This window comes from Chromatiales bacterium (assembly GCA_024234935.1).
Classification (GTDB): Bacteria; Pseudomonadota; Gammaproteobacteria; order Steroidobacterales.
This window is the reverse complement of the sequence record JACKNI010000006.1, coordinates 1-57442: the sequence shown is the minus strand read 5'-3', so window position 1 is coordinate 57442 and position 57442 is coordinate 1. Positions and strand designations below refer to the sequence as shown.

Annotated in this window: 54 protein-coding genes, 1 tRNA gene and 1 pseudogene (1 of these 56 cut by a window edge); 25 read left to right on the top strand and 31 right to left on the bottom strand. The window is 63.3% G+C overall.

The window, feature by feature from the left end:
- Together H6979_12050 and H6979_12045 are read left to right on the top strand one after the other, a co-directional pair.
- A protein-coding gene (locus H6979_12050) for a 4-deoxy-4-formamido-L-arabinose-phosphoundecaprenol deformylase (GenBank protein ID MCP5140574.1) crosses the window boundary here: on the top strand, positions 1-536 show its 3' portion. Its footprint begins 382 nt before the window's first position; only the last 536 of its 918 coding nucleotides appear in the window; its start codon lies beyond the left edge, outside the window; its stop codon occupies positions 534-536.
- Positions 533-2260, top strand: coding sequence for a phospholipid carrier-dependent glycosyltransferase (locus H6979_12045; GenBank protein MCP5140573.1), 1728 nt, complete (start codon positions 533-535; stop codon positions 2258-2260). Before H6979_12050 ends, H6979_12045 begins: the two co-directional genes overlap by 4 nt.
- Here H6979_12045 and H6979_12040 read toward each other — a convergent pair.
- A complete protein-coding gene (locus H6979_12040; GenBank protein MCP5140572.1) occupies positions 2224-3273 on the bottom strand; it encodes a zinc-dependent alcohol dehydrogenase family protein in 1050 nt (349 codons plus the stop codon). The genes H6979_12045 and H6979_12040 overlap by 37 nt on opposite strands.
- An 84-nt stretch (positions 3274-3357) precedes the next feature.
- Between H6979_12040 and H6979_12035 the strand changes: the two genes are divergently transcribed.
- A complete protein-coding gene (locus H6979_12035; GenBank protein ID MCP5140571.1) occupies positions 3358-4101 on the top strand; it encodes a DUF1838 family protein in 744 nt (247 codons plus the stop codon).
- An 8-nt stretch (positions 4102-4109) separates the two neighbouring features.
- Here H6979_12035 and H6979_12030 read toward each other — a convergent pair whose 3' ends face one another.
- From H6979_12030 to H6979_11990, 9 genes are read right to left on the bottom strand one after another with little or no spacing between them, the layout of a single operon-like run.
- Entirely contained in the window at positions 4110-4886 is a 777-nt protein-coding gene (locus tag H6979_12030; protein ID MCP5140570.1) for a hypothetical protein, read from the bottom strand.
- Positions 4887-4942: 56 nt separating this feature from the next.
- On the bottom strand, positions 4943-5560 hold the full coding sequence (locus tag H6979_12025; GenBank protein ID MCP5140569.1) for a hemolysin III family protein: 618 nt from the start codon (positions 5558-5560) through the stop codon (positions 4943-4945).
- Positions 5561-5590: 30 nt separating this feature from the next.
- Positions 5591-8131 carry a magnesium-translocating P-type ATPase gene (gene mgtA / locus H6979_12020; GenBank protein ID MCP5140568.1) on the bottom strand — a complete coding sequence of 847 codons (2541 nt, stop codon included), beginning with the start codon at positions 8129-8131 and terminating at the stop codon, positions 5591-5593.
- A gap of 35 nt (positions 8132-8166) precedes the next feature.
- Positions 8167-10995: a phosphoenolpyruvate carboxylase gene (ppc, locus tag H6979_12015; GenBank protein ID MCP5140567.1), complete on the bottom strand. Its 2829-nt coding sequence runs from the start codon at positions 10993-10995 to the stop codon at positions 8167-8169.
- Positions 10989-11447, bottom strand: a complete 459-nt coding sequence (locus H6979_12010; protein MCP5140566.1) for a universal stress protein — start codon at positions 11445-11447, stop codon at positions 10989-10991. The genes ppc and H6979_12010 overlap by 7 nt, the downstream gene beginning before the upstream one ends.
- A 3-nt stretch (positions 11448-11450) precedes the next feature.
- Positions 11451-12191 carry a TerC family protein gene (locus H6979_12005; protein ID MCP5140565.1) on the bottom strand — a complete coding sequence of 247 codons (741 nt, stop codon included), beginning with the start codon at positions 12189-12191 and terminating at the stop codon, positions 11451-11453.
- 2 nt (positions 12192-12193) lie between these two features.
- Positions 12194-13183 (bottom strand): hypothetical protein, encoded by a 990-nt coding sequence (locus H6979_12000; GenBank protein ID MCP5140564.1) that lies wholly within the window; start codon positions 13181-13183, stop codon positions 12194-12196.
- A gap of 6 nt (positions 13184-13189) precedes the next feature.
- Positions 13190-14635 carry a DUF2779 domain-containing protein gene (locus H6979_11995; GenBank protein MCP5140563.1) on the bottom strand — a complete coding sequence of 482 codons (1446 nt, stop codon included), beginning with the start codon at positions 14633-14635 and terminating at the stop codon, positions 13190-13192.
- A gap of 42 nt (positions 14636-14677) precedes the next feature.
- A complete protein-coding gene (locus H6979_11990; GenBank protein MCP5140562.1) occupies positions 14678-15886 on the bottom strand; it encodes a TIGR03862 family flavoprotein in 1209 nt (402 codons plus the stop codon).
- 217 nt (positions 15887-16103) lie between these two features.
- On the opposite strand from H6979_11990, the gene H6979_11985 reads away from it, so the two are divergent.
- Entirely contained in the window at positions 16104-16916 is an 813-nt protein-coding gene (locus tag H6979_11985) for a c-type cytochrome (protein ID MCP5140561.1), read from the top strand.
- 44 nt (positions 16917-16960) lie between these two features.
- On the opposite strand, the gene H6979_11980 is transcribed toward H6979_11985, so the two are convergent.
- Positions 16961-18034 carry a cytochrome-c peroxidase gene (locus tag H6979_11980; protein ID MCP5140560.1) on the bottom strand — a complete coding sequence of 358 codons (1074 nt, stop codon included), beginning with the start codon at positions 18032-18034 and terminating at the stop codon, positions 16961-16963.
- Positions 18035-18241: 207 nt separating this feature from the next.
- On the opposite strand from H6979_11980, the gene H6979_11975 reads away from it, so the two are divergent.
- From H6979_11975 to H6979_11955, 5 genes are read left to right on the top strand one after another with little or no spacing between them, the layout of a single operon-like run.
- The gene (locus H6979_11975) at positions 18242-19540 is read left to right on the top strand and encodes an NAD(P)/FAD-dependent oxidoreductase (protein MCP5140559.1); all 1299 of its coding nucleotides are present in this window, start codon (positions 18242-18244) and stop codon (positions 19538-19540) included.
- On the top strand, positions 19537-19737 hold the full coding sequence (locus H6979_11970; protein ID MCP5140558.1) for a DUF2892 domain-containing protein: 201 nt from the start codon (positions 19537-19539) through the stop codon (positions 19735-19737). The genes H6979_11975 and H6979_11970 overlap by 4 nt, the downstream gene beginning before the upstream one ends.
- Positions 19737-20828, top strand: a complete 1092-nt coding sequence (locus tag H6979_11965; GenBank protein ID MCP5140557.1) for an efflux RND transporter periplasmic adaptor subunit — start codon at positions 19737-19739, stop codon at positions 20826-20828. Before H6979_11970 ends, H6979_11965 begins: the two co-directional genes overlap by 1 nt.
- A gap of 5 nt (positions 20829-20833) precedes the next feature.
- Positions 20834-24055 carry an efflux RND transporter permease subunit gene (locus tag H6979_11960; protein ID MCP5140556.1) on the top strand — a complete coding sequence of 1074 codons (3222 nt, stop codon included), beginning with the start codon at positions 20834-20836 and terminating at the stop codon, positions 24053-24055.
- Positions 24052-25338, top strand: coding sequence for a TolC family protein (locus tag H6979_11955; protein MCP5140555.1), 1287 nt, complete (start codon positions 24052-24054; stop codon positions 25336-25338). Before H6979_11960 ends, H6979_11955 begins: the two co-directional genes overlap by 4 nt.
- Before the next feature lie 12 nt (positions 25339-25350).
- Here H6979_11955 and H6979_11950 read toward each other — a convergent pair whose 3' ends face one another.
- The 3 genes from H6979_11950 to H6979_11940 form a co-directional block, all read right to left on the bottom strand.
- Positions 25351-27726, bottom strand: a complete 2376-nt coding sequence (locus tag H6979_11950; GenBank protein ID MCP5140554.1) for a phosphoketolase family protein — start codon at positions 27724-27726, stop codon at positions 25351-25353.
- Positions 27710-28555, bottom strand: coding sequence for a methyltransferase domain-containing protein (locus H6979_11945; GenBank protein ID MCP5140553.1), 846 nt, complete (start codon positions 28553-28555; stop codon positions 27710-27712). Before H6979_11945 ends, H6979_11950 begins: the two co-directional genes overlap by 17 nt.
- Positions 28556-28698: 143 nt before the next feature.
- Positions 28699-29142, bottom strand: a complete 444-nt coding sequence (locus H6979_11940) for a DUF2141 domain-containing protein (protein ID MCP5140552.1) — start codon at positions 29140-29142, stop codon at positions 28699-28701.
- A 65-nt stretch (positions 29143-29207) separates the two neighbouring features.
- On the opposite strand from H6979_11940, the gene H6979_11935 reads away from it, so the two are divergent.
- Positions 29208-29549, top strand: coding sequence for an HPF/RaiA family ribosome-associated protein (locus H6979_11935; protein MCP5140551.1), 342 nt, complete (start codon positions 29208-29210; stop codon positions 29547-29549).
- A 64-nt stretch (positions 29550-29613) separates the two neighbouring features.
- Positions 29614-30279, top strand: a complete 666-nt coding sequence (locus tag H6979_11930) for a thioredoxin family protein (GenBank protein ID MCP5140550.1) — start codon at positions 29614-29616, stop codon at positions 30277-30279.
- A 37-nt stretch (positions 30280-30316) separates the two neighbouring features.
- On the opposite strand, the gene H6979_11925 is transcribed toward H6979_11930, so the two are convergent.
- The 5 genes from H6979_11925 to pyrB all read right to left on the bottom strand — a co-directional run bounded on the left by H6979_11925 (position 30317) and on the right by pyrB (position 35607).
- A complete protein-coding gene (locus H6979_11925; protein ID MCP5140549.1) occupies positions 30317-31036 on the bottom strand; it encodes a hypothetical protein in 720 nt (239 codons plus the stop codon).
- A complete protein-coding gene (locus H6979_11920) occupies positions 31036-33324 on the bottom strand; it encodes an amino acid permease (protein MCP5140548.1) in 2289 nt (762 codons plus the stop codon). Before H6979_11920 ends, H6979_11925 begins: the two co-directional genes overlap by 1 nt.
- Before the next feature lie 411 nt (positions 33325-33735).
- Positions 33736-33812, bottom strand: a tRNA-Arg gene (locus H6979_11915).
- Positions 33813-33888: 76 nt separating this feature from the next.
- Positions 33889-34560, bottom strand: a complete 672-nt coding sequence (locus tag H6979_11910; protein MCP5140547.1) for a glutathione S-transferase family protein — start codon at positions 34558-34560, stop codon at positions 33889-33891.
- Between the two features lie 30 nt (positions 34561-34590).
- On the bottom strand, positions 34591-35607 hold the full coding sequence (pyrB, locus tag H6979_11905) for an aspartate carbamoyltransferase (protein MCP5140546.1): 1017 nt from the start codon (positions 35605-35607) through the stop codon (positions 34591-34593).
- 137 nt (positions 35608-35744) lie between these two features.
- Between pyrB and H6979_11900 the strand changes: the two genes are divergently transcribed.
- Together H6979_11900 and H6979_11895 are read left to right on the top strand one after the other, a co-directional pair.
- On the top strand, positions 35745-36122 hold the full coding sequence (locus H6979_11900; protein MCP5140545.1) for a PA2779 family protein: 378 nt from the start codon (positions 35745-35747) through the stop codon (positions 36120-36122).
- Between the two features lie 19 nt (positions 36123-36141).
- Positions 36142-37068, top strand: coding sequence for a PA2778 family cysteine peptidase (locus H6979_11895; protein ID MCP5140544.1), 927 nt, complete (start codon positions 36142-36144; stop codon positions 37066-37068).
- Between the two features lie 5 nt (positions 37069-37073).
- Here H6979_11895 and H6979_11890 read toward each other — a convergent pair.
- Positions 37074-39586 (bottom strand): annotated as a pseudogene (locus H6979_11890) (TonB-dependent receptor).
- Between the two features lie 156 nt (positions 39587-39742).
- On the opposite strand from H6979_11890, the gene H6979_11885 reads away from it, so the two are divergent.
- The 3 genes from H6979_11885 to H6979_11875 all read left to right on the top strand — a co-directional run bounded on the left by H6979_11885 (position 39743) and on the right by H6979_11875 (position 41866).
- Positions 39743-40600: a serine protein kinase RIO gene (locus H6979_11885; protein MCP5140543.1), complete on the top strand. Its 858-nt coding sequence runs from the start codon at positions 39743-39745 to the stop codon at positions 40598-40600.
- Between the two features lie 72 nt (positions 40601-40672).
- Positions 40673-40846, top strand: coding sequence for an addiction module protein (locus tag H6979_11880; protein MCP5140542.1), 174 nt, complete (start codon positions 40673-40675; stop codon positions 40844-40846).
- A 3-nt stretch (positions 40847-40849) separates the two neighbouring features.
- A complete protein-coding gene (locus tag H6979_11875) occupies positions 40850-41866 on the top strand; it encodes an LLM class flavin-dependent oxidoreductase (protein ID MCP5140541.1) in 1017 nt (338 codons plus the stop codon).
- Here the strand turns inward: H6979_11875 and H6979_11870 are convergent.
- The 3 genes from H6979_11870 to H6979_11860 are packed head-to-tail and all read right to left on the bottom strand — an operon-like array spanning position 41863 to position 45569.
- Positions 41863-43662, bottom strand: a complete 1800-nt coding sequence (locus tag H6979_11870; GenBank protein ID MCP5140540.1) for an ATP-binding cassette domain-containing protein — start codon at positions 43660-43662, stop codon at positions 41863-41865. The genes H6979_11875 and H6979_11870 overlap by 4 nt on opposite strands.
- A 35-nt stretch (positions 43663-43697) precedes the next feature.
- Positions 43698-44384, bottom strand: coding sequence for an NAD(P)H-binding protein (locus H6979_11865; GenBank protein ID MCP5140539.1), 687 nt, complete (start codon positions 44382-44384; stop codon positions 43698-43700).
- Positions 44385-44402: 18 nt separating this feature from the next.
- A complete protein-coding gene (locus H6979_11860; GenBank protein ID MCP5140538.1) occupies positions 44403-45569 on the bottom strand; it encodes a hypothetical protein in 1167 nt (388 codons plus the stop codon).
- A gap of 291 nt (positions 45570-45860) precedes the next feature.
- On the opposite strand from H6979_11860, the gene H6979_11855 reads away from it, so the two are divergent.
- The 4 genes from H6979_11855 to H6979_11840 all read left to right on the top strand — a co-directional run bounded on the left by H6979_11855 (position 45861) and on the right by H6979_11840 (position 49623).
- On the top strand, positions 45861-46157 hold the full coding sequence (locus H6979_11855) for a YciI family protein (GenBank protein ID MCP5140537.1): 297 nt from the start codon (positions 45861-45863) through the stop codon (positions 46155-46157).
- An 18-nt stretch (positions 46158-46175) separates the two neighbouring features.
- A complete protein-coding gene (locus H6979_11850; protein MCP5140536.1) occupies positions 46176-47834 on the top strand; it encodes an FAD-binding oxidoreductase in 1659 nt (552 codons plus the stop codon).
- Complete coding sequence (locus H6979_11845) at positions 47828-48490, top strand: hypothetical protein (GenBank protein ID MCP5140535.1); 663 nt, start codon at positions 47828-47830, stop codon at positions 48488-48490. The genes H6979_11850 and H6979_11845 overlap by 7 nt, the downstream gene beginning before the upstream one ends.
- Before the next feature lie 71 nt (positions 48491-48561).
- The gene (locus H6979_11840; GenBank protein MCP5140534.1) at positions 48562-49623 is read left to right on the top strand and encodes a nitrilase; all 1062 of its coding nucleotides are present in this window, start codon (positions 48562-48564) and stop codon (positions 49621-49623) included.
- Positions 49624-49683: 60 nt separating this feature from the next.
- On the opposite strand, the gene H6979_11835 is transcribed toward H6979_11840, so the two are convergent.
- Together H6979_11835 and H6979_11830 are read right to left on the bottom strand one after the other, a co-directional pair.
- Positions 49684-50475 (bottom strand): NAD(P)H-dependent oxidoreductase, encoded by a 792-nt coding sequence (locus tag H6979_11835; GenBank protein MCP5140533.1) that lies wholly within the window; start codon positions 50473-50475, stop codon positions 49684-49686.
- Positions 50476-50513: 38 nt separating this feature from the next.
- A complete protein-coding gene (locus H6979_11830; protein MCP5140532.1) occupies positions 50514-51251 on the bottom strand; it encodes a fused MFS/spermidine synthase in 738 nt (245 codons plus the stop codon).
- Positions 51252-51360: 109 nt separating this feature from the next.
- Here H6979_11830 and H6979_11825 point away from each other — a divergent pair, with 109 nt between their 5' ends.
- Positions 51361-51768 carry a hypothetical protein gene (locus H6979_11825; GenBank protein ID MCP5140531.1) on the top strand — a complete coding sequence of 136 codons (408 nt, stop codon included), beginning with the start codon at positions 51361-51363 and terminating at the stop codon, positions 51766-51768.
- Between the two features lie 66 nt (positions 51769-51834).
- Here H6979_11825 and H6979_11820 read toward each other — a convergent pair whose 3' ends face one another.
- Positions 51835-52131, bottom strand: coding sequence for a type II toxin-antitoxin system RelE/ParE family toxin (locus tag H6979_11820; protein MCP5140530.1), 297 nt, complete (start codon positions 52129-52131; stop codon positions 51835-51837).
- Between the two features lies 1 nt (position 52132).
- On the bottom strand, positions 52133-52333 hold the full coding sequence (locus tag H6979_11815) for an addiction module protein (GenBank protein ID MCP5140529.1): 201 nt from the start codon (positions 52331-52333) through the stop codon (positions 52133-52135).
- 176 nt (positions 52334-52509) lie between these two features.
- Here H6979_11815 and H6979_11810 point away from each other — a divergent pair, with 176 nt between their 5' ends.
- Together H6979_11810 and H6979_11805 are read left to right on the top strand one after the other, a co-directional pair.
- Positions 52510-52935 carry a MerR family transcriptional regulator gene (locus H6979_11810; protein ID MCP5140528.1) on the top strand — a complete coding sequence of 142 codons (426 nt, stop codon included), beginning with the start codon at positions 52510-52512 and terminating at the stop codon, positions 52933-52935.
- Positions 52936-53153: 218 nt separating this feature from the next.
- Positions 53154-53477 carry a YHYH domain-containing protein gene (locus tag H6979_11805; protein MCP5140527.1) on the top strand — a complete coding sequence of 108 codons (324 nt, stop codon included), beginning with the start codon at positions 53154-53156 and terminating at the stop codon, positions 53475-53477.
- Positions 53478-53616: 139 nt separating this feature from the next.
- On the opposite strand, the gene H6979_11800 is transcribed toward H6979_11805, so the two are convergent.
- The 4 genes from H6979_11800 to H6979_11785 all read right to left on the bottom strand — a co-directional run bounded on the left by H6979_11800 (position 53617) and on the right by H6979_11785 (position 55974).
- Complete coding sequence (locus tag H6979_11800) at positions 53617-54723, bottom strand: HNH endonuclease (protein ID MCP5140526.1); 1107 nt, start codon at positions 54721-54723, stop codon at positions 53617-53619.
- The gene (locus H6979_11795) at positions 54724-55137 is read right to left on the bottom strand and encodes an HIT family protein (protein MCP5140525.1); all 414 of its coding nucleotides are present in this window, start codon (positions 55135-55137) and stop codon (positions 54724-54726) included.
- A 64-nt stretch (positions 55138-55201) separates the two neighbouring features.
- Positions 55202-55576 (bottom strand): nucleotide pyrophosphohydrolase, encoded by a 375-nt coding sequence (locus H6979_11790; GenBank protein ID MCP5140524.1) that lies wholly within the window; start codon positions 55574-55576, stop codon positions 55202-55204.
- Positions 55577-55743: 167 nt separating this feature from the next.
- On the bottom strand, positions 55744-55974 hold the full coding sequence (locus tag H6979_11785; protein MCP5140523.1) for a CopG family transcriptional regulator: 231 nt from the start codon (positions 55972-55974) through the stop codon (positions 55744-55746).
- Between the two features lie 446 nt (positions 55975-56420).
- Here H6979_11785 and H6979_11780 point away from each other — a divergent pair, with 446 nt between their 5' ends.
- Positions 56421-56687, top strand: a complete 267-nt coding sequence (locus H6979_11780) for a hypothetical protein (GenBank protein MCP5140522.1) — start codon at positions 56421-56423, stop codon at positions 56685-56687.
- The gene (locus H6979_11775; GenBank protein ID MCP5140521.1) at positions 56680-57243 is read left to right on the top strand and encodes a GNAT family N-acetyltransferase; all 564 of its coding nucleotides are present in this window, start codon (positions 56680-56682) and stop codon (positions 57241-57243) included. Before H6979_11780 ends, H6979_11775 begins: the two co-directional genes overlap by 8 nt.
- Positions 57244-57442: the final 199 nt, after the last annotated feature.

Genomic DNA, 57442 nt, shown 5'->3' with positions numbered 1-57442 from the left:
AGATGCAGCGAGCCGTGGCGGATTTCCGTACGGTCTTCGGAACGGCGCCACGCACCCATGGTGCTGCCGGCTGGCAGATGAATGATGCGGCCTTCGCAATGGAAGAAACGCTCGGCCTCGACTACGCATCAGACACGCGCGGTGACGGGCCCTTCATTCCGCTGGTCGCCGGTCGGCCCCTCGGCTGCCCGCAATTGCCAACCACGCTGCCGACACTGGATGAACTGCTGGGTATCGACGGAACCACGGCGGACAACGTCGCCGACGTACTGCTGGCGCGTACCGGCCCGACAGCCACCCGCAACCATGTCTACACCCTCCACGCCGAACTCGAGGGGATGGCGCTGCGGCCGGCCTTCGCACGACTCCTCAGTGGCTGGAAAACACAGGGCTACGAGCTGGTCGCGATGGAGCGGCTGTGGCGAAGTCTTGACGCCGCCACCCTGCCGCACTGTCCGGTGCGGAGTGGTGAGGTGCCCGGTCGCAGCGGCACGCTTGCCCTGCAGGGTCCGGCAATCGCCGGTGCCACGGCATGAGCTCGGCGAACCGGTCATGGCCGTCGGCGGGTGTGGTGCTGCTCATCGCCTTTGCCGTTTTTTACCTGGTCACCCTCGGCATCCGGCCGCTGTCGCGACCCGACGAGTTCCGTTACGCCGAGATCGCCCGGGAGATGCTGACCAGCGGTGACTGGGTGACACCGCGCTTCAACGGCGTCCGCTACTTCGAGAAGCCGGTGCTCGGTCACTGGGTGAACGCCGCGTCGCTCGCCGTATTCGGCGAAAACGCCTTCGCGGTTCGCCTGCCCATGGCGCTGACCACCGGCCTGACGGCGCTGTTCCTGCATGGCTTCGTGCGGCGGCAGACGCGGCGGGCCGCACTCGCCATCGACACCAGCACGATCCAGCTGTCGTTTCTCGCCGTCTGGGCCATGGGCAGCATGGCCATCCTCGATCCGATTCTCGGCCTCTGGCTCACCCTGTCTGTTGGTCTCTGGTACGAGTCCCATGTCGCACCACCAGCAAAACGTCGCCGACTGCAGGCGCTGGTCGGGATCTGCTGCGGGCTCGCCTTCCTCACCAAAGGCTTTCTCGCCCTGGCGATTCCGGTACTGATCGTCGGACCCTTTCTCGCCTGGCAGCGCGACTGGCGACGGCTTCTCGATGATGCCTGGTTGCCGGTCCTCGTCGCCGCAGCCGTGGTCGCCCCATGGGGTCTGCTCATTCACTCGCACGAGCCGGATTTCTGGCGCTACTTCTTCTGGGAAGAGCACATCCGCCGCTACTTCTCCGGAGAGCGGGCGCAGCACAGCCAGCCGTTCTGGCTGTTCTTCGCCGCCTTGCCGGCGATGGCGCTGCCGTGGACTTTCCACGCACCGGCTGCCCTGCTCGGTCTGCGCCGCGCATCGCCCGAGCTGCAGTTGGACCCGCGCCTGCTGCGCTTCACGGTGCTGTGGTTTGCCATGCCGTTGCTGTTCTTCTCGGCCTCCAGCGGCAAGCTCTTGTCCTACATCCTGCCCTGCTTCCCGCCGCTCGCGCTGTTGCTCGCGCATGGCGTGGAACGCTATCGGGCGAGCGGCCGGCGCATCGCGCTCGAGCGCGGCACAGTCGGCCTTGCACTGCTGTTCGCCGCGGGCTTCGGCTACCTGCTCGGCAACGGCCTCGGGGCATTCGGCAAACCGCTGTTTGGCGCCGGCGAAAGCCTGCGCTGGATCCTCTCGCTCGCTGCCTGTGCCTGGGGAGCCTGGATCGCTGGCCGCCACGCGCGACGGGCGGCCGACGACCCGGTCAGGGTGCTCGGGATCAGTCTGGCCGGACTGCTGCTCGCGATCCCGGTGGTGATCCCTGACGCCACGCGGGACAGCAAGATGCCCGGCCCCTTCCTCGAGGAGCAGAAAGCGCTGGTGGCACCGGACGCTGTCATCATCGTCAAGGGCCAGCTGGTCGGCTCGGTCGCCTGGGTCTTCAAGCGCAGCGATCTGTACGTATTCGAGCCGAACGAGCTGGAATACGGCCTGTCCCAGCCCGACGCCGCCGGACGCGGCATCGGCAGCGCCGGAATCCGTCGGCTGATCCAGGCCAACGCCGGAAAACGCGATGTGCTGATCATCACACGCGTCAAAGACAATGCACGGGCGGCCGCCGACGTGCCACCTGGCACTCGCCATGCACAGCAAGGTGCGCTGGCTGCCTGGTATATCACCGCCGCGAAGCCCGACCCCGACGCTCAGTCGATGACGAGCACCTTGGCACCGCGTATGTAGCGGCGCTTGAGCTCCCTCAGGGCGCGATTGGCCTCCTCCAGCGCATGGCACTCGACCGCCGGCTGCAGCGGGATCTCCGCCGCCAGCTGCAGAAACTCCAGCACATCGCGACGCGTGACGTTGGCCACGCTCTTGATTTCCTTCTCGCGCCACAACTGCCCGGCATAATCCAGATCCAGCAGCACAGCCTGATCAACCGTCTCCTTGCGTATGGCATTGACGACGAGGCGCCCGCCCGCATCCAGGTTTTTCAGCGCCTCGACGACCGGCGTCCAGACCGGCGTCGTATCGATGATCGCGGCGCAGGGCTGCGGCGACCGGTCCTGCGTATCGCCGGCCCATGCTGCGCCCAGCTCGAGGGCAAAGGCGCGCTCCTCCGGGCTGCGCGCGAACACCACCACGGGCGAGTGCGGGTACCGGTACCGCGCCAGTGCCAGAACCAGGTGCGCCGACGCACCGAAACCGGTCAGGCCCAGCGTCTGGCCATCCTCGAGATTCGTCAGCGACAGCGAACGGTAGCCGATGGCCCCGGCACAGAGCAGCGGTGCGGCCTCGACGTCGGGCAGGGCGTCCGGCAGGCGACAGGCGAAATCGGCCCGCACCGTCATGTACTGCGCATAGCCGCCGTGCGCATCGAGACCGGTGGCCTTGAAGCCGGGACAGAGATTCTCCCGCCCGCTGCGGCAAAAGTCACAGCTGCCACAGGCTGAATGGATCCACGCGACGCCAACCCGGTCACCGGGCCGCAGACCGGCGCGCTTCAGCACGCCCTGTGGATCGCGATTCCCCAGTGCGGCAACACGACCCACGACCTGATGACCCGGGATTACCGGCAATCGCGGCGGCGGCAGTCGACCTTCGATCTCGTCGAGTTCGGTATGGCATACGCCACAGGCGGCCACCCTGATCAGGATTTCGCCGTCGCCGGCAACCGGTTCCGGCAGGTCACGAAGCGTCAGCGGCGTGTCGTTGTCCGCCAGGCTGGTGATTCGTTCGAGGACCATTGCGCGCATTGTGTTTACCGTGGGCGATGCGTCTTATTGACATCGACTGTTTCGACTAGACTCCGATTCTGTATTTTATCGGGCAGGGATGCGATGAAAATTTCCGCCGCACAGCCGGTTGCCGCGCTGGCCCGCATCCGCGCCCGCAGCGACGGCGAAGCCGTGCTCTGGTGGTGGCAGGGCGAAGTCCTCGGCAAGCGCCCCGGCGAGATCGCCAGGCACCTGATGCGCATCACCGGCATCGGCTTCAACCGCCTCTCCCGGCTGCCGGACGGTCTCTGGGAATCGAGGATGAGCGAGGCCGGCTACTACATCGACGCCGGGACCGGCGCGTTTCTGGACAGCTGGACCAATCCCTGGACCGGGCGCGTGGTCACACCACCGGCCAATCGCCTCCGTCTGCGTTATCTGATCGAAGACAACGGCACCATCAGGCCGTCTTTTCCGGGCGCGCCATTTGACGGGCAGGTCGGCGCACCGCTGATCATCGGTGATACGGTCTGGAGCAGCGAGCGGCTTGCCGCGCAGTTTCCCGCACCGGCCACGCCCGCGGTGCCGGGCGCACCGAAGGGGCTGGCCGGCGAGCCGATGGAGGTGACGCACTTCTGCGCATCGCTGGCTGATGTCGGCAATCCGCGGCTCGGCATGGTGCCGGCCACCATGAGTCACACCACGATGTGGAGCTTCTATCCCTGGATGGGCATGGAGGACAACGGAGGCTACGTGCTCTCGGAAATCATCGGCCGGAAGATCGCTGGCCCCGCAGACATCCCCACTGCACTGCGCGAGCGCATCGAGCGCGACCATCCGGGCTTCCTCGCCAGCCCGGACATCTGAGCTTCGCCTCAAACGCCGAGCGCCGTCTCTTTCGATACCGCCGGACCGTCCTTTTCCCAGAACGGCGGGAAGCGCATGGCGACGGCCGAACAGGCCAGCGCCGCAGCATGGAAAGCGACAAACAGCAGCGCATTACCGAACAGCGTGAAGTGCAGCAGCGCGATACCCAGAAACGGCATGTGGCCGAACAGCACCTTTTTGGCGTTTGTGGCACGGATGTTGTGCGGCGGAGAAACGTGGATGTCCCACCAGCCTGACTGGTAGATCTGGCCGTAGCCCGCGAGCACGAAAAACACCAGCAAGGCGCTGCCCCAGCGGGCGAAGCCGAATTCCTCGATCACGGCCCAGATTGCCAGCGTCAGCTGACCCGAGCTGAATCCCCAGGCAAGCCCGAAGAGTATCTGCGGCAGCAGATAAAGCCTGCGATCGTAGGTCAGCGTGCCGCGCGGCCACCAGTACACATAGCCCCAGACCAGGGCGAGCAGCCAGATGCCGGTGAGAACGAGCCACACCGGGCTGGCCAGATCGTCGGCCGGCACGAAAGGCGCATGGACCAGCGCCTTCAGCACCCCGGTCGCCCAGCTGATCACCAGGATCACGCTGAAATAAAGCAGCGCCCGCATCCACGCCAGCCGCGGACTGTGTACGTTGTCCGCATGCCTGTTGCGTTCGGCGAGAAACAGCTGGGCGAGTACGGAAGCGGCGAGCATCACGCCGAGGACCACATGGTCTTCCCAGCTGCCGCTGTAGACCTGTGGCGGATCAAACGAAGATTGCGCCGTCATGCATCCCCCGGAACACGGCCTGGATCAGCCGATGTTACGGCAGGCAGGCGTGATTGTCAGACGACGTAGGAGAGGATCGTATAGAAGTGGCAACCGCTGCCACTGACCACGAACAGGTGCCAGACACCGTGACCATGCCGCAGCTTGTGGTCGGTCGCATAGAAGATGAGGCCGCCGGTATAGAGTGCGCCGCCGGCCACCAGCCAGGCAAAACCCGGCGGCGTGAGCGCATGCCACAGCGGCACCACCGCGACCAGCGCCAGCCAGCCCATGAGCACGTAGAGGATCAGCGAAAGCACCCGTGTGCGGTTGCCGAGCAGAAGTTCCTGCCCGATGCCGAACAGCGCCAGACTCCACACGATGCCGAGCAGCCACCAGCCCCAGGTACCGCGCAGGGACACCAGTGCAAAGGGCGTATAGGTACCGGCGATCAGCATGTAGATCGCGCAATGGTCGAGCTTTCTGAGTATCGCTTTCGCGCGGCCGCGCACGCTGTGATAGACGGTCGATAACACATACAGCGCCACCAGCATCGCGCCGTAGATGCTGAAGCTCACGATCTTCCAGGGATCCCCGAGGCGGGCGGCAATCGTGATCAGCACTATCGCACCGGCCAGGGCCAGCCCGGCCCCTGCCAGGTGGCTGATGCTGTTGAAGCGCTCGCCGTGGTACATGCTGGGTGGACCACGGCGATCGTGCACAGTTCAATCGCTCCCGCGGCGGAAGAACCGGGCCTTGGCGAGTTCCGTGCTGAGCATGTATGCCGCAACGATGCAAACGATGGTGCCGGCTATCGGCAGCGACAAGGGCACAAAACCGAATACCGCTGCGGGCGCACCCAGCCAGGGAATTGCCAGGGCGAACAGGCTGACCGCTGCCGTAAACCAGCAAAGCAGCCGGCCCGGCCGACTCCGCAATGCCGGACCCTGCGTGCGCAACACCAGCACCACCGCCAGTTCGGTGAGCAGCGAGACCACAAACCAGGCGGTCTGAAAGGTGGCCTGCCCGGCGCTGAACACCGTCCGCAGCAGGGCAAAGGTCGCCAGGTCGAAGATCGTGCTGAGCAGGCCGAAGACAATCATGAAGCGCTGCACTTCAGCAACACGCCAGCGCTGCGGTCGCACCAGCCTGTCCGCATCCACGTTGTCCGTCGAGATGAACAGCGCAGGCACGTCAGACAGGAAATTGTTGAGCAGGATCTGCTTGGCAGCGAGCGGCAGAAAGGGCAGCAAGGGCGTCGCCAGCGCCATGCTCACCATGTTGCCGAAATTGGCACTGGTGGTGATGCTGATGTACTTGAGCGTATTGGCAAATGTCCTGCGTCCGTCTTCGACGCCCTGCCGGAGTACGTCGAGATCAGGTTTCAGCAACACGACATCGGCGCTCGCGCGGGCCACATCGACGGCCTGGTCGACCGAGATACCCACATCCGCCGCATACAGGGCAGGCGCATCGTTGATGCCGTCGCCGAGGTAGCCGACCGAGTGACCCATGTGCTGCAAGGCGCGCACGATGCGCTCCTTCTGCTGCGGGTCGACCTCGACAAACAGGTCGGTAGACCCGGCACAGTGCCACAGTGCCTCGTCTTTCATCGTGGCGATCTCCGCACCCGTCAGCATGGCGCGAGGATCAAAGCCGATGCTTTCGCCCAGGTGGGCAGACACGTAGCGGTTGTCGCCGGTGATGACCTTGGTGCGGATGCCGAGAGCGGCGAGTTCGCCTATCGCCTTTGCCGCGGTCGCTTTTGGCGGATCGTAAAACAGCAGGAAACCGGCCAGGTTCAGCCCCGTTTCGTCCTCATGCACATAGCGCTCCCGTGCCGGCACGCGCTGTGCCGCGAGCGCAAGCACCCGGTAGCCCTCCTCGCTGCGGCACCTGAAGAACGCCTCCAGCGCAGCGCGGTTTGTCGCATCCAGGGCGACTTCGGCACCACCTTGCGTGACGGTGCTGCAGGTCTCCAGCACCTTGGTGAAAGCACCCTTGATGATGAGCAGATGTGCAGCCGGGTCACCGGCTGCGGCAACCACGATCGTCAGCCGCTTGCGGATGAAGTCGTACGGGATTTCATCCACCTTGCTGCAGCCCGTCGCCGCAAGTCCGGCCGAGTCACCGGCGGCAACGATGGCTGCATCTAGCGGGTTCTCGATACCCGTCTGCATGACTGCATTCAGGTAAGCGAGTTGCAACACGGCCGGTGCGGGCTCGCCAGCCGGATCCACAGCTGCATTGAGCGCCACGATACCGGCAGTCAGCGTGCCGGTCTTGTCCGTACACAGTATGTCCATGCTGCCCAGGTTTTCGATGGCCTCCAGACGCGAGACGATCACGCCCTCTCCCGCCATCCGCCTGGCACCACGCGACAGGGTTACGCTGACGATGGCCGGCAGCAGTTCAGGCGACATGCCGACCGCGAGAGCCATCGCAAACAGCAGCGACTCGAGCGCAGGTCGCCCCAGCCACTGGTTCACGACCAGCACGAACACCACCATGCCGAGCATCACGCGCACCAGCAGATAGCCGAATTGCCGCACGCCCTGCGCAAAATCCGTTTCCGGCGCATTGGTCGCGAGCCGTCCGGCGATCGCACCGAATTGCGTATCGCGACCGGTCCGGACGATCAACACCTCGGCGGTACCGCTGCGCACCGATGTACCGAGGAACACCGAGTTGCTGCGTGCCGCCAGCGAGGCATCCGCGGCAATCACACCCGGTCGCTTCTCGACCGGAAACGACTCGCCGGTAAGACTCGCCTCGGTGACGAGAAAATCACGCGCCGTCAGTACAACGCCATCACCCGGCACCAGGTTGCCGGCGGAAAGCAGCACCACATCGCCCGGCACGATGGTCGCCGCCGCGACCGTGCAGATGGTCCCGCCACGCCTGACCTGTGCGGTCAGGGCGAGTCGCTGACGCAGCCCGGCTACAGCCGCTGATGCACGGTATTCCTGCAGGAAGCCGAGCAGAACGCTGCTGAAGACGATGACGAGGACAATCGCGGCATCGACCCACTCGCGCACAAACAGCGACACGGCTGCGCCAAACACCAGGATAAGCACCAGCGGGCTCTGCACCTGACGCAGGAACAGGCGTGCGGCAGACAGCCTCGCGGTGTCACGGATACCGTTGCCAGCAAAGCGTCGCAGACGGTCGGCTGCCTCGTCGGCTGACAAGCCATCCACACTGCTGTCCACCGTCCGCAGCAGTTCCGCCGCGGGTCGTGACCAGTAGGCAGAAGCTGCGTCCATGCGCGAGGCGCCCGCATGGCCCGCCCCGACCGGCGTCATCCGGTATTCCTCAGCCCCGCTGCCACGCCGTTGATGGAGATATGGATACCGGTGCGCACGCGCTCGGCTTCAGGGTCGGTATCGCCGCGGCTGCGATGGCGACGGATCAGCTCGACCTGCAGGTGATTGAGTGGGTCGAGATACGGAAAACGATGTTCGATCGAGCGCGCCAGCGCCGAATTGCCGGCCAGGCGCCGCGACTCACCGGTGATCTGCGAAAGCGCCTTGCTGCTGCGCTGCCACTCGGCCTCGATGGCACCGAACAGGCGCTTGCCGAGGCGCTTGTCCTCGACCAGCTCGACGTAGCGGGCGGCGATGCGCAGATCGCTCTTCGCGAGCACCATGTCCATATTGGAGAGCAGCGTGCGGAAGAATGGCCACTGCCGGTACATCCGTTGCAACAGCGCAAGCCGGCGCTGCCGGCCGACGCCATGACCCAGGTAACGCTCCACTGCGGTGCCGAAACCCGCCCAGCCCGGCAAGGCGACCCGGCACTGACCCCAGGAGAAGGTCCATGGAATCGCGCGCAGATCCTCGATGCGCAGCTCACCACCATCCTGACGCGGGCGCGACGGGGGACGCGAGCCGATCTTCAGCCCGGCAATCTCGCGGATCGGGGTCGCGGCGAAGAAGTACTCGCTGAATCGCGGCGTGTCGTAGACCAGATGCCGGTATGCCTCGAAGCTCGTGCGGCTGAGTTCAGCGGCGGCCTCAAGAAACTTTTCAGGCACCGAGCCGGCCTCGCCCGGCGTCGCATGCAGCAGGGTCGCCTCCAGCGTCGCCGCCACCAGCGTCTCCAGGTTACGCCGGCCGATGTCCGGATGGGCATACTTCGAGGTAATCACCTCGCCCTGTTCGGTGACGCGCAACTGCCCGTTCACGGTGCCGGGCGGCTGGGCGAGAATCGCCTGGAAATTCGGACCGCCGCCCCGGCCGACCGTACCGCCGCGACCATGGAACAGCCGCAGCACCAGGCCTTTCTTGCGCAGCGGTGCAAACAGCGCCACCAGTTCGATCTCGGCCCGGTAAAGCTCCCAGTTGCTGGTGAAAAAGCCGCCATCCTTGTTGCTGTCGCTGTAACCGAGCATCACTTCCTGCTCGCCACCACTGCGCAGCACCGTGTCCAGCACGCCGGGCAGCGCCAGAAATTCCTGCATGATGCCGACCGCACGGCGCAGGTCGCCGATGGTCTCGAACAATGGCACGACGATCAGGCTGGAACGCGCCGTATCGGCCAGCGTGCCCTGCAGCAGCCCGGTCTCCTTGAGCAGCAGCATCAGCTCGAGCAGATCACTGACTTCCTCGGTGTGCGAGATGATCGAGTGGCGGATCGCATCGCGTCCGTAGCAGGCCAAGGCATCGCGCGCCGTCTCGAACACGGCGATTTCATCCATTGTGGCCGGCGTATAGGCGTGGTCGACGACACGCAGCGGACGCGCATCGTTGAGCAGCTTCAGCAGGATGTCGCGCCGTCCGGCTTCGTCCAGCGCCATGTAGTCGCTGTGCAGGCGGGCAGCGCGCAGCAGTTCGGCAACCACCGCCGCATGACGGTCGGAACTCTGTCGCAGGTCGATGGTCGCCAGATGAAAGCCGAAAACCTGCACCGCACGTATCAATGGTGCCAGCCTTGGCCATACCACGGCCTGCGCATGATGCGAGCAGAGCGAGCCTTCGATCACGCGCAGGTCGGCGAGAAATTCCGTCGCGCTCGCATAGGGCTCCTGTGGCTCCACGGCGTGCCGCAAGGCCTCCTGGCCGGTATAGGCATGCAGCGTCGCGGCCAGCCGCGCATAGATCCCGATCAGCGCACGCCGGTAGGCTTCATCGGCGCGATGCGGATTGCGATCCGGCGAACGGTCCGCCAGCGCGGCCAGCTCATCGGACACGCCGGAGAGCAACTGCGACAGCGACAACTCGGCGCCGAGTTCGTGCACCTCCGCCAGATAGAAACGCAGCGCCACCTCGGCCTGCCGCTCGAAAGCAGTGGCCAGCGTTGCAGCCGTGACGTTGGGATTGCCGTCGCGGTCGCCGCCGATCCAGTGCCCCATGCGCAGGAACGGTGCCACCGTCTGGCCCGGCAGGGCCTGTTCGATGTCGGCATAGAGGTGCGGCAACTGGCGCAGAAAGGTGGTGCGGTAGTACGACAGCGCATTATCGATTTCATCGATCACGCTGAGCCTGACCGTGCGCAGCATGCGCGTCTGCCACAGCTGCGTGACACGGGCGCGGATCAGCAGCTCGTTCTGCGCGCGCTCGGGCTCCAGCTGCAGGGCGTCGCGCTGCGCGACGAGTTCTGCAATCGCGCGCTCGGCGTCGAGGATGCTCTTGCGCTGTACCTCGGTGGGATGGGCAGTCAGCACCGGGCTGATGTGCGCGTGGGCAAGCGTCCCGACAATCTGCGTGTCGCTGACACCGGCACGCGCCAGACGCTCGAGGCTGAGCTGAAGCGAGCCATCCTGCAGCTGCGCCAGCGCTTCCTGCTGTGCCCGCTGACGCACCTGATGCCGGTCTTCAGCGATGTTGGCGAGATGTGAAAAATAGCTGAAGGCGCGGATCACGCTCACCATCTGGTCGCCCGACAGGCTCTTCAGCAGCCGGCTGAGCGCCCGGCCGGCGCTTGCATCCTTCTTCAGCCGGTAGGCCACCGACAGCTGTCGCACGCGCTCGATCAGGTCGAAGGCCTTGCGGCCTTCCTGCTCGCGAATCACGTCACCGAGAATGCGCCCCAGCAGGCGAATGTCCTCGACCAGCGGGCGGTTCTGTTCCTCGGCATTGCGCCTGCGTGCGGCAGGCGACTTGCGGCCCCGCGCCGGGCTGCTCACGATGACACCGCGGCTCTGGCCGGCTGGCCCTTGACCAGCACCACCGGAACCGGTGACAGCTGCACTACATTGCGGGCGACGGAGCCCATCACCGCACCGGCCAGGGCACCACGCCCGTGCGTGCCCATGATGATCTCGTCGCAATTGTTGGCCTGCGCATAGTCGGTGATCACCTGCCCCGGATCGCCCACGCCGATATGGTGATCGGCACTGATGCCGGCTGCCTTCAGCACTTCGCGGGGCGCGGCCAGGGTCGCCATGCCTTCGTCGCGGTAATAGCTCTCCACGCTTTCCGGCTTGATGAACAGCTTGACGTTTACCCCGGCCAGCGGGAATTGCACATTGAGCAGATGTACGTGCACCGGCTCTTTGCAAAGGCCGGCACGGCGCACCACATAGTCCACCGCGCTGTCCGAATAGCCGGAACCGTCGATGGCGACGAGGAATCTCGACATGAGCTACTCCTGATGTTCGCTGTTGTTGTCGCGCCGGACCAGGTCGACGGGTTTCGTGGCAGCCGCTGCTGCCCGGCGTTTGCCACCCAGCTTGCCGATGGCCACGACCAGCATCGCCCCGGACAGCGGCGCCGCATAAGCGTAGATGCCCGGCGCGAGCGCTGCATAGCCTTCGGCGAGCACCACATCGTGGGCGATCATGTCACCGGCAATCCAGCCAAGCAGCGCCGCGCCGCCCAGGATCACGATCGGAAAGCGGTCCATCAGGGTCAGCACGAAACGGCTGCCCCAGACGATGATCGGCACGCTGACGACCAGCCCGAACACCACCAGCGCCAAGTGCCCTTTGGCGGCGCCGGCAATGCCGATCACGTTGTCGAGACTCATCACGGCATCGGCGAGGACGATGGTCTTGATGGCACCCATCAGATGCATGCTCGCATTGATTTCGTGGCCTCCGTCTTCATCAGCCGGCAGCAGCAACTTGATCCCGATCCACAGCAGCAGGAGTCCGCCAACGATCTTCAGGTATGGGAACTGGAGCAGCTCCAGGGCAAAGAAGATCAGCACCACGCGCAGCGCCACCGCGCCGAACATGCCCCAGAAAATGGCCTGTGTGCGCTGCTGCGCCGGCAGCCGGCGTGAAGCCAGCGCGATCACCACCGCATTGTCACCGCCGAGCAGGATATCGATGGCGATGATCTGGCCGACGGCGATCCAGAAATCCGGTGAAGCCAGATCCATGTTCAGCGCCTGCCCTGCACCAGCCGCGCACCGCCGATTATCAGCAGCGAGAGCAGGAATACCGCCGCGATATCCCAGACCGGGATCATGAACACTTCATACAGGTAACCGAGGCCCCGGCCGTGGTAATAGATGAGCACGACCGACAGCAGATAAGCGACGGTCGCGACAAACCGGGTCCTGCGCTTCCAGGGCAGGCCATAAATCTGGGTAATCACGAACAGCCCGAGCAGGCCGGTGACGAAGTTTTCCCAGCGCGTGCCGTTCATCATGCCGACCAGCACGGCGTGCGCGATCACCATCATTTCCAGCGTAAGCGTCCAGTAGCGGTTCAGATGCGTGCGGGTAAAGAACAGGCTGCCCTGCAGAAGCAGCAGGAACATATACAGGAAACCCATCAGGTGCCCGGGCGTATTCTCCATCGGGTGATACCAGAAGGTATAGACGATCGCCCAGGCAAAGTAGTAACCATGATACTTGCGCGCCACCTCGCCCGCGGCACTGACCAGCGACACCTTGCGGCCGAAGAACAGTCCGCGCCGGTGATTCTCCATGATCAGGATCACCACCAGCATGACAGCCACGGAGGCAAACGAGGTCACCTCGTGGACGTCCTGCGCCAGGCCGTCATACCAGAGGCGCGTCTGCAGCCAGTGCAGCCCGATGAACAGCGCGTTGCCGCCGAGCGCCCAGACATTCACCGCATGCAGTCCGCGCGTATAACCCGGCTGCCGGGCCCTTGCGTACCAGATCAGCCACCACAGCATGCACTGGTGCAGGAGATAGCCGCCCCAGGCCGTCGCCTGCGTCCAGAAAGTCGGTTCTGCCAGCTGCCACTCGTACCAGAAGCCCGGGCGCTCCGGCAAATACGGTGCCGGCGTCGGCCAGACCGTGCCGCTGTACCAGATGAAAGCGGTGAACAGCGCACTGAAGGCGATGCCGGCGGCCAGGGCCCGGCCGCTATCGAGTGACTTGTTCGGGGTCGAATTCATGGCTGCTCAGGCAAAAAAATGCAGCACGCGCACCATGGCCAGCGTGTCGTGAGCACAATAGCGCAATAGTTGCTCACGGAGCTCGCTGCGCCGCTCTGCCGCGGTTTGCGGCGCTACCGCTTCCACCCAGGCCAGCTGCGCACCGCCGCCGTCGTGGACGCCTTCGAGCTGTGCGTAATCCATGTCCGGCGCGATGGCCGGCAGCAGCGCCTTGATCGACCAGCTGCCTTTCATGGCCGGGTGGTAGTACGCCGCCTTCACGATCGGGTGCAGATCCACCAGCCGTTCGACCACCGCGGCCAATGCATCGGCAAGCTCCGGACAGAAAGCGGCAAGCGTGCCCAGGCACTGCTTTTCGTAACCGGTCCAGGTCAGCACCGGGCCACGGGTACCGATCGCCGCAAGCAGTGCGGTGGCAACTGCACGGGCCGGCAGCTCACCGCTCAGGTCAAGAAATTCGGCGTGCTCCAGCTGGCCGGGCGCCGATTCGTCATGCAACGACCACTGGAACGGTATCGCCTGATAGGGCCGCGTCCCGGCCCAGCGGGGAATCGCTCCACCGATGGTCTCGAAATCGAGGTAGTAACGCGGCCAGCCCAGCGCCGCGAGTGCCTTGCGGGCCGAGTCATTCACTTCCGGCTGCCCGCTGCGGGCCGCGCGCCAGACGCGCTGTGCCTCGGGGCCGCCCGCACTCGCGGCCGGCAGCTCGCGCACATCCTTGTAGCCCTGTGCGATCAGCGCATCGAGACGTCCGCTGACACCGGGCAGCGTGGTGAGCGGATAGTCCGTGTCCGGCCAGCAATGCGCGATAAACGCACACGCATGGGGCGCGCGGCAACGCCGACCGATGGCCGCATCGGGACAGTCGCCTTCCACCGTCCGTTTCGCATCAGCCAGCCATGCGGGCACCTTCTGTTTCTGCGCGCCGATCGCAGCGCTCAGATCCTTCTCGACCAGCAAACCGCGGTAATCACCGTCACCCTGATACACGAACTGGTTGTCGACATGGGCGAGCACGACTGACTGCGGCGCAACCGCTGAAGTCTCGAGCACCCAGGCCTGGATGGCGCAGTCGGTGATGTGCTCGTCCTTGCAGGAGGTCGATGATTTCACTTCGACGAGCCGCTGCGCCTGACGCTCCAGCACGTCAGCACGGATCAGCAGGCCGTCGCGCTCGAAGGTCGCTTCGAAAAGTGGCGTAGCCGCCGGACCCGCGAGTGCGACAGCCGTATCGCGCAGCGCCGCGGCCATGCCACCTGCACCGCTGATCAGCGCACCGGTGCCGTCCGGATCATAGAGCTGCCGCGCGATATCGCCGATCTCGTGGCCGGTCGCAAATGCGGCTTCGGTCGCCGCACTGATCTGCGCGAGTTCCGGCTGATGCTTTTCCAGCCAGAGCCGCTTCGGGCACTGGAGAAAGGACATCAGGCGTGATTTGGACAGTCCGGCCATGTGGATCAGGATAACCGCCAGAAGGCGGATACGCGCCTGAAACTATTTGCCGTGCAGGAAACGGAGCACCCCGCTGCCCGCGGCACGGCCTGTGGCAAGGCAGGCGCTCAGCAGATAACCGCCGGTTGGCGCTTCCCAGTCGAGCATTTCCCCGGCCACGAACACACCGGGCACATGCCGCAGCATGTACTGCGCATCGATTTCATCGAGGCCAACGCCGCCGGCCGTACTGATTGCCTCGGCCAGCGGACGCGTGCCAGTGAGGACCAGCGGCAACGCCTTGATGTGCGCGGCCAGACGCGCCGGATCGGCCAGCGTTGCGGCATCGGCAGTCTCGCGCAACAACGTCGCCTTCACCCCGTCAATTCCCGCCGCCTTGCGCAGATGACTGGCGAGGCTCGCCTTGCCGCGCGGACGCGACAGCGCCGCGGTCAGCTGTTCAAGGCTGCGATCGGGCAGCAGATCGATTACCAGCCTGGCAAGGTCATGCGCTTCGATCGCATCGCGCAAAGGGGCCGACAAGGCATAGACCGCGCTGCCCTCGATACCGTTCGCGCTGATGACAAATTCGCCGCGCAGCGACTGCGCGCCGAAAGTCAGGCTGACCGATTTCACCGGCAAACCGGCACAGCGCTCGCGCAGATGCGCGCTCCACTGCACATCGAAACCGCAATTGGCGGAACGCAGCGTATTGATGCGCACACCGCGTCCCGCGAGCATGGCCGCCCATGCGCCGTCGGTGCCCAGGCGCGGCCAGCTTGCCCCGCCGAGCGCCAGTACCGTGGCATCGGCACTGAACTTCCGCACGCCGTCCGGCGTGTCAAAGACCAGCACACCCTCCGCGTTCCAGCCCTGCCAGCGGTGACGCATATGCAAACTCACCCCACCCTCACGCAGCCGTGAAAGCCAGGCTCGCAGCAAGGGCGAGGCTTTCATCGCCACGGGGAATACACGCCCTGAGCTGCCGATAAACGTTTCAACGCCGAGACCGGCTGCCCACTGCCGGATCGCTTCGGGCGGAAAGCTGCGCAACGCCGGCTCCAGGGCAGCACAGGCCGTACCGAAGCGGCCGAGAAACACGTCGAAGTCTTCGGCGTGCGTGAGATTCAGCCCGCTCTTGCCGGCCAGCAGAAGCTTGCGCCCCGGCGAGGGCATTGCATCGAAGACATGGACCTCGGCATCTGCCGCCAGCATCTCTGCCGCCGCAAGACCGGCCGGCCCGCTGCCGATGACTGCAACCCAGGGACGCAGCTGAGAGTCAGGCACGTGGCTGCCCGGTCAAGGCGGGGGCGAAAAGTGGCAATGACATCCAGGCCGGCGCGCCGATCGCGATGAAGCTCCCGGCTGAGGCAGCGAAGGATTTGGTCGACATGGTTGCAGCCTGTTGACTCGGTGACGCGCATGCTCGCAGGATCAGGCCACAAAATCGATTCTTCCCTGACCCGCTTCCCGACCAGGATTCAGCCCCATGAAAAATCCGCTCGCCGCACACCTTGTTGCCACCTTGCTGGCCACCGTTTTCGTCCCGGCCGCAGGCGCCCAGCAGATCCTCACGCGGGATGTGCTGTCCAAAGCCGACTACGTGGTTGGCCGGCGCGCCTTCCAGATGCGCTGCAGTGCCTGCCACACGCTGACCGACGGCGGCTCCGACCTGACAGGTCCGAACCTGTGGCACCTGACCGGCAGCAAGGCCGGCAGCCGCGGCAGTTTCAGATACTCGTCAGCGCTGAGCAGCGCCGATATCACCTGGAGTGCCGACCGCCTCGACCGGTTCCTCGCCGATCCCGCCGGGGATGTGCCGGGCACCAGCATGGCGATTCCCGAAGGCGTGCCGAATCCCGACCGCCTCGCCCTGATCTCGTTCCTGATGCTTGAAACCGGCGGCGCCGACTGGCCAAAACCCGAGTTGCCGAAGGTCATGGTCGACCCCGATCGCAGCAAACCGGTATCGGAACGCTTTCCGAGCTTCTGGAATCACATGATGTCGAACACCACGCGCTATCGCATGGTGACCGCCGGCGGTGAACTGGTATTCCGCGCCTATTTCAATGCCGATGGCTCCATTACCAGCGACCATGAAACCATCCGCGGTTTCTGGCGTCCCGACGAACGCGATTTCTTCTGCTATGCGCTCTACGGCATTCCGGCGAAACCGGATCAGCTGGTTGAATGCTTTCCGATGGTCGCGATGAGCATTCCGCGCTTCGCGGAACAGCTGTGGGAATCGAAACCCGCCGAAGGCGTACACCTGTACGGCGGAATATTGCCCGGCCGGCCCTGAGGGCGGCGATCCGGAAGGCTCCGCCCGCCGATCGGTCCCGCGGCTCAGGTACCGGTCGCCGGACCCACGCCGGGCAGTGCCGGCTTCGCAATGTAGTCGGCCGGTAGCGTGCCGGTGAGGCTGCCGAGGAAGGCCCTGATTTCAGATACCTCCTGGTCAGTCAGCGCCTTGCCGACCTGATGCTCGGCCATCAGCCGGATCGCATCGTCAAGCGTAGCGACCTTGCCATCGTGAAAGTACGGCCCGGTCTGTTCGATGTTCCGCAGCGACGGCACCTTGAAGAAGAACTTGTCCGCCTCATTCTTCGTAACTTCTGCACGGCCCGTGTCGGTCGTCTCGAAGGCTTTCACCAGCCCCAGCTTCTGGTACATGCCACCGCCGGCACCAACACCATTGTGGCAGGAGGCGCAACCGCTGTTCACAAAAGTATTGAAACCGGTCAGCTGTGCTTCGTTCAGGGCCGTCAGGTCACCGGCAATGAATCTGTCGAAGGGCGCGGGCGTCACGAGCTTGCGCTCGAAGGCGCCAATCGCCATACCCACGTTGTCGTAATTGATCGGGTCTTTGTCATCGGGAAATGCGGCCTGGAAAAGTTCGGCGTAACCCGGAATGGACTTCAGCGTTTTCACCACGGCATCCGCATCGGGCATCGCCATCTCGACCGGATTGAGGATCGGTCCCTTGGCCTGCGCCTCGACATCGGCCGCACGGCCATCCCAGAACTGCGCGATATGCAGCGCCGCGTTGTAGGTCGTCGGCGAGTTGCGGCCACCCGGCTGGCCCTTGTCGCCGTTGCTGGTCGGCTTCCCGTCGACACCGTACTTCGCCAGGTCGTGGCAGGAATTGCAGGAGATATCCTGGTTCCTGGACAGGCGCGGATCGTAGTAGAGAATCCGGCCCAGCGTGACCCGGGCCTCGGTGAGCGGATAGCGCTCGGTGCGCATCTCGGCAGGAATGACCTGGAACATCGCTGCGGCCCGGGCTTGCAGCGCCGCGGCATCGACTGCGGCCGATGCCTGCGGTGCGGAGGACTGCGCCGCATCTTTCGGCGCATCCCGGCCACAAGCTGAAACCAGCAGTACTGCCGAAATCCCTGCCAATGCAACCAAAGAACGCATGCCTGATCCCTCTCTGTCGTTTGCCGTGGCGCCAACCGCGCGGCCCCATGAACCTACCTTGCCCGAAGCAAGGCAGGTAGTCGAGAATCCTCGAATGGACATATCCGTCCGGGGTATGCACAGGTCTTGCGGGTACAGGGGTCATCGGCGAGCGGCAATCGACGGCTCCCTGTAGTAGTCTGAATCTGCCTGAACAAGGAGAACCCCATGGCCAACATCGTCATCATCGGCGCCGGCATTGGCGGTGTGCCCTGTGCCTACGACCTGCGCAAGCAACTCGACGACAGCCACCAGATCACGCTGATCGGGAGTTCGGGGCGATTCGAGTTCACGCCCTCGAATCCGTGGATGGCCGTTGGCTGGCGCGAACCGCAGGACACCAGCGTCGAGTTGCGCAAACCGCTGGAAAAACACGGGATCCGGTGGATCGAGGCGCCTGCCAGTCGTATAGACGCCGAAAAGCGCCAGGTCAGCGTCGCGGACGGCAGCGACATCCCTTATGACTATCTGGTGATAACCACCGGACCCAAGCTGGCATTCGAGGAAGTGCCGGGCCTGGGCCCGTCCGGCTTCAGCCAGTCCATCTGTACCCATGCGCACTCGCTGCAGGCCTGGGAGCGCTACCAGGTTTTCCTGCAGAACCCCGGGCCCATCGTCATTGGCGCCGCACCGGGTGCCAGCTGCTTCGGGCCTGCCTATGAGTTCGCCATGATCCTGGACGCAGACCTGCGCAAGCGAAAACTGCGCGACCGCGTGCCGATGACCTACGTGACGCCGGAACCGTATATCGGACACATGGGACTCGGTGGTGTCGGCGACAGCAAGGGCCTGATGGAAGCCGAGCTTCGCCAGCGGCACATCAAGTGGATCAGCAACGCAAAAATCACCCGCGTGGAGGATGGCAAGCTCCATGCAGAGGAACAGGGTGAGGCGGCACAGCCGGCAAAAAGCCATGAGTTGCCGTTCGCCTACAGCATGATTCTGCCGGCATTTCTGGGGGTGGATGCGGTGGCGGCCGTACCTGGACTCTGCAATCCGCGCGGCTTCGTGCTCATCGACCAGTTCCAGCGCAGTCCGAAGTATCCGGAGATTTATTCCGCGGGCGTCTGCGTGGCGATTCCGCCCGTGGAAGTCACACAGGTGCCAACCGGCGCACCCAAGACCGGTTACATGATCGAGTCAATGACGGCGGCCATCTGCGAAAACATAAAGGCCGCCATCGCCGGCCAGCCGCCCGCTGCCAAGGCGACGTGGAATGCCGTCTGCCTGGCCGACTTCGGCGACATCGGCATCGCCTTTGTTGCTCTGCCCCAGATACCGCCACGAAACGTGACCTGGGCAAAACAGGGCAAATGGGTGCACCTCGCCAAGATTGCTTTCGAGAAATACTTTCTGCACAAGGTACGCTCGGGAACGACCACCCCCGTATACGAAACCTATGTCATGAAGGCTTTGGGTATTGAACGTCTGAAAGACAAGCCGAAATCGGCAGGAGACACGCAATGACCATCGATCGTGCGGTACTGGCTTTTGCGGGCACGGTAATCCTGGTGAGCCTGGCACTGGGCCTGAGGCTGAACCCCAACTGGTTCTGGCTGACAGCGTTCGTGGGTGCGAACCTGCTGCAGTCCTCATTCACCGGCTTCTGCCCGCTCGCCATCATCCTGAAGAAACTCGGGCTCAAGCCCGGCGCCGCATTCTGATGGGGCGCTGCTTCTCCCCGGTAGCGGCATCCGCCGCCAGGCTGTTGCGGCCGATGCTCCTGCTGCCGGGGATCGTGCTGTTCGCAGCTTGTGGCGGCAAGACACCGCCGGCGCCGGCCGCGCTGCCGGCACCCGCATTTGCCACTGTCGTCGTCCAGCCGGTTGCCGGCGCTGCCGAGCGTGAACTCGACGGTACCGTCGAAGCGGTAAACCAGGCCACCGTGGCAGCCCAGACAGCAGGTCGCGTCAGCGAAATTCTGTACGACGTGAATGACTTCGTACCGGCCGGCGCTGTACTCCTGAAGATCCGCAGCATCGGGCAGCGCGCAGAACTGGACCAGGCCGAGGCGGCACTGAGCGAAGCCGAAGCCCGCGAGGCTGAAGCCCGCGCCCGCTACGAGCGCATTGCGGCCATGTACGAGCGCAAGGTCGTGTCCAGAGCGCAATTCGACCAGGCGCTCGCCGAGCGTGACGCATCGCTCGCGCGGCTGAACGCCGCACGGGCCGCCGTGGCATCCGCGACGGAAGGTGTGGCCTGGACCGAGGTACGTGCGCCCTATGCAGGCATCATCACCGCCCGCAAGGTCCGCGTGGGCGAAACCGTGGCGCCGGGCACGCCACTGATCAGTGGCTACTCGCTGGAGAAACTGCGCGTCACGGTGGACATACCGCAGAGCCTCGTCGAGCAGGTCCGCCTGCGCAAGAAGGCCGCCGTCCATGTTGGCGGGCGTCGTATCGACGCGAGCAAGGTCACCATCTTTCCGGAGGCAGATCCGCTCTCGAACACCTTCCGTGCCCGGGTCGAACTGCCGGCCAACGCGGCAGACCTGTATCCAGGCATGTACGTGAAGGTCGGATTTGTCACCGGCGAAACCAGCCGTCTGCTGGTGCCCCGCACAGCCGTCATCACCCGCAGCGAAGTAACCGGCATCTACGTGGTCGCGCCGGACAACCGGGTATCGCTGCGCCAGGTGCGGCTCGGCCACAGCTTTGGCAGTGCGGCGGGCGCAGAGCAGGTCGAGGTGCTGGCGGGCTTGAGTGCCGGTGAACGGGTCGCCCTGGACCCGGTGGCCGCGGCCCGCGCCGACTGAGTGTCATGACAGAACATTTCGGCATCAGCGGGCGCATCGCACGGCTGTTCCTCAACTCCGAACTCACACCGCTGCTCGCGCTGACCGCGCTGCTGATGGGCCTCTTCGCCGTGCTGGTGACACCCCGCGAGGAAGAGCCGCAGATCAATGTAACCTTTGCCAATATCCTCATCGGCTTTCCCGGCGCCAGCGCAACGCAGGTGGAAAACCTCGTCGCATCGCCAATGGAAAAGGTACTCGGTGAAATCGCCGGCGTGAAACACATCTACTCGGTCTCGCGGCCGGGCATGGCTGTGCTGAGCGTACAGTTCGAAGTGGGTGAAGAGCGTACCGCGGCGATCGTCCGGCTCTATAACGCCGTGTACTCCAACCAGGACTGGCAGCCCCCGGCACTCGGCGTGCTGCCACCTCTCATCAAGCCCAAGGGCATCGACGATGTACCCATCCTCGGCCTGACGCTGTGGACCCGGGATCCGTCACGCGGCGCCTACGAACTGGGTCAGGTTGCCCGGGCCATCGAGATGGAAATCAAGCGCGTGCCGGGCACGCGCGATGTCTACACCATCGGCAGCCCCGACAGCGTGGTGCGGGTCGCACTGGACCCGCAGCGACTTTCTGCATACGGCCTGACTGCCGCTGAAGTGTCGGCAGCGCTGGCAGCAGCATCCCCCGCCGCACAGGCAGGCCAGATCGTCAGCGGTGACCAGGCGGTTCCCGTGCAGGCTGGCGAGTTTCTTGCCAGCGTTGCCGACGTGGCAGGTCTGGTCGTGGCAGTTCGCGACGAACGCCCGGTGTATCTGCAGGACGTGGCGACTGTCACCCGCGGCCCCGACACGCCGGGTGCCTACGCCTGGCACGGCACCGGCAAGGCGGCAGGCGGCGGGGCGCCCGCTCCGGCTGTCACCATCGCGGTGTCGAAGAAGCCGGGCGAGAACGCCATCGATGTGGCAACCCGGGCGATCGAGCGGGTGAATCTCCTGCGTGGCACCTTCATCCCGGACGGCGTGGAGGTCACGGTCACGCGCAACTATGGCGTAACCGCCAACGACAAGGCCATGAAGCTCATCCAGAAGCTCGCCTTTGCCACCCTGTCGGTGGTGGTGCTGGTGATGCTGACCATCGGCCGGCGGGAAGCCATCGTGGTCGGCGCCGCAGTGATCATCACGCTGGCAGCCACGCTCTTTGCCTCATGGGCATGGGGATTCACGATCAACCGCGTATCACTGTTCGCACTGATTTTTTCCATCGGCATCCTGGTGGACGATGCGATCGTCATCGTGGAGAACATCCACCGTCGCCGGCAACTCGACTCCGGGAGCTTCCTCTCGATCATTCCGGGCGCGGTGGATGAAGTGGGCGGCCCCACCATCCTCGCCACCTTCACCGTCATCGCCGCGCTGCTGCCGATGGCCTTTGTCAGCGGCCTGATGGGGCCCTACATGAGCCCGATTCCGATCAACGCCAGCATGGGCATGCTCATCTCTCTTGCCGTAGCCCTCAGCTTTACTCCCTGGCTTTCAGGCCGGCTGCTGGCCGGCGGCCATGCGGAAGCACCGTCCGCAACCGGGCAACATGGCGGTCGCCTGCCGCGCTTTTTTCACCGCGTGCTCGATCCCTTCATCAGTGGCGACCGGGCGCGCAGGAACCGGCACCGGCTTTACATCGGGCTGGTACTGGCGATCGTGCTCAGCATCGGTCTCACGCTGGTGAAATGGGTGGTACTCAAGATGCTGCCTTTCGACAACAAGTCGGAGTTTCAGGTGGTGCTGGACATGCCGGAAGGCACGCCGCTGGAAAAAACAGCGCGGGTACTCGGCGAACTTGCCCAGGCGGTCGAACAGATTCCGGAACTCGTCAACTACCAGGTTTACGCAGGCACGGCCGCGCCGATCAATTTCAACGGACTGGTAAGGCAGTACTACCTGCGCAGCGGTCCGGAACAAGGCGACATCCAGGTGAACCTCAAGGACAAGCACGATCGTGACCGGTCCAGCCACGAGATCGCGCTGGCCGTACGTCCGGCACTCGCCGCCATCGGCAAGCGCCATGCCGCCAGCGTGCAGGTGGTGGAAGTCCCGCCCGGTCCACCGGTGCAGGCGCCGATCGTCGCCGAGGTTTATGGTCCGTCCTATGATGCCCAGCGGTTGCTGGCTCAGGAACTGCACGTGGTTTTCGACCAGACGCCTGACATCGTCGACGTGGATGATTCACGGGAAGCACCCGCGATGCGATATGCGATCAGCGTCGACCGGCAGAAAGCCGCGCTCATCGGCGTTTCACAGGCCGCCGTCGTGCAGGCGATCAGCATGGGCCTGGCCGGAGCAGACAGTGCATACCTGCATGAAGGCCGCGAGCGGCATCCCATTCCCGTTCGCCTGGAACTCGCCGCCGCTGACCAGGGCAGTATCGCCGAGGTGCTGGAGCTTGAAGTCAGGTCGCGTTCCGGGCGCCTCGTGCCGCTTTCGGAACTGGTGCAGGTGCAGGAAGTGCCCTGGGATGGTGCCATCCATCACAAGGATCTGCTGCCGATGACCTTTGTCACGGGCGACATGGCCGGACCGCTGGACAGCCCGCTCTATGGCATGTTCGAGATGGTGAGCCGGCTCGACGAACCCTTGCCGGGCAATGCCTCCCGCGGCGGCCCGCCTGAGCAGTACTTCTTCACGCAGCCCGAAGACCCGAACCGTTTCGCCATCAAGTGGGATGGCGAGTGGCAGATCACCTTTGAAACGTTCCGCGATATGGGTCTCGCCTATTCCGTCGGCCTGATACTCATCTACCTGCTCATCGTCGCCCAGTTTCGCAGCTATGCCATGCCGCTGATCATCATGGCGCCGATTCCGCTGACCATCATCGGCGTCATGCCCGGACATGCCCTGCTCGGCGCCCAGTTCACCGCCACCTCGATGATCGGCATGATTGCGCTGGCGGGCATCATCGTGCGCAATTCGATACTGCTGGTGGACTTCATTGATGCAGAACTCGGGCGGGGGCAGCCGCTGGCCGAGGCCGTGATCGCTGCGGCTGCCGTGCGCGCCCGGCCCATCGCACTGACCGCGCTGGCCGCCGTCTCGGGCGCATTTTTCATTCTCGACGATCCGATCTTCAACGGCCTGGCCGTGTCACTGATATTCGGCATCATGGTCTCGACCGCGCTGACGCTGGTGGCAATCCCGATCTTCTATTACGCCTGGCGCAGCCGGCTGCAGACCGGAGTCACCTCATGATGCGGGCGCTCTTGTTGTGTCTCGTGGCACTGCCGCTGCAGGCCGAGACGCTCGCGGACGCCTGGAATCTGGCGCTGGAGCGAAACAACGCGCTGGCCGCCGTGCGCAGCCAGGCTGATGCGGCGCGGGCCGATGCCGATGCAGCCCGCGCCGAGCGCTGGCCAAAGCTGTCGGTCGAGGGCAGCTACCAGCGTTTCGGTGATGCGCCGGCCTTCAGTTTTCCGGTCGGCGGCCAGGACTTCCTCTCGCCGCCGCTGGTCGATGACGATGATTTCTACGCCGCGCGGGCTCATATCGAACTGCCCCTGTTCACCGCCGGCCGCATTACAGCCGGTATCGAGTCGGCCGAACTCGGTGCACGGGCCGCGGGTTCAGCCAGCGACAGCGCAGTACAGGATCTCAAACTGGCGGTGGCTGCCGCTTACGTCGATGTATTGCGCGCCGGGAGTTCGCTGACCGCCGCGGAATCGCAGGTGGAAAGCCTGGGCTCGCTGGTCAATGATGTGACCGTGATGCTCGAGCAGGAAACGGTCGCGAAGAACGACCTGCTTGCCGCGCAACTCACCCTGGCCGAAGCCGAGCAGGAGCGCTTGCGTGCTGCCAACCGGCTTTCCATCGCGCGCGCCCAATACAATCGTCTGCTCGGCGAGCCGCTGGACCGGATCCCGGACCTGGCCGAACTGCATGGCGCGCCACCCGACACGGCCGCGGCAGGCGACAGCCTCGACGCGCTGGTCGCCACAGCCATCTCCCGGCGCAGCGACCTCGCCAGCCTCGATGCCCGGACCCGGTCACTGGACGAGCGCGCCCGCAGCGCGCGGGCCGCCGGCTGGCCACAGCTCAGCCTGATGGCGGACTACCAGTACCTGGAAAACCAGGTGCTGGACCGGGAAGACTTCTCGCTGGTCGGCATCGGTTTCAACTGGACGGTTTTTGACGGCGGGCGGATCCGCAACCAGGCGGCCTCGTTTGCGAATGCGGGGCGCGCTGCCGGCCGCAGCCGCGACGATCTGCGCTCGCGGATCGAACTGGAGGTACGTCAGGCCTGGCTGGACCGCGAGGAAGCAAACGCCCGGGTCGCGGTCACGCGGGAAGCTGTCGCGCAGGCCGAAGAGAACCTGCGCGTGGCGCGAGAACTCTACGGCGTGGGCCTGACAACCAATACCGTGGTGCTTGATGCCGAGGCGCTGCGACTAAAGGCCGTGAGCAACGCCGACAACGCGCGTTTTGACGCGGTGTTAAGCGACCTGCGCCTGGCGCGGGCGACGGGCGGACTCCGGTAATCCTCATCGGGATCACGGCTGCCACCGCCAGTTGCGGATTTCCGGCAGGTCCTGGCCGTGCTTTTCGATGTACAGCCGGTGCTCGATGAGCTTGTCCTTGAGCTGCTGCTTCAGGTAGATGCCCTTGTCGCCGGTCTGCGGCAGACGGTCGATCGTATCCATCACGAGATGGAAGCGGTCCAGCTCGTTCAGCACCGTCATGTCGAATGGCGTGGTGACGGTGCCCTCTTCCTTGTAACCGCGAACGTGGATGTTGTCGTGGTTGGTGCGGCGGTAGGTCAGCCGGTGAATCAGCCACGGATAGGCGTGGAAGGCAAAGGTCACCGGCTTGTCCCTGGTGAAGATCTCGTCGAAGTCCGTATCGGTCAGCCCGTGCGGGTGCTCCTCGGGCGGCTGCAGCTTCATCAGGTCGACGATATTCACCACGCGAATCCTCAGTTCGGGCAGATGCTCGCGCAGGATGGATACCGCCGCCAGGGTCTCGAGCGTGGGCACGTCGCCACAGCAGGCCATCACCACGTCCGGCGCGACTGCCTGGTCGTTGCTGGCCCACTGCCAGATACCGATGCCCTGGGTGCAGTGTTTGACAGCGGCATCCATGCCCAGCCACTGCGGTGCCGGATGTTTGCCGGCAACCACGACGTTGACGTAGTGACGGCTGCGCAGACAGTGATCCATCACCGACAGCAGACAGTTGGCATCGGGCGGGAAGTAGACACGCACCACTTCGGCCTTCTTGTTGACCACATGGTCGATGAAGCCGGGATCCTGGTGCGTAAAGCCATTGTGATCCTGACGCCAGACATGCGAGGCGAGCAGGTAATTCAGCGAGGCGATCTTGCGCCGCCACGGCAGATGCGCGGTGACCTTGAGCCACTTCGCATGCTGGTTGAACATCGAATCGATGATATGGATGAATGCCTCGTAGCAGTTGAAGAGTCCATGCCGTCCGGTCAGCAGGTAACCTTCAAGCCAGCCTTCGCACTGATGCTCGCTCAGCACTTCCATCACGCGTCCGGATGGCGCAAGAAATTCGTCGCCCGGCACGGTCTCGGCATCCCATTGCCGCGGGGTTGCTTCGAACAGGGCCCCAAGGCCGTTCGAGAGCGTCTCATCGGGGCCGAAGACACGAAAATTCCGCTGCTCGCTGTTCCGCTTCACGACGTCGCGCAGGAAAGGCCCGAGCACACGCGTGTCACCGATGCCAGGCGTCCCGGGTGCGGGCAGATCGACCGCGTAGTCGCGGAAATCCGGCATCCGCAGGTCGCGCAGCAGCATGCCGCCGTTGGCATGAGGATTCGCACCCATTCGGCGTGTGCCTTCGGGCGCAAGTTCCGCGAGCTCCGGTCGCAACCGGCCACCGCTGTCGAAGAGTTCCTCCGGCCGGTAGCTCCTCAGCCACTCCTCCAGCAGTTTCAGGTGTTCCGGATGGGCCGCCGGATCAGACAGCGGTACCTGGTGCGCGCGGAACGTGCCTTCGATCTGTCGTCCATCGACCATCCGCGGACCGGTCCAGCCCTTCGGCGACTTGAGCACGATCATGGGCCAGCGCGGACGCGTGCGCTTGCCATGAACGCGGGCATCCTGCTGTATCTTCCGGATCTGCTCCACGACCGTGTCCAGCGTTTCCGCCATCGCCTCATGCATCAATCCGGGCTCATGGCCTTCGACAAAGTACGGCGTCCACCCGTAGCCGCGCAGCAACTGGTCGAGTTCCTCATGCCCGATGCGCGCGAGTACCGTCGGGTTGGCAATCTTGTAGCCGTTGAGATGCAGAATCGGCAGCACCGCGCCGTCGCCGACCGGATCAAGGAACTTGTTGGAGTGCCACGCCGTCGCCAATGGACCGGTCTCCGCCTCGCCGTCGCCGACGACACAGGCGACGATGAGTTCCGGATTGTCGAACACGGCGCCAAAGGAATGGCTCAACGAATAGCCGAGTTCGCCACCCTCGTGTATCGAACCCGGACACTCCGGCGATGCGTGGCTCGGAATGCCGCCGGGAAACGAGAACTGGAGAAAAAGTTTCCTCAGTCCGGCCTCATCCTGGCTGACATCGGGATAGATCTCGCTGTACGTGCCCTCCAGCCAGGTGTTCGCGACCACTGCCGGGCCACCATGTCCGGGACCGGACACGTAAATCATGTCCAGATCGTATTTTTTTATGACCCGGTTCAGGTGCAGGTAAATGAAATTCTGTCCGGGTGTCGTCCCCCAGTGACCGAGCAGCATGTGCTTCACGTCCGCAAGCGTCAGCGGCCGGCGCAGCAAGGGATTGTCGTAGAGATAGATCTGCCCGACCGACAGATAGTTGGCGGCGCGCCAATAGGCATCCATCTTCCCGAGCAGTTCCGGCGTCAGGGTATTGGTCTTAACCACGGCGGGCACCTGCGAGCCAGGTGCCACTCGCCATGCGTACCGAACCCCCGCTCAGATGCGGCTTGAGTGCCGCGCGGATTGCCGTGACAACAGCTGCCTGGTCAGTCGCGCTGGCGGCGGCGAATGCGCTCGCCGCAGGACCCATGCGGGTCATCTGCGCCACCGCATCGTCGAAGTTGCCGAGATCGAGCACCTGATTGTGCGGCTCAATACTGATGTCTGTGTAGCCGCTTTGGCTGAGGATATCGCGCAGTCTCGCGGCATCAGCAAAGGCAAAGGGCCCGGGCGCCGTTGGCGGCTGGGGCTCCGGGATCGGCAGTACCGTAAATGCAGCGCGCACGCAGTCAGCCATCCAGGGATTCTCGTCCAGCGCGCGCCAGCAAATGAAAGCCAGCCTGCCCCCCGGCTTCAGCGCGCTGCGCAGGTTGGCAAAGGCCGCCACCGGATCGGCAAAGAACATCACGCCGAAACGCGAACTGACGAGATCGAAGTTCCCGGCATCGAGCGGCATCGTCGCGGCATCACCCAGCGCAAAGGACAGGTTGGCCACAGAGGCGTAACGCTCGCGAGCCACGGCAAGAATTACCGCGGACACATCGAGCCCCAGGACACTTCCGGAAGGACCGACTGCGCCGGCGAATGCGGCACTCGTGACGCCACCACCGCAGCCGACATCGAGTACCCGTTCGCCAGCCTGCGGTGCCGCGTGACGCATCAGCTGCGTCAGGAATGGCTCGATCATGCGCTCGACGCGCTGGATGTTGCTGACCCAGCGCTGACCGCCCTCCTCGTTCCAGTAGGTCGGTTGATCGGGCGGTACGCTGGTTGCCTGACTCATGGACGATTGGCCTTGATCTGAAATCCCTGACATCGGGATCAGACCGGATAATGGCCCCGCGAGTTTCAGATGGGAAGAGAGAACGCGACCGGGTGCCCGGTCAGGCGGTTGCCGCTTGAGCCATCAGCAGGCCGTATGCGTCATCAGTTCAGGCGGATGGCGAGATCGATGGCCTCGCTGCCCACGACGAACGCCGCGTCCCTGAACTTCGGTGGACCGAAGCGCGCGGGCGCATTGTTGGAAGATCCGGACTGTTCGGTCGGGATGCCGATGAAATTGGTGTCCAGCTTCCGGTTGCCGTTCATGTCCTGGAATACCGACAGCGCGTACCGTCCCGGTGGCAGCCGCATTTCGAAACCGAGCGTCCCCGTGACCGTCGCCGGCACCGGCACTTCGATACTGGCCACGGTGGTGCCGCCGAGCCAGGTCGATTCCTGATCATAGGCACCAGCCAGGAGGACGCCGCCCGGTTTGGCGATATTGCTTACCGAGACGCGGACCAGCGTACCGTCGGCAGCCTGGATCGCCACCGGGGCCAGGGCCAGGGCAGCGACGACGGACAGGGCAAGTTTCAGTTTGCGATTCATGGCTCGTGCGCCGGATCAGGGCTTGGTGTAGAAAGGAGTCTTGCAGACGCAGCAGGAAATTGGAAATGCAGATTCAGGTAAACACCGACAGCAACGTGCAAGGCGACGATTCGCTCGCCGGGTGGGTCCGGCAGGAACTCGAGGGCAAGCTGGCACGCTTCAGTGAACACATCACGCGCATCGAGGTGCATCTCAGCGATGTCAACGCGGCGCGTGCAAGCGAGGCGGACAAGCGCTGCCTGATCGAGGCACGACTTGCCGGCCGGCCGCCCACAGCGGTGAGCCACGATGCCGGAAAGGTTCCTGAAGCCCTGCATGGCGCAACCCAGAAGCTGGTGCACGCCCTCGACAAGATCGTCGGCCGGTCGCGCGAGGCGCACCGGCGGGATTCGATACGCGGCGACTGACCGTCAGCGCCGATACTCTGATATCGTTTCCCGCAATCGAAATCGCGCGCGGCAGGGGGTTCCAATGAGAATAATGCGTTACCTGAAAGCCCGGATCAGCGTACTGCTTGCAGCAAGCATGTTGCTGACCGTGCCGGTATTGCCGACGGTTGCGGCAGATGACCCGGTTCAGTCGGCAGCGGCCAGTGATTCGGTCGCCATGTACTCCCGGGGAGTAACCTGGGACCAGTTCCTCGCCAGCACCCGCGTACAGCGCGAGACCTGGCTGAAGAATTCGGAGCGCGCGGTTGCACCCGGCCTGGTCGAGCGCTTCAGGCGGGCCGGTGACGGTCTGCGGCTTCTCGTGATCACCGCAGACTGGTGCCCTGACTCACTGCACAGCGTTCCATATCTTGCCAGGCTCGCTTCAGGCGCCGGTGTGGACATGCGATTGGTCGATTTCAAGACCGGCAAGGCGATCATGGATGCGCACCGTACGCCGGATGGCCGGGCATCCACGCCGACGGTGATCCTGCTGCGTGGCGATCAGGAAGTGGCGGCCTGGGTGGAACGGCCGGCTTCATTGCAATGGTGGTATCTCGGCATGGCCGACGCGATCAGCGAAGAAGAGCTGCTGGAACGGAAGATGTCGTGGTACGACTGGAACCGTGGATCCGATGCGCTGACCGAGATCGTCGTGCTGGCGGAGAAAACCGCAAAGAAACCCGGATCAGCCCCGCGGCCCCACTAGAGGCCACAAGATTGTCGGTCGCGAATCGCAACTGCCCTCACGATTCGCCCGCACCTTCGTCTTCCGCTGTGTCGTCGCTCTCCCTGGCGCGGTGGAAGCGCGCTTCCCACATCAGTTCCACGCCGCGCTTGCTGCCGAGGCCCACGGCCAGCACGAAGCACAGCGCCAGCGCACCGAAGGCGATGAGGAACGCGCCGGTGACGATGGTCACCGCGATGTTGAGCTCCACCAGGGTTATGGCGGCCACGGTGACCAGTGTGGCCCAGCGCAGGATGCTGGCCACCAGTCGCGCGCGGGCAATCTTCTCCTGATAGAGCGCGCGCTGGACGCTGCGCGACACGCCGGTGGCAATGCCCCAGCCCGCCAGCACGATGATCGCCGCGGAGACCAGCTGGGGCACCAGTACCACGACCCTGGAAAACAGCTGGGAGAGCACCGTTAGACCCCAGATCAGCAACGCGTTGTCCAGGAAGATCAGAAAAATGAAAACACTGAGGATGGTACCCAGAAACTCGAACAGGGAATGGCGGGCGTCGCCCGTATCGAGCACGTTGGACCAGGCGAGACGCGCGAGGATCCGGTCGAGGCGCATGAAGTTGAGCATGCGCACGAAGACCTTCCCGGCCACCCAGGCGACCACCAGGCCGACCAGCAACACCAGTAATCCCGCCAGCAGGTTCGGCAGATAGGCTGCCACCCCGGTCACCAGTTCCGGCACCGATTCGAAGGGCTTCTGTTCCATCGCTGCACCTGCCATCAGCTGAGCCACCGTTTGGGTTCCGCGGGCATCTCGTAGACGGTGATTACCGGCACTGTCGTACGGTCCGCCAGTTCCAGGGGAATAGCGTAGCCCAGCAATTGCTCGATAAAACCGGCTTCGGTACCACCGATAAAGACCAGGTCAGCACCCGCCGCCTGCTCGAGCAGGCCAGTGACGATATCCCCGGCCTGGACCACTCTGAGTTCGAGCCGCGCATCGGCGGCCCCCATCGCCTTCTCCAGATCCGCGGCAGCCCGCTCGATGTCGGACCGGGAGGCATCGTAGGGCAGGACGTGCACGGCCCGCACCCGGGCGCCGGTCTGGCGCGCAATCGCGCCCACGAGTTCGGCCGACAGCCGGGCATGGGGACCCTTCTCCCAGGCAAAGACGATCAGCCCTATCTGCTCGGGCCAGCGCTCGGCGCTGACCACGAGGGTCTGGGCCGGTGCCTCGCGCACCACGCGATCCACGATGGCGGCCGCGAAGCGGCGGGTCAGGTTCGCCCGGCGCGGCCGGGCAATGACCACGACGTTGCAGTGCTCCTCGAGGACTGTCTCGATGATGCCGAAGGACGCGCGATGGGAGATCTTTACCAGCGGCTTGACCATCAGCCCCCGCGCCCGCTGGCTGCGCATCGCGGTCTCGAGTTCCATCCGCGCCTGGTCGGCGCGATCCCAGCCCTGCGCCAACATCTCCCGGTCGGGGACTTCGATGACCATGAGGGGTATCAGTTCGCCGTCATAGCACCGGGCGAGCAGACCGGCGGCGTTGAGTATGGGTCCCGCGCGCTTGGGCTTGTCGAGGAAAGCGATGATGCGATAGTCCTTTCGTTCGGCGGCCTCCCGCATCTCGAGGACGTTTTCATAGGCCTGGTCCCGCTTGTGGGCATAGGTGTAGTAGACGACCAGGCCGATGACGATCCAGACCGCCGCGCTGAGCCACGCCATCGGACTGTAGACAAACAGGTACACGGCCAGGAACAGCTGCAGGACGATACCAATGACCGGCACGAAGGGCACCAGCGGCACCCGGAAGCCCCGGGGCAGATTTGGCTGCATCTTGCGCAACGCGATCAGCACGGCCTGTACCTGAATGAACAGCAACAGGAACATGATGTTGGCCGCGCTGGCCACGGTCTCGATCGGCAGCGCCACGGCCATGAAGGCGATCAGCACGGCCGAACCGGCAATCGCCCCATGGGGCGTCTTTCGCACCGGGTGGACCTTGCCGAACCAGCGGGGCAGGTTGCGGTCGCGGCCCATGGCCAGGGACACCCGCGACGAGGAATAGATGGTGGCGTTCAGCGCGCTGATGGTGGACAACAGGCCGCCGACCAGCAGCATGACCCCGCCGCCCGGGAAGAAGCTGCGGGCGACGTCCACCAGTGCCGTCTCCTTGTGCTCGCCCAGGAATTGCCAGCTCGGCACGCCCGGCACCTGCACCGAGCCCAGAGCGGCAAAGGCCACGGCGAGATAGATCGGCACCACGATCAGCAGGGAGATGAAGATCGCGCGGGGCACGTTGCGTGCCGGCTGGCGGACCTCCTCGCTGCACTGGGCGATGATTTCGTAGCCCTCGAACGCGATGAAGGTCAGGCCCATGGCGACGAATACGCTGCCGTAACCGTTCGGCAGGAAGTCATCCGTGAATACGGGCTGCCAGTCAGGCCGGTGCAGGGTGACCCAGAAGCCGAAGCCGATGAATACGGCCAGGATCAGCAGCTTGCCAATCGTGACGAAATTGCCGGCACCACCGGTCTCGGAGGCGCCGCGGTAATTGATCCAGGCAAAGACGGCGATCACCGCGACGGCCAGCCATTTCTCGATGTCCATCAGCGGCGTCTGGAAGTCCGGCACGCCGATCAGCGGCAGAACCAGCTTGAAATAGGCGCCAAAGCCGAGCGCATAGAGCGAACAGGCCACCGAGTGCGCGAACCAGTCCATCCAGCCGCTCATGAAGCCTTGCGGATCCTTGAGCCCGAGCTTGACCCACAGATAACTGCCTCCCGCGTCGTGGAAGGTCGAGCCCAGCTCGGCATAGGCGGCGGCGGCAAACAGGGTCACGACCGCGTTCAGCAGGAAGGCCAGCAGCAGGCCGGGACCGGCCACGCCGGCGGCAATGCCGGTCAGCACGAAGATACCGGCACCAATCATCGCGCCGACGCCAATCATGACCACGTCGAAGAGCCGCATCTCGCGGCTGAGCCGCACCTCTGACGAGGCGATCAACTCGTTGGCGTCTGACGCCGCGTCCGGGGCGATTGCGTCCGGACTACCGGCAGTCATGGCACCCGATTTCCCGGGCACCGCAGACCCTGGCCTGCAGCTGCCGCTGAGCCGAGCCGATATTTCCGGTCCGGCTGTCGTGTACCTGAACAGGGCATTGGAAGGCACCCGGCGTCATGACAAGGAAACAGTACTCCTCCGGGGAGATCATCCACAAGCTGATCCTGAAGGAAGTCGCCGAGGGAAAAACCGGGCGCGTTGGCGCGCAGCGGCGGCGCTTGTAATGACTCACTTCGCGGTGGCGCGCCCGGAGAGATGGATTCGCGGCCGGGTACGGCCGCTCACCCCTGCGGGGCAGCCTGCGGCTGTCCAAAACTGCTCTGCAGTTTTGTCGAACTGTGGAGTTCTCACCGGGTCTCCGGACACTGGTAGATAAAAAAGACCCGCACAAGGCGGGTCATTTTTATCTACTGGCGCGCCCGGAGAGATTCGAACTCCCGACCCTCAGGTTCGAAGCCTGATGCTCTATCCAGCTGAGCTACGGGCGCATGGTTTTGTGGGTAGGAGCGGCTTCAGCCGCGATATCGGGATCGCGGCTGAAGCCGCTCCTGCCACCGCTCCTATTTATTTCTTGCCGGCCATCATCTTGATGAAGCCACCGAATGCGGTGTGGTGATCGTTGATGACGGCGGCACACACGGCGTGGCCCTGTACGGCTTTCCACCAGGTCGCGAGGCGGCCGCTGCCGACCGGGTCGGCGATGCCGAAATTACCGGCGGCGAGTACCTGGTGCATCATGCTGGTGATGGTGCCGAGCGCACAGTCGCCAAGCGTGGGCGTCTTGCCGACGCAGAAGGGGCCGCTGTCCATCGCATGCTCGATGTAGCCGTAGGCCTTGGCGATTTCCTTGCCGGCAGCGTCGACTGCCGCCTGGTCGCGCTTTTCGGGATTCATCTGCCGGAACAGCGGGCCGACGTGCTGCACGAGATACAGGTCGACAATCCGTGCCACCAGGCGCGACCGCGCGCGGCCAATCGGATCGGCCGGCAGGCCGGACTTCTGCGGGTAAACGTCGTCGAGGTATTCGCAGATGATCGAGGACTCGCCGATGCCCTGCCCGTCCACTTCCAGCGTCGGCATCTTGCCCATCGGATTGAGCTTGAGATATTCGGGACTCTTGATGCCGGCCATGCCGCCGGGCGGCTCGGTGAGCGGCAGATCCACACCCTTGAGCTTTGCGTACATCACCACGCGGGCAACGTAGGGGGAAGCAATGGCACCGTACAGCTTGATCATGATTTTTTTCTCCGGCTTGAGTTGGTTGTTCTATTTCAGGGCAGAAAGGTCAAAACTCCTGACCAGGCCATCAGCCTGGAACAGCTTGACCAGAATCGCCGCGCGCATCCACATGCCGTTGCGCTCCTGGCGCCAGTAGACAGCACGCGGATCATCGTCCACCGCGGGATGAATCTCCGGGCCGCGCGGCAGCGGATGCATGATGACCGCATTCGCCTTCATCGCGCCGACGTTCTCGGGCGTGACGCTGTATTCACGGTAGTCCACCAGCCCGGTTTCACCGTCAGTATCCCACTCGGACTGCATGCGCGTGACGTAAATTGCATCGAGCTCCGGCAGCGCCTGTGCAAGCGACAGATCCTCGACGAAGGCAACGCCCTGCTCGCGCAGGTGTTCCTTGATATCCGGCTCGATGGCGAACTGCTGCGGTGCAATCATCACCAGGCGCACATCGCGGTAGTTCTTCATCAGGTAGCACAGCGAACGAACCGTGCGGCCGCGCTTGAGGTCGCCCATCAGGCCAATGATCTTGCCATCGATGCCGCCCCTTTCCTCGAAACTGCGCTCGAGGGTGTAGATGTCGAGCAGCGCCTGGGTCGGATGCTGGTCCTGGCCGCTGCCGGCATTGATGATCGGCACCGGGCGCGGAATCCGGTTCATCAGCGTCGCGGCACGCGCAGCCTTGCCGGAGTCCGGGGTGCGCATCACGATGACATCCACATAGGAACTGAAGGTGCGGATGCTGTCCTCGAAGCTCTCGCCCTTCACCTCCGAGGAGGTGGAAGGGTCGCGGATCTCGCTGGTACGGATACCGAGCACATGACAGGCATTGCTGAAGGACAGGAAGGTCCGCGTGGAGGGCTGCACGAAGTACAGCATCGCGCGCCGGTCCGGCAGCAGGCCGAGCAGGAAGCGGGCGCCATCCGGGTGCTTGGCCAGCAGGCGCACCCGGTTGGTCAGGTCGCAGAGGTCGTCAAGCTGGGCGCGATCGAAGACGCGCGGGTCGATGACATGGAACAGCGGCGGCGATACGGGCGTCAGCGGCATGCGGGGTACTTTATTGGTATTTCGACCGCCCGGAATCATAGCAGCACTCGGCCCGCCTCCGTGGCTGATCGTGCCGGTCGGACAGGCTATACTGGCCGCGGGTTTTTTTGTGTCTGCCTCCAAAGGGAGTTCTTTCCATGCGCTTCAAGCAAATGATTGCCGCCATTACGGCTGCGAGTTTTCTCAGCCTCGGTATGCACACCACGGCCTCGGCCGGCGTGATCGGCACACCGGAATACCTTTCAGCTGCCGACCGGGCCGGGCAGCTTGCCCGCATCGAGTCCACCCTGTCGCGCGCTGACGTCCAGGCGCAACTGGTCGCGATGGGTGTGAATCCGGCCGACGCCATCCAGCGTATCGCCTCGCTGAATGATGCGGAGCTGAACCTGATGACCGAAAAGCTGGACCAGCTGCCGGCCGGCGGTGATGCCTTTCTCGCCGTCATCGGCATCGTCTTCGTGGTACTGCTGATCCTCGAGATCGTGGGTGTCACCGACATCTTCAAGAAGGTCTAAGCCTGCCCTGGTCGCGGCGGTGAGTGCACTCGCACTCACCGCCTGCGTTACCGGTCCGGCACGGCTGCCGGAGAATCCGCAACACGAACTGACCGGCGTCGCCTTCTTCCCCCAGGACACCCACCAGTGCGGCCCGGCTGCGCTCGCCACCATGCTGGTCTCCACCGGCGTGGACACCACACCCGAACAGCTCGTGCCCGAGGTCTATATCCCGGCAAGGCGGGGCAGCCTGCAGATGGAAATGCTGGCCGCTGCGCGTCGCCACGGCCGCATCCCCTTGCTGCTGGCGCCAGACTTCAGCGCCTTGCGCACCGAGCTCGAAGCCGGCAACCCGGTACTCGTGTTGCAGGACTTCGGCGCGCTCGGCATCCGGCGCTGGCACTACGCGGTGGCAATCGGCTACGACCCGGCACGCGAAGTGCTCGTGCTGCGCTCGGGAAAAGAACGCCGCCATCTCGAACACGAGTGGTACTTCCTCCGCACCTGGCAGGCGGGCGAGAACTGGGCAGTGACGATCACCCCGGCCGGCCGGATTCCGGCCACGGCGACTGCCGCCGGCTATATACGCGCCGTGGCCGCGAGCGAGAGCCACTTGCCTGCTGCCGATGTCGATGCCAGTTACGCCGCCGCCCTGCTTCGCTGGCCGGACGATCCGCTGGTGCTGTTCGCAAGCGCCAACCGCGACTACGCGGCCGGGCGGCTTGACGCCGCACAGGCGAGCTATCGCCACCTGCTTGAATTGCAGCCGGACCATCTCGCTGCACACAACAATCTCGCCAACCTGCTGATCGACCGGGGTTGTGCTGCCGAAGCGCAGGAACATGCGCGTCGTGCACTGGCGCTTGCCGAAAAGGAGCCGGCACTCGCGCCGGCGGTGCGGGAAACATCAGAACGGGCCGGGCAGATGTCTGCCCGGCCCGCCAGCGCGGGGGAACGCTGTAACTGACTCGCCTAGAACTTGTACTTCAGGTTGAGTCCGTACCAGCGCGGCGGCTGATACGAAACCTCGTTGCAACCGCAGAGCGTGGCCAGGTCAAAGCCCTGGTTGCCGGCCCGTTCGTCGGTCAGGTTGCGGACACCGAGGTTGCCGGACCACCGGCCGTCATCGGTACGCCAGCCGACCAGCGCATTGACCAGCGTGTAGCTGTCGAACTTGTCGGCATCGAAGTTGCGCAGGTTGTAATAGAACTCATCCGAGTAGCTGAAATCGCCCTGCACGGAGGCGAAGCCGCCGAACACCGGCCATTCGTAGCGCACCAGACCGGCGAACTGCAGCTCCGGCGCGTAGGTGGGCTCGACATCGGCGGTGATCGGACCACCGACGCGCAGCGGCACGTCTTTGACCTCGGCGTTGAACCACGAACCACTCAGCATGATGTCGAGGCCCTCGATCGGTGAGGTCTGCAGCTCAAGCTCCATGCCGACGTTGGTGGCATCGGCATTGATCACCACGCCACCGACACCGGTGAACAGGAAGGACTGGTAATCCTGGTAGTCGTAATAGAAGACCGAGCCGTTGAAGCGCGTGGTGCCGCCGAGCCAGGTGGACTTGAAGCCGGCCTCATAGGCCCAGAGTATTTCTTCCTTGTAGGGAATCGCGCTGGTCGGCACGTCCAGACCGCCAGCGAGCTGGGCATTGAAGCTGCCGGCTTTCACGCCGCGGTTTATACCGGCATACAGCAGCCAGTCGTCGGTGACCCGCCAGTCGAGCTGCACCTTGCCGGCCCAGAGGTTGTCGCTGGTGCTGTCGGTGAAGGCCGTGGGTACACCAGCCGGTAGGTTGGTCCGATGATCGTCGGCGGTCCCTGGTGGATCTGGCTCGAATTGGTGGTGCCGTAGATGTTCTGCGAAAACTCGTAATCCTTGTCTTCGCGGATCAGGCGCAAACCGGTGATCAGGGTGAGGTCGTCCCTCAGGTCGTATTCGACCTGGCCAAACAGCGAATAGGAATCGGTCTGCAGATCGGCATCCGAGCCCAGATCATAGGGGCTGCCGGGCACGACGCTGTTGATCGGGAATTTCAGTCCGTTGTCAGACACGTTGTCGATGTTGAGATAGTAGAAACCGGCCACCCAGCGGGTCCGGTCGGCGGTGCCGTTGAGGCGCAGCTCCTGCGTGAAGCTGGTGGCATCCACCGCAGCGTAGTTCACAGACTGGTTGGCGGGACCGGCATCGACGTCGAGAAACAGCAGCTTCTCGTAGTCCTTGTAGTCGCTGATCCAGGTCAGCGAAACGCTGTCGTTGATGTCGTACTCGGCCCGCAAGGCCACACCCCAGGTATCGATGTTGCCCTGGTCCTTGAAGGCGAAATCGCTGTTGAAGGTCAGGCCGTCGCCGTCTGCATCACGGTAGCCGAAGAAGTCGGTACCCGGGCTCAGCGCAAAGGTGTTGGTGACGCGTGCGGTATCGGTGATGTTGTTGCCGTCGAAGTCATCCGGAAAACCGTTGTTGTCCTGGTCGGAGCCGCAGTCCGAACCGTCGGCACAGATGCTGCGGCGGCTGTCAGTCAGCGCCGTATCGATCACGTTGATCAGCTCGCCCTGCGACAACTGCACGTTCGGGTCGGGATTCGTGCCGTTGTAAACAGCGCTGACCGGCTTGGCCTGGTAGGGCGCTGTCGACACGTCGGTCTGTGCCCAGTTGCCGGACAGCGTGAAGCGCAGATCGTCACGGGCATCAAACTGCAGGATGCCGCGGAGGGCGAGCGTGTCGTCGTCAGCCAGATCGGCACCGGCACCCGGGCCGGGATCGTTGGCGGAACCGGTGCCGATGGTTGCCGCACCGAAGGCATATGGCCCATTCGGATCGTAGAGGTTCTTCAGCCAGGGATCCTGGTTGTTGTAGAGCATCGCCACCCGGCCAGCCACCCGGTCGCTCAGCGGGCCGCCGACAGCGCCCTCGAAGCGCACCGTATTCGGATCGGACTTGGCATCGAACATGCCATAAGTGACGTCGGCATAGCCTTCAGCCTTGTCGAAGGTCGGCTTGCGGCTGACGTACTGCACCAGGCCGCCCGTGGCATTGCGTCCGAACAGGGTGCCCTGCGGGCCCTTCAGGACTTCCACCCGGTCGATGTCGAACAGGGCAAAGGTCTGCGCCTGGGCGATGGCGATGTAGCCTTCGTCGAGGTACACCGCGTTCGGCGCCTCGACGATGTCGTTGAAGTCGGTCTGCGTCACGCCGCGGATGGTGAACTGGGTGTTCTGCCCGGCCAGCGCGCCGCTGGTATGCACGCCGGGCACAAATGCCGCAATGGAACTGCTTTCCTGGATACCGAGCGCCTGCATCTGGTCGCCGGTGAAGGCGCTGATCGAGATGCCGACGTCCTGGATGTCCTGCTCGCGCTTCTGTGCGGTCACCACGATTTCATCGAGTACCGCTGCATGCAGCGGTGCGGCAATAACGGCTGCCAGGCTGCCGGCAACAAAAATGCGCGCAAACGAATTGCATTGAAGGTGTGACATTCAAGAGCCCCCTGATTGAATCCGGCGTGACCGCCGCCCAGTCCATACCCGGTCTAAGCTAACAAACCCGTACCAGCAGTCGCTTAGCAGACCCGCCCTTTCACTAGGCTAAAGCGGCAATCACTGTGGCCGCTCACTGCTGTAGTCTTGCACTGCATGAAAACCCCCAAAGGCCTCGAGCCGCTGATTGAAGACGGCGTGATCAGCGACGTGATCCGTGCCCTGAAAAGCGGCAAGGAGGCCGACGTGTTCGTCGTCGAGTGCGGGCCGGGTCTGCTCCGCTGCGCGAAGGTCTACAAGGACATGGGCCAGCGCAGCTTCCAGCAGCGGGCGCAATACCAGGAAGGCCGCAAGGTGCGCGGCAGCCGGCAGGCGCGTGCCATGCGCCGCAGCACGAACTACGGTCGCAAGGAACAGGAAGCCGCCTGGAAAAATACCGAGGTCGATGCGCTCTACCAGCTGGCAGGTGCGGGCGTACGGGTACCCTCCCCGTACGGCTTCTTCAATGGTGTGCTGGTGATGGAGCTGGTGACCGGCATCGACGGTGGCTCCGCCCCGAACCTGGGCGAGGTCGAGCTGTCGGCAGACCAGGCACGCGACTATCACCGTTTTCTGATCAGCCAGATCGTGCGCATGTTGTGCGCCGGCCTGATCCACGGCGATCTTTCCGAATACAACATACTGGTCGCGGCCGATGGACCGGTGATCATCGATCTGCCGCAGGTGGTGAGTGCATCGGGCAACAACAATGCGCAGGCCATGCTGGCGAGAGACGTCAACAACGTCACGGCCACGCTCGGCCGCTTTGCACCGGAACTGCTGACCACGCGCTACGCCGAGGAAATGTGGGCGCTCTTCGAGCAGGGCCTGCTGCTGCCGGACACCGTACTCAGCGGCGAGTTCATCAGCAGCGAGCTCGCCGCCGACGTCGACGCCACCCTGCTGGCCATCGAGGACGCGCGCGATGAAGCACTGCGCCGCCAGCGGGGCCGTGAAACGGCGGAAATGTCATAGCGCAGATTCCAGGCACAAGTTCCGGAATGGCGTGTTGACCGGGGTTTCACCGGCAGCATAGAGTCGGACAGCATGGACAGGGACATCTTCCAGCTCGAGGCAGAGGCACGGAAGCTGCCGCCGGAAGACCGTGCGCGACTGGCCAGACAGCTGATCGCCACGCTCGATGCCGGTGACGACGGCGACGCCGAAGGCCCATGGCTCGACGAGGCCGGGCTGCGTCTGGCGACCTGGCGCCCGGGATAGCCCATGCAAATAGACCTCATCCTGCAACCGCACTTTGCCGCCGATGAGGTCGCACGCCTCGGTGCCCTGGCCGAGAGCGTCGGCATCCACGGCGTGTGGGCCACCAATCATCTCGATGGCCGCGATCCCTTCGTCAACTTCGCGCCGCTCGCTGCGCAAACCACGCAGTTGCACATGGGCCCCACCGCGCTGAGCCCCTTCGAAGTCCACCCGGTGAAGATGGCCAACCTGCTGCTCACCCTCAACGAGATCTCGAAGGGCCGCGCGCAGATTGCCGTCGGCGGCGGCGGCGGCACGCTGCAAACCATGAAGATCAAGCCGGCGCGCATGGTGCGCGCCGTGCGCGAGTGCCTGGAAATCCTGCACCTCGTGGCCTCGGGAAAGCCCATCTCCTACGAGGGCGAGTTGTTCCACATGCAGTGGCTCAGGGCAGACTGGGCAAAGTCATCGCCGCCGGCCATCTATGCTGCGTCGAATGGCCCGCAGATGCTGAAGATGGGCGCACGTTACGCCGATGGCATCATGACCAGCGACTTCACCGTCTCGCGGCTGCGCTGGGCACGCGAGATCATCGACCCGGTACTCGGGGCCGCCGGCCGCGATCCAGCCCGCTTCCCCTTGCTAAATTTCTGGGCCTGGCATGTCAAGCACAGCCGCGAAGAGGCCCGGCGCGAGGCGCGCACCTATCTCATGGCGCGCGGCACGATCTGGGAACCCTACATCCACGACGTCGCGAGTCCTGAAGAAGCGGCGCTGGTCGCGAAGCACTACCCCGCCTTCATCAAGGCCTACAACCGCCGCTCACCCGACATCGAGGGCGTGCCCGAAGCACTGGTGGAAAAGATCGTCGACCGCGGCGTCAGCGCCTGCGGTGTGAAAGACATCGACGGCGAAATCGAACGCCTGCGCGAAATGCGCCGCGCCGGGGCGACCGGTGTGGTGCTGTGTCTGTACAACGACCCGGAAGCGTCGATCAGGATGATCGGGGAACGGGTGGTGCCGGCGTTGCGGGGAGCCTAGGCCTCCACTTCCACCGACGCATCCACGAACTGCAACTCGGCGAGCCGCGCGTAGAGCGGATCGCGCTGCACGAGTTCGTCGTGGGTGCCGATATCGACGATGTGGCCCTGGTTGATGACGACGATGCGATCGGCCTTGAGCACGGTGGCGAGGCGGTGCGCGATGATGATGGTGGTGCGGCCCTGCATGAGGCGGTCGAGTGCCTTCTGCAGCAGCCGCTCGTTTTCGGCATCGAGCGAGCTGGTCGCCTCGTCGAGCAGCAGGATGGACGGATTCTTGAGGATGGCGCGCGCGATGGCCATGCGTTGCCGCTGGCCGCCGGACAGGCGCGTGCCGCGCTCGCCCACATAGGTGTCGTAGCCCTGCGGCAGATCGCGGATGAACTCGTCGGCCACGGCGAGCCTTGCCGCCTCCCGGATCTCATCGTCGGTCGCACCGGGCCGGCCGAAGCGGATATTGCCAAGCGCGGTATCACCGAAGATCACCGTCTCCTGCGGCACGACGGCGATGCGCTCGCGCACATCGCGCGGATCAGCCTGCGCGATATCCACGTCGTCGATCAGGATGCGGCCCTGCTGCGGGTCGTAGAATCGCAGCAGCAACTGGAAGGTGGTGCTCTTGCCGGCGCCGGACGGCCCGACGAAGGCAATGCGTTCGCCCGGCCGGATGTCGAGATTGATGCCCGACAGCGCACGCCGCTCCGGCCGCGACGGATAGTTGAAACAGACATTCTCGAAGCGGATCTCGCCCCGGCCGGGGCGCGGCAGGAGCTGCGGACTTGCCGGCGCCCTGACATGGGGCTGTGCATTGAGCAGCTCGATCAGGCGCTCGGTGGCACCGGATGCACGCTGGACCTCGCCCCACATCTCGGTCAGCGTGCCGGCAGACGTCGCGGCAAACAGCGCATAGAGCACGAACTGGCCCAGCTGACCGTAGGTGATTTCGCCGGCGAGCACACTGCGCGCACCCATCCACACCACGAAAGTGATGCCACCGAACACGCAGCAGAAGGTGATGAAGCTCATGATCGAGCGCACGCGCGTGCGCTCGATCGCCGTGTCATAGCTCTGCTCGACGATGGCGCGAAAGCGGTCGGCAACCGCGGTTTCGGCCGTGAAAGCCTGCACGATCTGCACCGCATCCAGCGATTCGCTGGCCATCGCACTGGTGTCGGCGATGCGGTCCTGCGAAGCGCGCGACAGCCGGCGCACCTTGCGTCCGATCGTGATCACCGGCAGCAGCACGGCCGGAATCAGGATCACGATCAGGCCCATCAGCTTGAGATTGGTGATGGCGAGCATCACCAGTGCACCCGGCAGCTGGATCATCGAGCGCAGCACCATCGACAGGCTGGTGCCGGTGATCGACTGCACCAGCGTCGTGTCGGCGGTCAGCCGCGACAGCACCTCGCCGGTACGCGTCTCCTCGAAGAAAATCGCGTCCATGCGGATCACGTGCCGGTACACCGCATCGCGCACGTCGGCGACCACGCGCTCGCCCACCCAGCTCACCAGGTACAGGCGCAACGCCGCCATCGCGCAGAACAGCACGATGAGCACCGCGAAACCCACGAAATACAGGTTCACCATCCCGGACTGCTTCGACGCGAGGCCCTGGTCGATGACATAGCGTGCCGCCACCGGCAGCGACAGCATCAGCCCGGATGCCACGAGCAGCACCACCAGGGACAACCACAGCATGCCCTTGTAGGGCTTCAGAAACGGCAGCAGCGCGACGAGGGAGCGCGGCGTCCTGCCTTTTGGACGGTTCTTGGGATCCTGTTCGAATTCAGCCATGGGCGGCGATTATAGGGGTGGGCTGATCGATGGCGTTACGGTTTTTCCTCGCCTGCCCGCGGCCTCTCGCCCCTCTGCAGCGGTGGTTGCTCGCCAATCCCCGGATCAATCGTGTGATAGATCCTGCCGATCGTGGTGTCGTCATCCAGGCACTCGATGACGATCGCGGCGAGATCCGCGCGCTGGATCGTACCCATGACGCCGTGATCTTCGGTCTTGATCGCCGTGCCGGTCGCCGCATCCGAATTCATGCCCCCGGGCCTCAGTATCGTCGCATCCAGACCGCTGGCGGTCAGGCATGCCTCGGCGGCGGTTTTCAGTTCAATGACCGGCCCGAGGAATTTCCAGGCATTCTCGGACAGGACCTTGCGACTGTCGCCGGCACCGACTGCCGTGACCAGCACCATCCGGCGCACGCCATGCCGCTTTGCGCTGTCCACAATGTTTTGCGTGCCGATCACATCCGGCCGCTGCGGCTCTTTTCGCGAACCGCCGACCGTACACACCACCGCGCGATGGTCGCCGCTCCTGAAAGCCGCATCGACGGCAGCCGCATCGAGCACGTCGGCAATCACGAAATCGACGCCCAGCGGTTCAAGCCCGCTGCGGTCGGAAGTCTGCCGGACCACCGCCGTCACCCGGTCGCCACGAGCAGTCAACTGCCGCGCGACCTCCAGCCCTGTCCCGTGGCTGGCACCGAAAACCAGATATCGATTCGTCATTGCGGAACTCACCGCTGCCTATTTCCACCGCGACTTGTCGTTCAGATAGCGCCCCGCATCCTGAAGATCGGTGGGCTGATATGCGGAAAACAGGTTCGGTCCGTAGGCATTCCGATAGGTGTTGAATACGTCGCGGTAAAGCTCCATGTGCACGATCGGCTGGCGGTGTCTGGCGCGAAATGCCTCAATCGGAATCTGCGCACTCACCAGCGTTTCGAATTTTGTATTGGCCTCGGCAAGGATATCGCCGCGCGGATCGTAGATGGCCGATCCACCGGACCCGGCATCTTCATAAAAACCGGGATTCTCGGGCGACACCGCGTTGTTGCATACGGCCACATACACCTGGTTGTAACCGGCCGTCGCCTGGATATCCCAGGGCGAGAATCCGCCCGTGGCCGTGCGCAGGATGATCTCCGCGCCCTTCATCGCAAAGGCGCGGAACAGTTCAGGCTCCTTTTGCACCGAGGAGGTTGCAATATTGCCGTACGGCGTGCGGGCAACCGGCAGGAGCGCATCCGCGCCGTACATCTCCACGTACTGATCCATCACGTCATAGATCGTCGTGGTAAACAACTCCATGCCTGGGAACACGCCCTTGATGTTGCGCGCCTTCCAGTGCTTGTCGACGATATTGCCATCCGGCCCGATGATCGTGGTGACGCTGAGCACGTGATTGGGCCAGTCACGATCGCGCACATAAGAGCCGAACACGATATAGCAGCCATACTCCTTCGCCTTCCGGCCAATGGCCTGCGTCTCTGCACCCGGAATCTCGATCGACAGATCGAGCAGTTCCGCACGCGTCCAGGTATTGAAACCGGTGAGCGGAAATTCATGAAAGAACAGGATGTCGGCACCGGCACTGAAATGAAACGCGTTATCGATCATCTCGATCATGTGCGCCAGATTTGCCGCGAGATCCTTCTTGCGCTGATCGTATCGAACGCTGCGCACGCGCGATTGAACGATACCCAGTCGAATCGAGGGTTTCTTGAGCGGCACCACCTTGTAGGTTCCGTCGTTCGACATCGCAATCGGTTCGCCGCGCCCCATCGCCGCTCGCCCGCTCGACGGCAGGAGCGCTGCCGGAAGCAACCCGGCCGTACTGGCCAGCGCCGTCGCCTGGAGAAACCGCCGCCGGTTCTGGATTGTTTCGCTGCCGGGTACTTCGGGTTTGCGCATGGTGTCTCTCCCTTGTTCTTCAGGCGCGTGATTGCCAAGTCAAGGTTAGCACGGGGCGAGGTGAGTGGCGACTGTGGTGGCAGCGTCCGGCAATCCCGGGTCGCGCGAGATAACGCCTGGCAATACCACTTGCTGGTGATCGGGATACAATGACTGCGCCATTCAATGCCGGTTCACACCCGCTCGATCGCCGCCAGGCAGCTCGTGTACGCAGCGCTGCTGATCGTCACCCTGGTATGACCCGACATTGCGCAGCCGTTTTGACAGCGCACGCCCTCGGGAGTACAGGCCATGCTTTACCTGGTTTACCTGGAAGACATCGCGGACAATATGCCCATTCGCAAGCCCTTGCTGAACGCCCACATGGCGCATATGGGCACGCACGCCGAGGCCATCAGACTGGGCGGGCCGATCATGCGTGATGACGGCAGCGCGCCGGCCGGTGGTGTGCTGCTCATCGAAGCACAGTCGAAGCAGGAGGTCATCGACATCATCGATGCCGACCCCTACAAGCAGGCCGGACTTTGGCCACAGATCCGCATTCATGCCTTCAAGGACCTGATCAACACCTGGAAAAACCCCACCTGATCGCCGTCGGGAATATCGATGAACAGCCGCCCGCACATTGGCTCGCCAAATGAACTGATCGCCACGCTTCGCGAGAGCATGGGGGCGGAACGCGTCCTCACCAGCACCGATGAGCGTGAGCTCTTTTCCGGCGACCTGTACGCCCAGGGAAAGCTCGCGACGGCAGTTATCCGCCCGTCCAGCGCGGCGATGCTCGCCAGTGCCGCAAAGCAGATTACGGCTGCCGGCTATGCGCTGATTCCTCGGGGTGGCGGCATGTCGTATACCGGCGGCGTATGCCCGGGCACGGAATCTTCGGTAGTCGTCGATCTTGCTGACGTCGAGGGCCTGGTCGATTTCGATCCGGGCAACATGACCGTCACCGTCGGCGGCGGGACCACGTGGGAAACCATTTACAAGGCACTGTCAGCGCACGGCCTGCGGCTCCCCTTCTTCGGCACCTTTTCCGGGCGTCGGGCCACCGTTGGCGGTGGCCTGTCGAACGGTGCGGTGTTTCTGGGCACCGCACGCTATGGCAGTGCCGCGGAGAATGTACTGGGGCTCGAAGTCGTGACAGCCGACGGCCGGGTGCTGCGTACGGGGCAGGCTGGCTTTCGCCATGGCAAGCCCTTCTACCGCTCGCACGGTCCGGACCTGACCGGTCTGTTTCTGCATGACGGCGGTGCGCTGGGCATCAAGACCGAGGCTACTTTCAGGCTGATCGAAATGCCCCGGCACAGCGAGTACCTGTCCCATGCCTTTCCGGATGTGCATTCAGCGGCTGCCGCCCTGTCGGTCATCGCGCGATCGGGTGCTGCTGAAGAGGCCTACGTCTTCGACCCCCACACCACAACCAGAAACATGGCCGGCGGCACACTCAAGGGCGACCTGACCAGGTTGGGCCACATCGTCGGCAATCAGGCAAACCTGCTGAGCGGGCTGAAAGCCGGTGCACGGGTGATCGCGGCAGGCAAGCGCCTGGTACCGGAAGGCGCGTGGTCCTTGCATCTGGTTTGCGCGGGTCGCACGGCGGCCGCTGCCAGCGCCGACCTGAATCTGTGCCGGCGTCTTCTCGACCAGCAGGGTGGCGTGCCCATCCCTGCCTCGATCCCCATGGCCGTACGTGCGACACCGTTTGACAACCTCAATGGCGTCCTCGGACCCGCCGGTGAGCGATGGGCTGCCGTGAATGCCAAAGTTCCGCATGGCGATGCGCGGCGCCTGATCGACGCCTTCAATCAACTGGTCGACCGGCACCGGACCGCGCTGCAGCGTACTGGTGTCGAGCTGTCCATCCTGCTGACCGCGCTTCAGACTCACGCCTTCAGTTTCGAGCCCGTGCTGCACTGGCACGACAGTTGGCTGCCGATGCATCGCGCGGTACCTGATCCCGCACACCTTCGCAGGCTCAGCGAATCACAACCGAACCTGGCTGCACGGGAACTGGTTGCCCGGCTGCGGCTCGAAACACTGGCACTTTTCGATGATTTCGGCGCGCCATCCAATCAACTGGGTCGCACCTACGCTTATGTGGAAAAAATGGCGCCGGAACCTCAAGCCCTTCTCATCGCCCTCAAATCCCAGCTCGATCCACGCGGACTGATGAACCCCGGCGTACTCGGTCTGCCGATCGGAAGCGCCGCTGATTCCTCCGGAGGTGATTCGTCGATCGACGGTACGAGGCAGAAGTCGTGCTGATTCAAGCTGTACTGGTGGCTCACATCATTGTTGTTGGCTACTGGTTGGGTTCGGATCTCGTCATCAACAGCACCTTTCGCTACGTGTCACGGACCGCGTCCCTGCCTTTCGAGGAACGCGAGCGGCTTATGGATCACGTCATGGATGTCGACCAGCATGTCCGCTATGCGTTGATCCTGCAGGTCTGGCTCGGCACGACGCTCGGTGCATTGCTCGGTTATTTCCCTGGTGGTATGTGGCTGGCCGGAACAGCCGCGCTGCTGGGAATTGCGTGGCTGACGCTGGTCGAGTTCACCCACCTGCTCAGAAAAAGCCCGACCGGTCGTGTGCTTGGGCAGATTGACCGGAGCATCCGGTATGTCGCCATTGTTGCTGCCATCCTGATCGCCATCGGCACCCTGCTCGGCTACTTTTACCTGGCGGGCTGGTTGGCCATCAAGCTGGCATTGTTCGCCGGGGTCTTCCTCAGCGGTCTCGGCATACGCTTTGAACTGGTCCGCTATTTTCTGGTGTGGGAGACCATCAAGGCCAAAGGCTCAACCGACGAACTCGAGCAGCGCTTGCGCAACCGCTACGCAAGTTCAACTGCGGTCCTGGTGGTGCTATGGATGTTTGTCGCCACGATCATCGCCGTGAGCGTCCTCAAGCCGGGCTGAGACGAGCTGCTGCTCTGGTTTCCAGGCCAGCACTGACTTGTACGCAGTACTTCAAAGACAGGATGCAGTAAATGTCCGAGATTCCCCGCTACACCGCGTTGGCGCTCCAGCTGGTCTGTGATCCCGTGAACCCGGACGACCCGCAGAGTGCGCGGCAACGGATTGCCCGGTCGCTTGAGCGTTTCGGCGCGGCCGTTCGGGATACCAGTGCATTTCTCAAGGTCTTTAATGGCCGGCAGGTCAAGCTCGTGGTTCTGCCGGAATACTTTCTGACCGGGTTCCCGTTGGGTGAAAGTTTTGCAGAATGGAAGAGCAAGGCTGTCCTGGATCCTGATGGCCCCGAATATGAAGCCCTCGGTCGCATTGCCCAGTCCAGCGGTGTGTATCTCAGTGGCAATGCCTATGAAACGGATCCGCATTTCCCCGAACTCTATTTTCAGGCAAGTTTCATCATCGCGCCGTCGGGTGACCTGATACTGCGCTACAGACGACTGATCTCCCTGTACACACCGACCCCTTACGATGTCTGGGACAAGTATCTCGATCGCTATGGTCTGGATGGCGTCTTTCCGGTCGTCGATTCGGATATCGGCCGGCTGGCGTGCATTGCATCGGAAGAAATTCTTTATCCTGAACTGGCGCGATGCCTCGCAATGCGCGGTGCCGAGATTTTCTGTCATTCTTCATCGGAAGTCGGCAGCGTCGAGTTGACCATGAAAGACCTGGCGAAGCGTGCCCGCGCCATGGAAAATCTGGCTTACGTGGTATCCGCCAATACAGGTGGAATCCGCTCGATAGCCCTGCCTGAATCGTCTGCCGATGGCATGAGCAAGGTTGTGGGTCCACGCGGCGAAGTCATCGATGCCGCTGGTTTCGGCGAATCGCAGGCGGCCGGCAAGATCGATGTTCCCGCCCTCAGGTCCGAAAGAAGCCTGGCAGGCATGACAAACCTGCTCGCGCGCCAGCCTTTCCAGGCGTACTACGAGTCGTATCGGGACTTCGAACATCTGCCCGCGAATACGCTCACCAGCATTGCCGAGGGTCAGTCGACACAAGCGATAGCGCGTCAGCACCTGGCTGACAGCATCGCAAGAATCAGCGCAGGCAAGACACGGAGACGCCAGTCGTCTTGAGTCTCGCCGTCGTTCGGTCCCCTATTCGGTCTGCACGGCACTTGCGTGATGATCCGGGCTTCATGTGATTGGCTTGACGCTGCCATTCCTGATTGCCCAGCCAATCACGCGCTCGAGCAGCGCGGCAATGCCGTTCGACAGCGCGTTGACCTTCACCGGGAAATAGTAGTCCTGCTCCAGCCAGCCCGATTTCTGCCAATGGTTCCAGTCGTAAGGCGAGGCTTCCCTTGTTCGGGCAACAACGGATCGCCAGACGCGGAAATTGATCAGGTCAGCCAATCCCGGCGCTCCTGTCCTGCCCCGCTTCACCTCGGCGATGATCTTGTCGGCGACCCTGGCCGCCGCAGCGGCAAGTTTCGGCTGGTAGCTTTCATGCGTGAACAGGCCCGCGTGCGTGCCGAATTGCGCGACCACGTCAAACCCCCAGATCCGCGCCGTCTTGTGCAGATACTTCAGAACCGCATTCTGTCCGGCCCCGGCGGCCGCGGTAACAACCACCGCTTTCTTGCCGAAGAACTGCGGCCTGTGCATCTGATAGACAAACAGATCGATCAGATTCTTCATCAAGGTAGAGACGTTGAAGCAGTGTACCGGCGAGGCAAGGATGACCACGTCTGCCGCCTCGATTGCCGCCTTGATCGGCGCAATCTCATCATGAAAAGGGCACTGTTGTTCGCCGAACTTCACACAAGTCAGGTGCCCCTGACAACGCGACAGATTCCGGTCTTCAAGATACAGGTACTCGTACCGGATTTCGGCTTTGCTTCTGAGGCTCTGCTCCAGCACCTCGACGGTGCGGGTCGTGAAGCCTTCTTCTTTGGTAGGTGTCCCGATTATCGCCAAGACTCTCATTTTTTTTCCGGACTGGATGGGCCTTTACAAGCTGAATATCAAAGTGCGTCGTGAGCAGCGGCCGAAACTCGCGCAAATGTCGCGCGCAATTGCGTCCATGCGTCGTCGTCCAGACTCGGCGGCTGGCGAACGGGTTTGCTCTGCGACCGTGTGGCCAGGTGGGTCTTGCTGGCGAACACGATGCTGTTGCTGCCGTCATCAACGTCGACGACAACGACGCCGCCATCGAAGCTGCGACGGATCCGCACGAGCTGCTGCTGCCAGCGATCCTGGCCGCAATGCAGGTTGGTCACCAGCATCCCGTCCGGCCCGAGCATCTCGGAACAGTCGTCGTAGAAGCGCTGTGAACTCAAGGCCGTCGGCAGGCCCTCGTGATCATAGCCATCAACCAGGAGAACATCGAAGTTCCGCGGCGAAGTCCTGACAAACTCCGCAGCATCCCCCAGCACCACGCGGAACCGCGGGCTGTCGGCCGGAACCTGGAATTGATCGCGCAAAGCCAGCACGTGCGGATTGATCTCGATGACGCTGATGCGGGCTTTCGGCAGGTGGCGGTAGCAGAACTTGGCCAGCGAGCCCCCGCCCAGCCCCACCATGGCCACACTCTCCGGCTCCGGCAGAAAAAACAGGAAGCCCATCATCGTGTGGGTGTACTCCAGATGGAGCGCGTCGGGCCGCCGAATGTCCATGCAGCTCTGGGTCTGGTGCGCGGAGAAATGCATGGACACGGTATTGGCGGTCCTGCAGAGGACGGGCTTGATGTGCTGCTGTGCCATGGGGATTGCATGATGCCACTATCTTCATCGATCCAAACGGACGAATATACCGAAGCGACCGGCATCAGCACCCAGGGACACGTTGACTTCAGGGAGCCAGGCAATAGCCATGAACAACACGATAAGCTTTCACGATGCGATGTTTTCCGCCACCGGCTGGATACTGATCTGGTTCTACTGGCTGGGCATGGCGATGGTCGTCACGCCGCTGGCGCTGGCATTTTCAAAGGCCACGCGGCGCGATGCATTGATCGTATTGCTGACCAATATCGTTGTTGTCGTTTCCATGGGCTGGCTGTATGACCAGATCGGCTACGTCCGACTGTTGGGCATCGTGCATGTGATCTTGTGGACGCCGCTGCTTGTCTATCTCGTCGGTCGCGCGAGGAACAGCGAAATCACATTATTCTTCCGGTTGGTCATCTGGCTGTTTGTGGCGTCGCTGGCCGTGTCCCTGGCCTTCGACTACGTTGATGTTGCGCGCTATCTGCTCGGTGAGCGTGCCAGCATGATCTAGTGATGGTGGTCTTGCTAGCAGCATGGATGGTAGTTCGCCACAAACACGTCGTGCCCAGCAGAATCGTTAGATCCGCGACTGCCAGCGCTCGGGATTGCGGGCCTCATGCAGCACGGCAATAACAATGATTCGGTTCTCCATCACAACGTAGAAAATGCCATATGGAAACCGATGCACAAGTGCGCGACGCACTTGCAGGTGCACTTCCTGATAGTGAAGTGGATTTTTGTTGACGCGTTCCAGCGCTTCTTCAACGCAAAGGATGAAGTCTTCACCAAGGCCCCAACGACATTCCTGGTAATAACCGTAGGCTTCAGCGAGATCAAACTCCGCCTCCGGGCGAACGAATTGTTCGTAATCCACGTTAGGCCTTGGTAATGCGACGCTTAACCTCTTCCCACGAGTCGCCGGGATTGCCATCCGCGGCTAAAGCAGCCAAGCGCTGCTCCAGGATCGCAGCCTGCTCCTTCGTCACGGAAACCTCGTTGGCTGCGTCATGGACGCTTTCCCACAGTTCCTGAGCCAGGATGATTCGCTCACTGGAACTAAGTCTTTGTATATTCATGGCATTTCTCCACGCCCGAATGCCTCGACAGTATACCGGGGCGAGAACCCTTGCTCGATAGCCTTAAGCGACAAGTCGTCACTGATTCGAAACCCTGTATCGAAATCGGACGGTCAATTCACCCTTGGGTGTATTAATACATTGTTTTCTGCCACTACTGCTGGCAGAATGAATCCATGAACAGCAGCAATCCCGGCAAAAACCTCTCCCTGGACCAGCTCTGCACCCTTGCCGAGCTGCCGCGCAGGACGGTGCGCTACTACATCCAGATCGGCCTGGTTGACCGCCCGATCGGCGAGACCCGGGCGGCCTACTACACGGATCAGCACCTGCAGCAGCTGTTGACCATCCGCAAGTGGACGGACGCGGGGCTCTCGCTGGAACGGATCCGCGAGTTGCTGGAGGGCGCGGATCCGGCGGTGCCACCGCCCCTGCCCCGCAAGGCGGGCTCGGTGGAGGTGATGAGTCACCTGATCGTGACCGATGGCGTGGAGCTGGTCATCGAGCCCGGACGGGCCGGGCTGGAACCCGAGGAGGTGCGGAAGCTGTTCAAGAAAGTGCTGGCGGCATATGGCGACATCATCAAGGAGCAGGGCAAATGAGCACAAAAGCGGCGGCGAGCGGAAGGTGTCTGACTATGCAAGCGAAGATATTCAACTCTGCTCGCCCGATCCCGAATACAGAGCAGCGCGAATCTCCAGGCAGGTCCCGCCGCTGGCCGCTGGTCGATGCCCATCAACTCAGGTCTCTTCACCCGGACTTGGCATAGGGGCTATAAAAAGCGAACCACCACAATGACCAACCGGGTTATCTTTGCCTTGTGAACCGCCCGACAAAGATCACCAGGCTATGCGCCCTGCCCGTCCTTCTGCTGGCAGCTGGTGTGCTGCACGCTCACGGTGGCGGCGTTGATGGCTACGGCTGCCACAACGACCGGAAATCGGGCGGGTATCACTGCCACAGCGGACCTCTGGCCGGTCAGAAGTTCAGCTCCCAGGCGGAGATGCTGGCGAAGCTGGATGCGCTCGACAAGAAGGCGTCACTCGAAGAACGGCTGCAGGAACTGAAGGACCTGCACGACAAGCAACTGATCAGCGACGAGGAGTACGCGCAGCAACGGGAGCGGGTGCTGGGTGGGCTGTAGCGCATCTGAAGACCGTCCTACAGGCCTGTCCGCTTGAACGAATTGCCAGGCATTCTGGCACGGACATACTGAAACACTTCCTCCGCGTATGACTCCCAGCCTTCTGCAACTTCAGTGATCTTGTTATTGATAGCAAGAACTACAGCGGATCGTAGTCTGCGTTTTCCTCCGCCGCGAGCCTCACTGCTTCTACCCCGAGCGCAGACCGCCATGTCGACTGAATAGCTGAAACCTCATTACCCTTGATCCACACATGTGCCCCGGCCAGCTCACCCTGCCGGTATGCCCATTCGGTTATCCGACGTGAGCGCTCCATGTCGTGGGGTAGCCGAGCGGCATCGAAGGCCGCGGCCAGCATGTCGCCTCGGTGCAGATTTTCGTCGCGCCATCGCTGCAGATGATCCTGATGGGCCAGGTAATCCCGCTTGGCGAGATTGCACTTTGAATCGCTGAATACGAAGTTGTGGCCGAGGTCTACCGGGTAGCGCGACCAGGCAACGAAGTGATCAAGCTCCCCGGCTCCACGAACACGGGAATCGCAATAGAAGCAGCGCCCGCCCTGATGCTCCCTCAGAATGTCCCGCCACGGAGCGAGCGTCGCGCGGTCAGAGCCGAAAAGAAAACTCTCGAGACTTGCCGTTTCACCCAGAAGATCTCGATTACCGGGAATGCGCTGAACTCGAGCTACCCATGCACCTCGCACCAGGTGGGTAATCAAGCCGTGAAAGTTGCGGAAGGCCGAGGCCACACCGGGCAAGAGGCGGATCCGGTCATCGCGGAATTCAGCCTGGCGATAAAGAAATTCAGATGGCTGCTCGACCACTGTCTGGAGCTTCCAGAGCGGCATTTCCCGGATCACGCGTGCAACCCTGTCCCGAAGTCCCGCCCATGCGCGGACATCAAGGCGCAGCGATGCGACAGTTCCGCCAGGTGCATTGCTCCGCGCATCGATGAGGTAACGAATGATCGATGCCTGCCTGCCGGTATTCTGCAGGAGTGGATTCAGCCCCGCCCCATCCTGCCCATCGGTTCCAAACGGCACCGCCTGCCGCCAGTAATATTCAATGAACTTCTCCGCAATATCCGGCACCGCCAACCGCAGACTGCCGTCGGTGGCAGGCTGCTGCTCTACTGACAAATCCGCCAACGCCTGCAGCAGCGCGTACTTGTAAGTAGAGGTGAACAGGCCTTCGTCCAGCAGGCGCTGAAGCTGACGGAGAAAGCGAATATCTGTTTCTGCAGACACTTAGTAGGTTGCCTTGGCTGGTATGACGCCACGAATCCCGCCCCGAGGGTCAGCAACATCACCTGCATAGCGTGGTATCACGTGAACGTGAAGATGAAAAACCGTCTGACCCGCAGCGGCGCCAGCATTGAAGCCGACGTTGTAGCCGTCGGGCTTCGGCCGGCCCTCCAGCACAGCCCGCTCCTCGATCAACATTCGCACCCGGCTAATGGCGGTGGTCAGAGCCGCCTGCTCATCTGTGGTGGCCTGGAACCAGTCGGCCACGTGCCGCCGGGGAATCAAAAGCGCGTGGCTGGGCGAGACGGGAAAACCGTCCCAGAGACCGAGTACGAGCTCGGTTGAAAGGAAGACGCGTGAAGTGTCCGGGGTACAGAACGGGCATTGCTGTTGATGAGTGGCCGGATCTTCGCTCATGCGCTTAGTTTAGCGCGGCGTACGAGCACTGGTAGACGATCATCGCAGCGTCTTATTCACCGGGCTAAAGGTCGGTGTATTTCCTGCTGGAACCTCTGGCCCTGGCGACTGGATATTTTTCGGCATTTCGCACGAGTTTTTCCGAGGCAGCGGTTACCAGGTCTACATCCAGCTTGTCAGCGAGGCGGATGAGGTAAAGCAGAACATCAGCCATCTCTTCGCGGACGGCTGCCAGCTGTTCGGATGTCAGCCGGCTGCTTTGCTCCCCGGTCAGCCACTGGAACGGCTCAAGCAACTCCGCAGCCTCGACGGCAAGCGCCGAAACAAGATTCTTCGGCGAGTGAAACTGGTCCCAGTCGCGCTCAAGCGCGAACTGCCTGAGTTGGTCCCTGAGCGCCTGGAGGGCGTCCGCGGGCACGCTCTGATCACGTTTGTCCATATCAAGCCCTTGTTGTTTCGCCTGCGGGATCCATTCGAGACTGAGCGGGGTGCTCCATCAGTCCTGGCCGGCGGCAGGAGGTGATGGTACCTGCTGTTGTGCTGGAGGTGAGCCACACTGATGGGCAGCACTGGCCCCGGTCGGGATTCACTCGGGGCCGGGTACGGCTACTTGGAAGCCGAATGCTCCAGACGTTCCGCAAGCCATACCTTGATGATTGATTGTCGGGTAACACCCAGGCGGCCAGCCTCCTGATCCAGTCGCTCGACCATCCACGTCGGAAAATCGACATTGACTCGCTTCTGCGCCTGGCCGGGACGCCGGGCTTCGGCGAGGTTCAACGCCGCTGTGACGCTTTTGCCAGCGTCAAAGTCACGATCAAATTTCCTGGCTTTCATACAGGGCTACCTCATCAGCACGAGACCGTCGTACCGAAATGATGCGAATGGCATGGCTCTTTCGAGGATCAAACTCAAGTTGTCATACGACGAAAGGGTTCTACCCCGAAATGGATTGGTCGTTCGACGCCGCACGCAGACGCAGCGCCTTGTGAACCTCAGGCTCAAAGTAAACGGTGGCGCGCTTGGGGGTGCTCATGGACCGACTATAGCGTCGTTAAAGCTTTGGTGACCTGCCAGGCGGCCTTTCCATGCAGATACAGCAGATAGTCGGCGTGACCGTAAGCCTGCTTGAGGGGAAGCTCCCGGATAGCACACGGCTTGGAGATGTCATGAGCACCGAGATCGCAAACATGCCATCCCGCCGATGCAAGCAGTTGGTCGATTTCCTGGCGGGCCGTGCTACTCTCCATATAAATCTACACTTTTGTAGATGGAGAGCTGGCATGTCCGCACCCACACAGGTTTCCGCCTACATCTCCGCAGAAACCAAGGCCGAGGTTGAGGCTTATGTCAAACGCCGCGGCGTGAAGAAGGCCTACCTGATCGAGGAGGCGCTACAGCACCACCTGCAGGCTTTGCGGGAGATTCCGGAGGATTTGATCATTCCCTCCCGATTGGTCCTGACCGAAAAGGCAATGGCAGAGATTGCCGAACGCATCACCCGGGAAGCCCAGCCGACGGAAGCGCTGAAAGCATTGTTCCGTGGGTAATAGGCCGCTCGAAGTTCGCGTCCGGCGGCTGGAACCCCGGGACGACCGGAGCGGATTTCGCAGCGGGAATATCAATCTCGATCGCTTCTTCCAGCAGTACGCGGGCCAGAACCAGTTTCGACACCATATCGGAACAAGCTATGTCGCCGTCCATGGCGACCAGCTTGCAGGTTTTGTCACCGTCTCCAGCGGAGAGCTGGTTTCCGAAAAGCTGGGCAGGAACCTGCGTCGTCGCCTCCCCGCTTATCCACTGCCCATCCTGCGATTGGCCCGCCTGGCAGTAGACCAGCACTACCAGGGACATGGCATCGGCCGACTGTTGTTGCGCGCCATGCTCGAACTTGCTCTGGACATGCGAGACCGCGTTGCTTGCGTTGGAATAGTCGTGGATGCCAAACCGGATGCGATCGCTTTCTATGCGTCGCTGGGATTTTTTCCGATCGACCCGATCAGTGGCGCTCTCGGCGATCGGCCCGAGCCGGTCGCCATGTTCCTGCCCATTGAGCAGGTCGCTGCTGCGGTCAAAGAGGCCAGGGGGCGGGAGGAAGGGGCGTAGGTGGCCCCGGTCGGGATTCACTCGGGGCCGGGTAAGGCCCCTCGCCCTTCGGGCAGCGCTGGCCCCGGTCGGGATTGATTCGCCGCCGGGTACGGCGGCTCACCCCTGCGGGGCGGCTGCGCCGTCCAAAACTGCTCTGCAGTTTTGTCGAACCGAAGGGTTCTCACCGGGCTCCCCCTCACTGGCAAAAAGAAAAGGG

Bases quoted from the DNA above. Each gene is read 5' to 3' on its own strand.
- H6979_12045 (MCP5140573.1), top strand. From the start codon at position 533: ATGAGCTCGGCGAACCGGTCATGGCCGTCGGCGGGTGTGGTGCTGCTC.
- H6979_11810 (MCP5140528.1), top strand. From the start codon at position 52,510: ATGAACAGCAGCAATCCCGGCAAAAACCTCTCCCTGGACCAGCTCTGC.
- H6979_11900 (MCP5140545.1), top strand. From the start codon at position 35,745: ATGCGCTTCAAGCAAATGATTGCCGCCATTACGGCTGCGAGTTTTCTC.
- H6979_11970 (MCP5140558.1), top strand. From the start codon at position 19,537: ATGACCATCGATCGTGCGGTACTGGCTTTTGCGGGCACGGTAATCCTG.
- H6979_11995 (MCP5140563.1), bottom strand. From the start codon at position 14,635: ATGGCCGGACTGTCCAAATCACGCCTGATGTCCTTTCTCCAGTGCCCG.
- H6979_11975 (MCP5140559.1), top strand. From the start codon at position 18,242: ATGGCCAACATCGTCATCATCGGCGCCGGCATTGGCGGTGTGCCCTGT.
- H6979_11925 (MCP5140549.1), bottom strand. From the start codon at position 31,036: ATGGCAGGTGCAGCGATGGAACAGAAGCCCTTCGAATCGGTGCCGGAA.
- H6979_11835 (MCP5140533.1), bottom strand. From the start codon at position 50,475: ATGAGAGTCTTGGCGATAATCGGGACACCTACCAAAGAAGAAGGCTTC.
- H6979_11830 (MCP5140532.1), bottom strand. From the start codon at position 51,251: ATGGCACAGCAGCACATCAAGCCCGTCCTCTGCAGGACCGCCAATACC.
- H6979_11885 (MCP5140543.1), top strand. From the start codon at position 39,743: ATGAAAACCCCCAAAGGCCTCGAGCCGCTGATTGAAGACGGCGTGATC.
- H6979_11940 (MCP5140552.1), bottom strand. From the start codon at position 29,142: ATGAATCGCAAACTGAAACTTGCCCTGTCCGTCGTCGCTGCCCTGGCC.
- H6979_12010 (MCP5140566.1), bottom strand. From the start codon at position 11,447: ATGTCGAGATTCCTCGTCGCCATCGACGGTTCCGGCTATTCGGACAGC.
- H6979_11965 (MCP5140557.1), top strand. From the start codon at position 19,737: ATGGGGCGCTGCTTCTCCCCGGTAGCGGCATCCGCCGCCAGGCTGTTG.
- pyrB (MCP5140546.1), bottom strand. From the start codon at position 35,607: ATGCCGCTGACGCCCGTATCGCCGCCGCTGTTCCATGTCATCGACCCG.
- H6979_11815 (MCP5140529.1), bottom strand. From the start codon at position 52,333: ATGAATATACAAAGACTTAGTTCCAGTGAGCGAATCATCCTGGCTCAG.
- H6979_12040 (MCP5140572.1), bottom strand. From the start codon at position 3,273: ATGCGCGCAATGGTCCTCGAACGAATCACCAGCCTGGCGGACAACGAC.
- H6979_11930 (MCP5140550.1), top strand. From the start codon at position 29,614: ATGAGAATAATGCGTTACCTGAAAGCCCGGATCAGCGTACTGCTTGCA.
- H6979_11825 (MCP5140531.1), top strand. From the start codon at position 51,361: ATGAACAACACGATAAGCTTTCACGATGCGATGTTTTCCGCCACCGGC.
- H6979_11910 (MCP5140547.1), bottom strand. From the start codon at position 34,560: ATGATCAAGCTGTACGGTGCCATTGCTTCCCCCTACGTTGCCCGCGTG.
- H6979_12005 (MCP5140565.1), bottom strand. From the start codon at position 12,191: ATGGATCTGGCTTCACCGGATTTCTGGATCGCCGTCGGCCAGATCATC.
- H6979_11850 (MCP5140536.1), top strand. From the start codon at position 46,176: ATGAACAGCCGCCCGCACATTGGCTCGCCAAATGAACTGATCGCCACG.
- H6979_11860 (MCP5140538.1), bottom strand. From the start codon at position 45,569: ATGCGCAAACCCGAAGTACCCGGCAGCGAAACAATCCAGAACCGGCGG.
- H6979_12000 (MCP5140564.1), bottom strand. From the start codon at position 13,183: ATGAATTCGACCCCGAACAAGTCACTCGATAGCGGCCGGGCCCTGGCC.
- H6979_11955 (MCP5140555.1), top strand. From the start codon at position 24,052: ATGATGCGGGCGCTCTTGTTGTGTCTCGTGGCACTGCCGCTGCAGGCC.
- H6979_11960 (MCP5140556.1), top strand. From the start codon at position 20,834: ATGACAGAACATTTCGGCATCAGCGGGCGCATCGCACGGCTGTTCCTC.
- H6979_11865 (MCP5140539.1), bottom strand. From the start codon at position 44,384: ATGACGAATCGATATCTGGTTTTCGGTGCCAGCCACGGGACAGGGCTG.
- H6979_11945 (MCP5140553.1), bottom strand. From the start codon at position 28,555: ATGAGTCAGGCAACCAGCGTACCGCCCGATCAACCGACCTACTGGAAC.
- H6979_11840 (MCP5140534.1), top strand. From the start codon at position 48,562: ATGTCCGAGATTCCCCGCTACACCGCGTTGGCGCTCCAGCTGGTCTGT.
- H6979_11920 (MCP5140548.1), bottom strand. From the start codon at position 33,324: ATGACTGCCGGTAGTCCGGACGCAATCGCCCCGGACGCGGCGTCAGAC.
- H6979_11785 (MCP5140523.1), bottom strand. From the start codon at position 55,974: ATGAAAGCCAGGAAATTTGATCGTGACTTTGACGCTGGCAAAAGCGTC.
- H6979_11980 (MCP5140560.1), bottom strand. From the start codon at position 18,034: ATGCGTTCTTTGGTTGCATTGGCAGGGATTTCGGCAGTACTGCTGGTT.
- H6979_11870 (MCP5140540.1), bottom strand. From the start codon at position 43,662: ATGGCTGAATTCGAACAGGATCCCAAGAACCGTCCAAAAGGCAGGACG.
- H6979_11790 (MCP5140524.1), bottom strand. From the start codon at position 55,576: ATGGACAAACGTGATCAGAGCGTGCCCGCGGACGCCCTCCAGGCGCTC.
- H6979_12035 (MCP5140571.1), top strand. From the start codon at position 3,358: ATGAAAATTTCCGCCGCACAGCCGGTTGCCGCGCTGGCCCGCATCCGC.
- H6979_11985 (MCP5140561.1), top strand. From the start codon at position 16,104: ATGAAAAATCCGCTCGCCGCACACCTTGTTGCCACCTTGCTGGCCACC.
- H6979_11880 (MCP5140542.1), top strand. From the start codon at position 40,673: ATGGACAGGGACATCTTCCAGCTCGAGGCAGAGGCACGGAAGCTGCCG.
- H6979_11855 (MCP5140537.1), top strand. From the start codon at position 45,861: ATGCTTTACCTGGTTTACCTGGAAGACATCGCGGACAATATGCCCATT.
- mgtA (MCP5140568.1), bottom strand. From the start codon at position 8,131: ATGGACGCAGCTTCTGCCTACTGGTCACGACCCGCGGCGGAACTGCTG.
- H6979_11780 (MCP5140522.1), top strand. From the start codon at position 56,421: ATGTCCGCACCCACACAGGTTTCCGCCTACATCTCCGCAGAAACCAAG.
- H6979_11935 (MCP5140551.1), top strand. From the start codon at position 29,208: ATGCAGATTCAGGTAAACACCGACAGCAACGTGCAAGGCGACGATTCG.
- H6979_12025 (MCP5140569.1), bottom strand. From the start codon at position 5,560: ATGTACCACGGCGAGCGCTTCAACAGCATCAGCCACCTGGCAGGGGCC.
- H6979_11875 (MCP5140541.1), top strand. From the start codon at position 40,850: ATGCAAATAGACCTCATCCTGCAACCGCACTTTGCCGCCGATGAGGTC.
- H6979_12030 (MCP5140570.1), bottom strand. From the start codon at position 4,886: ATGACGGCGCAATCTTCGTTTGATCCGCCACAGGTCTACAGCGGCAGC.
- H6979_11795 (MCP5140525.1), bottom strand. From the start codon at position 55,137: ATGAGCGAAGATCCGGCCACTCATCAACAGCAATGCCCGTTCTGTACC.